The sequence below is a fragment of the Mitsuokella apri genome, from assembly GCF_047974105.1.
Taxonomy (GTDB): domain Bacteria; phylum Bacillota; class Negativicutes; order Selenomonadales; family Selenomonadaceae; genus Mitsuokella.
Genome location: NZ_JBHYRS010000008.1, coordinates 57,672 through 103,382 on the forward strand (window position 1 = coordinate 57,672; position 45,711 = coordinate 103,382).

The 45,711-nt window shown below is 48.3% G+C and carries 50 protein-coding genes (1 of these 50 cut by a window edge); 36 read left to right on the plus strand and 14 right to left on the minus strand.

The window, feature by feature from the left end; all coding sequences use genetic code 11:
- The 4 genes from ACE419_RS10075 to ACE419_RS10090 form a co-directional block, all read left to right on the plus strand.
- Nucleotides 1–612 carry the 3' portion of a glycoside hydrolase family 43 protein gene (locus ACE419_RS10075; RefSeq protein ID WP_435721915.1) on the plus strand. The gene continues 1,047 nt to the left of window position 1, outside the view, so only the last 612 of its 1,659 coding nucleotides appear in the window; its start codon lies beyond the left edge, outside the window; the stop codon is at nt 610–612.
- 18 nt (nt 613–630) lie between these two features.
- Nucleotides 631–1,878, plus strand: coding sequence for an MFS transporter (locus tag ACE419_RS10080; RefSeq protein ID WP_435721916.1), 1,248 nt, complete (start codon nt 631–633; stop codon nt 1,876–1,878).
- Between the two features lie 101 nt (nt 1,879–1,979).
- Nucleotides 1,980–4,031, plus strand: a complete 2,052-nt coding sequence (locus ACE419_RS10085; protein WP_435721917.1) for a beta-galactosidase — start codon at nt 1,980–1,982, stop codon at nt 4,029–4,031.
- A 178-nt stretch (nt 4,032–4,209) separates the two neighbouring features.
- Nucleotides 4,210–4,659: an Hsp20/alpha crystallin family protein gene (locus ACE419_RS10090; RefSeq protein ID WP_435721918.1), complete on the plus strand. Its 450-nt coding sequence runs from the start codon at nt 4,210–4,212 to the stop codon at nt 4,657–4,659.
- Nucleotides 4,660–4,837: 178 nt separating this feature from the next.
- Here the strand turns inward: ACE419_RS10090 and ACE419_RS10095 are convergent, their stop codons facing one another.
- Complete coding sequence (locus ACE419_RS10095) at nt 4,838–5,725, minus strand: LysR family transcriptional regulator (RefSeq protein ID WP_435721919.1); 888 nt, start codon at nt 5,723–5,725, stop codon at nt 4,838–4,840.
- Between the two features lie 132 nt (nt 5,726–5,857).
- On the opposite strand from ACE419_RS10095, the gene ACE419_RS10100 reads away from it, so the two are divergent.
- The 3 genes from ACE419_RS10100 to ACE419_RS10110 all read left to right on the plus strand — a co-directional run bounded on the left by ACE419_RS10100 (nt 5,858) and on the right by ACE419_RS10110 (nt 8,807).
- A complete protein-coding gene (locus ACE419_RS10100; RefSeq protein WP_435721920.1) occupies nt 5,858–7,042 on the plus strand; it encodes an MFS transporter in 1,185 nt (394 codons plus the stop codon).
- Nucleotides 7,043–7,045: 3 nt separating this feature from the next.
- Nucleotides 7,046–7,558 carry a cyclophilin-like fold protein gene (locus ACE419_RS10105; RefSeq protein ID WP_435721921.1) on the plus strand — a complete coding sequence of 171 codons (513 nt, stop codon included), beginning with the start codon at nt 7,046–7,048 and terminating at the stop codon, nt 7,556–7,558.
- Between the two features lie 115 nt (nt 7,559–7,673).
- Nucleotides 7,674–8,807: an alpha/beta hydrolase gene (locus tag ACE419_RS10110; RefSeq protein ID WP_435721922.1), complete on the plus strand. Its 1,134-nt coding sequence runs from the start codon at nt 7,674–7,676 to the stop codon at nt 8,805–8,807.
- A gap of 84 nt (nt 8,808–8,891) precedes the next feature.
- Here ACE419_RS10110 and ACE419_RS10115 read toward each other — a convergent pair whose 3' ends face one another.
- From ACE419_RS10115 to ACE419_RS10125, 3 genes are read right to left on the minus strand one after another with little or no spacing between them, the layout of a single operon-like run.
- Nucleotides 8,892–9,332, minus strand: coding sequence for a pyridoxamine 5'-phosphate oxidase family protein (locus ACE419_RS10115; protein ID WP_435721923.1), 441 nt, complete (start codon nt 9,330–9,332; stop codon nt 8,892–8,894).
- A gap of 41 nt (nt 9,333–9,373) precedes the next feature.
- Entirely contained in the window at nt 9,374–9,844 is a 471-nt protein-coding gene (locus tag ACE419_RS10120; protein ID WP_435721924.1) for a nuclear transport factor 2 family protein, read from the minus strand.
- Between the two features lie 2 nt (nt 9,845–9,846).
- Nucleotides 9,847–10,290 (minus strand): Rrf2 family transcriptional regulator, encoded by a 444-nt coding sequence (locus tag ACE419_RS10125; protein ID WP_435721925.1) that lies wholly within the window; start codon nt 10,288–10,290, stop codon nt 9,847–9,849.
- A gap of 208 nt (nt 10,291–10,498) precedes the next feature.
- Between ACE419_RS10125 and ACE419_RS11650 the strand changes: the two genes are divergently transcribed.
- Complete coding sequence (locus tag ACE419_RS11650) at nt 10,499–11,407, plus strand: Fic family protein (RefSeq protein WP_503128874.1); 909 nt, start codon at nt 10,499–10,501, stop codon at nt 11,405–11,407.
- Nucleotides 11,404–11,982, plus strand: a complete 579-nt coding sequence (locus ACE419_RS10145; RefSeq protein WP_435721926.1) for a beta-class carbonic anhydrase — start codon at nt 11,404–11,406, stop codon at nt 11,980–11,982. Before ACE419_RS11650 ends, ACE419_RS10145 begins: the two co-directional genes overlap by 4 nt.
- 172 nt (nt 11,983–12,154) lie before the next feature.
- Here the strand turns inward: ACE419_RS10145 and ACE419_RS10150 are convergent, their stop codons facing one another.
- The gene (locus ACE419_RS10150; protein ID WP_435721927.1) at nt 12,155–13,384 is read right to left on the minus strand and encodes a replication initiation protein; all 1,230 of its coding nucleotides are present in this window, start codon (nt 13,382–13,384) and stop codon (nt 12,155–12,157) included.
- Between the two features lie 749 nt (nt 13,385–14,133).
- On the opposite strand from ACE419_RS10150, the gene ACE419_RS10155 reads away from it, so the two are divergent.
- From ACE419_RS10155 to ACE419_RS10165, 3 genes are read left to right on the plus strand one after another with little or no spacing between them, the layout of a single operon-like run.
- Entirely contained in the window at nt 14,134–14,448 is a 315-nt protein-coding gene (locus ACE419_RS10155) for an ArsR/SmtB family transcription factor (protein WP_435721928.1), read from the plus strand.
- Nucleotides 14,442–14,645: a 4Fe-4S binding protein gene (locus tag ACE419_RS10160; RefSeq protein WP_432647285.1), complete on the plus strand. Its 204-nt coding sequence runs from the start codon at nt 14,442–14,444 to the stop codon at nt 14,643–14,645. Before ACE419_RS10155 ends, ACE419_RS10160 begins: the two co-directional genes overlap by 7 nt.
- Complete coding sequence (locus ACE419_RS10165) at nt 14,642–15,229, plus strand: 4Fe-4S binding protein (RefSeq protein WP_435721929.1); 588 nt, start codon at nt 14,642–14,644, stop codon at nt 15,227–15,229. The genes ACE419_RS10160 and ACE419_RS10165 overlap by 4 nt, the downstream gene beginning before the upstream one ends.
- Nucleotides 15,230–15,305: 76 nt before the next feature.
- On the opposite strand, the gene ACE419_RS10170 is transcribed toward ACE419_RS10165, so the two are convergent.
- On the minus strand, nt 15,306–16,550 hold the full coding sequence (locus ACE419_RS10170; RefSeq protein WP_432647283.1) for a replication initiation protein: 1,245 nt from the start codon (nt 16,548–16,550) through the stop codon (nt 15,306–15,308).
- 597 nt (nt 16,551–17,147) lie between these two features.
- Complete coding sequence (locus tag ACE419_RS10175; RefSeq protein WP_435721930.1) at nt 17,148–17,942, minus strand: dihydrofolate reductase family protein; 795 nt, start codon at nt 17,940–17,942, stop codon at nt 17,148–17,150.
- A gap of 503 nt (nt 17,943–18,445) precedes the next feature.
- On the opposite strand from ACE419_RS10175, the gene ACE419_RS10180 reads away from it, so the two are divergent.
- Nucleotides 18,446–19,165, plus strand: a complete 720-nt coding sequence (locus ACE419_RS10180) for a hypothetical protein (protein WP_435721931.1) — start codon at nt 18,446–18,448, stop codon at nt 19,163–19,165.
- 178 nt (nt 19,166–19,343) lie between these two features.
- Here the strand turns inward: ACE419_RS10180 and ACE419_RS10185 are convergent, their stop codons facing one another.
- Nucleotides 19,344–20,162 (minus strand): nitroreductase family protein, encoded by an 819-nt coding sequence (locus tag ACE419_RS10185; RefSeq protein WP_435721932.1) that lies wholly within the window; start codon nt 20,160–20,162, stop codon nt 19,344–19,346.
- A gap of 333 nt (nt 20,163–20,495) precedes the next feature.
- On the opposite strand from ACE419_RS10185, the gene ACE419_RS10190 reads away from it, so the two are divergent.
- From ACE419_RS10190 to ACE419_RS10215, 6 genes are all read left to right on the plus strand, one after another.
- A complete protein-coding gene (locus ACE419_RS10190) occupies nt 20,496–20,945 on the plus strand; it encodes an Hsp20/alpha crystallin family protein (protein WP_435721933.1) in 450 nt (149 codons plus the stop codon).
- A gap of 283 nt (nt 20,946–21,228) precedes the next feature.
- Nucleotides 21,229–22,956, plus strand: coding sequence for a DUF456 domain-containing protein (locus tag ACE419_RS10195; protein ID WP_435721934.1), 1,728 nt, complete (start codon nt 21,229–21,231; stop codon nt 22,954–22,956).
- Between the two features lie 34 nt (nt 22,957–22,990).
- Nucleotides 22,991–23,194 carry a hypothetical protein gene (locus tag ACE419_RS10200; protein WP_435721935.1) on the plus strand — a complete coding sequence of 68 codons (204 nt, stop codon included), beginning with the start codon at nt 22,991–22,993 and terminating at the stop codon, nt 23,192–23,194.
- Nucleotides 23,191–23,637 (plus strand): hypothetical protein, encoded by a 447-nt coding sequence (locus ACE419_RS10205; RefSeq protein WP_435721936.1) that lies wholly within the window; start codon nt 23,191–23,193, stop codon nt 23,635–23,637. Before ACE419_RS10200 ends, ACE419_RS10205 begins: the two co-directional genes overlap by 4 nt.
- Before the next feature lie 23 nt (nt 23,638–23,660).
- Nucleotides 23,661–25,235: an AAA family ATPase gene (locus tag ACE419_RS10210; RefSeq protein WP_435721937.1), complete on the plus strand. Its 1,575-nt coding sequence runs from the start codon at nt 23,661–23,663 to the stop codon at nt 25,233–25,235.
- 17 nt (nt 25,236–25,252) lie between these two features.
- Nucleotides 25,253–25,735, plus strand: a complete 483-nt coding sequence (locus ACE419_RS10215) for a hypothetical protein (RefSeq protein WP_435721938.1) — start codon at nt 25,253–25,255, stop codon at nt 25,733–25,735.
- Nucleotides 25,736–25,982: 247 nt separating this feature from the next.
- Here ACE419_RS10215 and ACE419_RS10220 read toward each other — a convergent pair whose 3' ends face one another.
- Nucleotides 25,983–26,669, minus strand: a complete 687-nt coding sequence (locus ACE419_RS10220) for a hypothetical protein (protein ID WP_435721939.1) — start codon at nt 26,667–26,669, stop codon at nt 25,983–25,985.
- Nucleotides 26,666–27,463, minus strand: a complete 798-nt coding sequence (locus ACE419_RS10225) for a ParA family protein (RefSeq protein WP_435721940.1) — start codon at nt 27,461–27,463, stop codon at nt 26,666–26,668. The genes ACE419_RS10220 and ACE419_RS10225 overlap by 4 nt, the downstream gene beginning before the upstream one ends.
- Nucleotides 27,464–28,348: 885 nt before the next feature.
- Between ACE419_RS10225 and ACE419_RS10230 the strand changes: the two genes are divergently transcribed.
- The 4 genes from ACE419_RS10230 to ACE419_RS10245 all read left to right on the plus strand — a co-directional run bounded on the left by ACE419_RS10230 (nt 28,349) and on the right by ACE419_RS10245 (nt 31,859).
- On the plus strand, nt 28,349–29,770 hold the full coding sequence (locus ACE419_RS10230; protein WP_435721941.1) for a hypothetical protein: 1,422 nt from the start codon (nt 28,349–28,351) through the stop codon (nt 29,768–29,770).
- Nucleotides 29,771–30,185: 415 nt separating this feature from the next.
- The gene (locus ACE419_RS10235; protein ID WP_435721942.1) at nt 30,186–31,265 is read left to right on the plus strand and encodes a replication initiation protein; all 1,080 of its coding nucleotides are present in this window, start codon (nt 30,186–30,188) and stop codon (nt 31,263–31,265) included.
- A gap of 6 nt (nt 31,266–31,271) precedes the next feature.
- Entirely contained in the window at nt 31,272–31,553 is a 282-nt protein-coding gene (locus ACE419_RS10240; RefSeq protein ID WP_435721943.1) for a hypothetical protein, read from the plus strand.
- 102 nt (nt 31,554–31,655) lie between these two features.
- Complete coding sequence (locus tag ACE419_RS10245; RefSeq protein ID WP_432647467.1) at nt 31,656–31,859, plus strand: protein kinase; 204 nt, start codon at nt 31,656–31,658, stop codon at nt 31,857–31,859.
- A gap of 58 nt (nt 31,860–31,917) precedes the next feature.
- Here ACE419_RS10245 and ACE419_RS10250 read toward each other — a convergent pair whose 3' ends face one another.
- Nucleotides 31,918–32,184 (minus strand): hypothetical protein, encoded by a 267-nt coding sequence (locus ACE419_RS10250; protein ID WP_435721944.1) that lies wholly within the window; start codon nt 32,182–32,184, stop codon nt 31,918–31,920.
- Between the two features lie 84 nt (nt 32,185–32,268).
- On the minus strand, nt 32,269–33,045 hold the full coding sequence (locus ACE419_RS10255) for an HNH endonuclease (protein ID WP_435721945.1): 777 nt from the start codon (nt 33,043–33,045) through the stop codon (nt 32,269–32,271).
- 377 nt (nt 33,046–33,422) lie between these two features.
- Here ACE419_RS10255 and ACE419_RS10260 point away from each other — a divergent pair, with 377 nt between their 5' ends.
- From ACE419_RS10260 to ACE419_RS10295, 8 genes are all read left to right on the plus strand, one after another.
- Nucleotides 33,423–34,187, plus strand: coding sequence for a hypothetical protein (locus ACE419_RS10260; protein WP_432647464.1), 765 nt, complete (start codon nt 33,423–33,425; stop codon nt 34,185–34,187).
- Between the two features lie 220 nt (nt 34,188–34,407).
- Nucleotides 34,408–34,785 (plus strand): hypothetical protein, encoded by a 378-nt coding sequence (locus ACE419_RS10265; protein WP_432647463.1) that lies wholly within the window; start codon nt 34,408–34,410, stop codon nt 34,783–34,785.
- Nucleotides 34,786–34,838: 53 nt separating this feature from the next.
- Nucleotides 34,839–35,237, plus strand: coding sequence for a hypothetical protein (locus ACE419_RS10270; protein WP_432647462.1), 399 nt, complete (start codon nt 34,839–34,841; stop codon nt 35,235–35,237).
- A 67-nt stretch (nt 35,238–35,304) separates the two neighbouring features.
- Nucleotides 35,305–35,523: a hypothetical protein gene (locus ACE419_RS10275; RefSeq protein ID WP_432647461.1), complete on the plus strand. Its 219-nt coding sequence runs from the start codon at nt 35,305–35,307 to the stop codon at nt 35,521–35,523.
- Between the two features lie 4 nt (nt 35,524–35,527).
- Nucleotides 35,528–36,295 carry an HNH endonuclease gene (locus ACE419_RS10280; RefSeq protein ID WP_435721946.1) on the plus strand — a complete coding sequence of 256 codons (768 nt, stop codon included), beginning with the start codon at nt 35,528–35,530 and terminating at the stop codon, nt 36,293–36,295.
- Nucleotides 36,279–37,268, plus strand: coding sequence for an alpha/beta hydrolase (locus ACE419_RS10285; protein ID WP_435721947.1), 990 nt, complete (start codon nt 36,279–36,281; stop codon nt 37,266–37,268). Before ACE419_RS10280 ends, ACE419_RS10285 begins: the two co-directional genes overlap by 17 nt.
- A gap of 196 nt (nt 37,269–37,464) precedes the next feature.
- Complete coding sequence (locus ACE419_RS10290; protein WP_435721948.1) at nt 37,465–38,541, plus strand: hypothetical protein; 1,077 nt, start codon at nt 37,465–37,467, stop codon at nt 38,539–38,541.
- 182 nt (nt 38,542–38,723) lie between these two features.
- Nucleotides 38,724–39,677 (plus strand): Gfo/Idh/MocA family protein, encoded by a 954-nt coding sequence (locus ACE419_RS10295; RefSeq protein ID WP_435721949.1) that lies wholly within the window; start codon nt 38,724–38,726, stop codon nt 39,675–39,677.
- A 97-nt stretch (nt 39,678–39,774) separates the two neighbouring features.
- Here the strand turns inward: ACE419_RS10295 and ACE419_RS10300 are convergent, their stop codons facing one another.
- Entirely contained in the window at nt 39,775–40,797 is a 1,023-nt protein-coding gene (locus ACE419_RS10300; protein WP_435721950.1) for a hypothetical protein, read from the minus strand.
- A gap of 203 nt (nt 40,798–41,000) precedes the next feature.
- Here ACE419_RS10300 and ACE419_RS10305 point away from each other — a divergent pair, with 203 nt between their 5' ends.
- The 5 genes from ACE419_RS10305 (at nt 41,001) to ACE419_RS10325 (ending at nt 45,089) form a co-directional block, all read left to right on the plus strand.
- Entirely contained in the window at nt 41,001–41,600 is a 600-nt protein-coding gene (locus tag ACE419_RS10305; RefSeq protein WP_432647787.1) for a ClpP family protease, read from the plus strand.
- Nucleotides 41,597–43,045, plus strand: a complete 1,449-nt coding sequence (locus ACE419_RS10310; protein ID WP_435721951.1) for a type IV secretory system conjugative DNA transfer family protein — start codon at nt 41,597–41,599, stop codon at nt 43,043–43,045. The genes ACE419_RS10305 and ACE419_RS10310 overlap by 4 nt, the downstream gene beginning before the upstream one ends.
- A gap of 123 nt (nt 43,046–43,168) precedes the next feature.
- On the plus strand, nt 43,169–43,792 hold the full coding sequence (locus ACE419_RS10315; RefSeq protein WP_435721952.1) for a hypothetical protein: 624 nt from the start codon (nt 43,169–43,171) through the stop codon (nt 43,790–43,792).
- A 96-nt stretch (nt 43,793–43,888) separates the two neighbouring features.
- On the plus strand, nt 43,889–44,584 hold the full coding sequence (locus tag ACE419_RS10320; RefSeq protein WP_435721953.1) for a metallophosphoesterase family protein: 696 nt from the start codon (nt 43,889–43,891) through the stop codon (nt 44,582–44,584).
- Between the two features lie 91 nt (nt 44,585–44,675).
- Nucleotides 44,676–45,089, plus strand: a complete 414-nt coding sequence (locus ACE419_RS10325; protein ID WP_432647783.1) for a hypothetical protein — start codon at nt 44,676–44,678, stop codon at nt 45,087–45,089.
- Between the two features lie 150 nt (nt 45,090–45,239).
- Here the strand turns inward: ACE419_RS10325 and ACE419_RS10330 are convergent, their stop codons facing one another.
- Nucleotides 45,240–45,581: a hypothetical protein gene (locus ACE419_RS10330; protein WP_435721954.1), complete on the minus strand. Its 342-nt coding sequence runs from the start codon at nt 45,579–45,581 to the stop codon at nt 45,240–45,242.
- Between the last annotated feature and the right edge of the window lie 130 nt (nt 45,582–45,711).

Consider the following 45,711-nt stretch of genomic DNA (forward strand, 5'->3'; position numbering starts at 1 on the left):
ACAGGAAAGTACAACAAGGCTTTTATGACACCATACCATCAGCCGGACCTTTCGTGGGTCGCGGTAGAAAACAGCCATCTGGTGCTTTCGGGGCGCGGTTCGTTCTTCTCGCAAAACAATCCATCAATTTTGGCCACCCGCGCCACTTCGTTTGCCTATACGCTGCAGACAAAGCTCGATTTCCATCCGGAGCATTTCTCCCAGACGGCAGGAGTTGGCCTGTACTATGACTCGAACAACTGGATTTACGCGCATATCGGCCTGAACGACAAGGAAAATCAGCGCATCATCGCCATCCTGCAGGCCCGACTCGGCATGCGCATCCCCTTTGACTTTGATACCGTGGTCATCCCCGAGGATGCCGTTCCGGAAATCCGTTGGCGCTATGAAAATGGCAGAGCACAGGCATTCTACCGCCTTGATGAGACGGCAGAGTGGCAGGCCCTTGCAGACCCGGTCGATGTTTCATACCTTTCGGATGAAGGCGTCAACGGCGAACCGGGTGAAATCGGCGGCTTTACGGGCCTGTTTAACTTCATCGGCAGCGTCGATGCCTATCAGCATACATCGCATGCGGATTTTTACTATTATAAAGTCGAAAATGATGCCTAAGGGCAGGAGGGAATTATCATGAGTCAAAAAGTTGTTATTTCCATCAAACGCCTGGTACCGGGCCTGATCATCGGCCCTGCCAGCTGGCTTGGACCATATATCGTCATGCTGTCACTGTTCCTGCCGGCACTGCTGCAGGAAATCGATCCCGCGAACAAAGTCGCCATGCTCGCGCTCTTTGCGGCCTCCGGCAGCATTATCTCGGCCATCTCGAACATGGTGGCCGGTGCTCTTTCCGACAGCACGCATTCGCGCTTCGGCAAACGCGCCCCGTGGATTGTCGGCGGCGCCTTTGTCTTCATGCTTTCCATGATTGGCGCAGGCTTCTCGGAAGGCGTCACCATGCTGCTCGTCTGCTGGCTCATCGGTCAGGTGGCCCTGAACTTCATCGTCGCACCGATGGTCGCCTGGCTCGACTTCGCGGAAGATAAGTACAAAGGCACGGCTTCCTCGGCTTACGGCGGTCTCGGCATGGCCCTTGGCAACAACGGTTTCAACGTCATCGGCGCCATGTTCCTCGGTCAGTTCCGTCTCGGTTTCGTCATCTTCGGTGTCATCACGTTCGTCGGCGTCCTGATTGCGACGCTGATTGTCCACGAGCCGTCCAACCTCAATGAAAAAGACGACGACAGCAAGAAAAAAGAGCATTATTCCCTTTCCATGTCGACGCTGCGTCAGGTTTTCCCGGCCTGGCACATCGGCCGCGATTACTATCTTGCCCTGATTGGCAAGATTCTCCTCGGCGTTGCAAACTTCGCCATCACGGGTTACATCCTCTACATCATGACCGACTTCCTGAAGCTCAGCGGCGACATGACGCAGACGAGCATCCAGCTCATCAACTCCATCATGTTCTTCATCGGTGTCTTCATGGGCTTCTTCGCGGGTCCGTTTGCCGATAAATTCAAGATTCTGAAGCTGCCGATTGGCTTTTCGGCTCTGTTCCTCGCCGCAGGCGCGCTGGCACTGTTTGTGCTGCGCGATATGACGGGCATCACCGTCTACGCCTTCTGCGCCGGCATCGGCATGGGCCTCTGGAATTCCCTCGACAACTACCTGAACCTCAAGGTCATTCCGGATAAGGACCGTGTTGGTTTCTTCCTCGGCGTTTACAACGTCGGCAACTCGCTGCCGCAGGCTATCGGCCCGGTCATCGCGGCTACGGCCATCGGCCTCATCGGCTTCTCCGGCGTCTTCGTGATCTCCATGGTCTTCGCGCTGGTTGCCAGCCTCTGCATTTTCGCCATCCGTGGCGTTGCCCGTTAATAGAAAACAAAAAATCGTTCCCGAATCTTGATAGAAGAAAGCGAGGTGAAGCGGGCAGGATACGCCGGTCTTATGGACCGAGGCATCCTGCCCGTATTCTTATGAAAATAAATTCCCTTCTCTACGGTGCAGCGTATTACGACGAATACATGCCCTATGAACGTCTCGAAAAAGACATGCAGCTCATCAAGGACGCCGGCATGAATGTCATCCGCATCGCCGAATCCACCTGGGGCACGATGGAGCCCAAGCGCGGCACATTTGATTTTCACCATATCGACCGTGCCCTCGAGGCTGCCGAAAAATACGGCCTGTACGTCATCGTCGGCACGCCGACTTATGCCATCCCCACGTGGATGGCCAAGGAATGCCCCGATGTCCTGCTTGTGCCGGAACCGGCCATGGTAAAGAACGGCCCTGTCACAGAGCCGGGCCACGAGTTCTACGGCAGGCGCCAGAATATGGATATCGGCCATCCTTATTACCGCGAATGCGCCGAAGAGATGATCCGCGCCCTGATGGAGCACGTCAAGGACCATCCCAGCATCATCGGCTATCAGCTCGACAATGAGACGAAGTACTACGGCAATGCCAATGCGCGCATCCAAAAGGAATTTGTCGCGTGGCTCAAAGAGCGTTTCGGGACGCTCGACGCACTCAACAAGGTCTTTGGCCTCAATTACTGGAGCAATCGTATCAACACCTGGGAGGATTTCCCCGATGTGCGCGGCACGATCAACGCGAGCCTCGCTTCCGCCTTCGACGAATTCCGCCGCGGGACCGTCCGGGATTTCCTCGCCTGGCAGGCTGCCATTGTCAAAGAATATGCCAAGGAAGGCCAGTTCGTCACGCAGAATTTCGATTACGAATGGCGCGGCTGGTCGTTCGGCATTCAGCCGCAGGTCGACCATTTCCAGTGTGCCGAGGTGCTGGACCTTGCCAGCGTCGATATCTATCATCCGACGCAGTCGGCCCTGACGGGTACGGAGATTGCCTTTGGCGGCGACGTCAGCCGTTCGCTCAAGCAGAAAAATTATCTCGTCATGGAGACTGAGGCTCAGGGCTTCCCGCAGTGGACGCCGTATCCGGGGCAGCTTAGGCTGCAGGCCTTCAGCCATCTTGCCAGCGGTGCCTGCGGCGTCATGTACTGGCATTGGCATTCCCTGCACAACTCGTGGGAAACGTATTGGCGCGGTGTCCTGCCGCATGATTTGAAGCCTGGGCGCATCTATCGCGAAGTACAGACAGTCGGTAAAGAGATGGCGCGCCTCTCGAAAGAGCTGCAGGGCCTTACGAAGAAAAACCGCGTGGCGATTCTCGTCAGCAACGAAGCCCTTTCGGCCTTGGAGTATCAGCCTATCGGCGATGTGCTGCGCAAACGCGATTTCAAATATAACGATGTCGTACGCTGGCTCTACGATGCCTTCTACCGCAGCAACATCGAATGTGACTTTTTGCCAGCGACTACGCGAGACTTCCAGGAATATGACCTCATCGCCGTACCTGCCCTCTATACGGCAGAACATGAACTTACGGAAACCCTGAAACAATACGTCAAAGAAGGCGGCCACTTGCTGGCGACTTTTAAGACGGCCTATACGAACGAGAACGTTCAGGTCTATCAGGACGCACAGCCCCATAATCTGACGGATGTCTTCGGGCTCAGTTATCAGGAATTCACCGTCACCCCGAATATGAAGCTGCAGGGCGAAGCATCCCTTACAGGCGCTGAATGCTCCGACTGGCAGGAACTTTTGGAGCCGTCTACGGCCAAAGTTCTCGCTTCCTATGACAACCCGGCCTGGAATGGCTATGCAGCCGTAACCGAAAACGAATACGGCAAAGGCAAAGCCTGGTATCTCGGCTGCTACTTCTCGCCGTCGCATCTTGAAAACTTCGTGCGCGACGTCATTGCGAAAGACCTGCCGGCTATCCGTCCTTACAAGGAGACATTCCCGCTGATCATCCGTCAGGGGTATAACGCCACCGGAAAGAAACTGGCCTATTACCTGAACTACTCAGACAAAGAACAGTCTGTCCCCTATAAAGGCACGAATGCCACGGAATTAATGAGCGGTCAGCCCCTCGAAGATGGCAATATCATCACCTTAGCGCCATGGGACGTACAAATCGTGGCAACAGAAAAAATATAACTTTTTCTTTTTGACCTATTGACTTTTTGACCATTCTGAGTATAATAAGAATTGTAAAGAGGATAAGGGAACCGAGAGAAAGGGTCCAAGGTCCTCGGTACAAATATCAAATGGTTTTGAATCGCCGCCTGATGCTCATCGGAAGGCGGCGGCAAGACGTCGAAAGGGGTTTTTGATTATGTTTGGTTTGGTTCCATTTGTTTCCAACAATGATCTTCAGAAAGAAGAAAACGTATTTGATCGCCTCATGAATGTCTTTGATGAACCGTTTATGCAGAGCTTCCATACTCCGGAATTCAAGGTTGATGTCAAAGACAACAAGGACAGCTACGACCTCACGGCTGAGCTGCCGGGCCTCAAGAAGGAAGACATCTCCCTGACGTACAACAACAATTATCTGACTATCGCCACGAAACATGCGGATACGAAAGATGAGAAGGACGAGAAGGGCAACTACGTCCGCCGCGAACGCAGCCAGAGCAGCATGAGCCGTTCGTTCTACATCGACAACATCGATGAGGGCAAGTGCACGGCAGAATACAAGGATGGTATCCTTTCCGTCCATATGCCGAAGTCGGCAGAGAAGGCCGAAACGGGTCATACGATCAACATCAATGGCGCCGCTTAAGCCGCAGCGTGAAAACGCTTAAAGCTTGACCAACCAAACACCGCGTGTCACCTTCGGGTGGCCGCTGGTGTTTGCTCCATATGCAAGGGACGTCTCTTAAAAGGAGTCAGCATTTTGCTGGCTCCTCTTTTTTTCTCGTGACAAGTATGTAATGGCGTCTTTTTTTATGCAGGAGTCCTTATGCTTTTGCCGCTGAAATGCTCAAAATACGTTCTTTCAGCAGTCTTGCCGCCTCGGAGAAGACCTGATGCTTTTTCCAGATGAAGAACACGCGGCAGGTTTTCGGCGGGTCCAGGGGACGGAACACAAGCGGGCTGTCTTCGGGGAGACTTATAAGCCGGTCAAAGCACAGGACGTAGCCGATGCCTTCTTCGGCCAAAAGAGAAGCATTGTAGAGCAGTGTATACGTGGCGACGATATTGAGTTCGCTTTCGTCTTGATCAAACCAGACGCCAAATTCCTTCCATTTAAGTGCCTGCTGCGAGAGAATCAAGGGGAGTCCGTCAAGGTCTTCTGGATGAATGCTCGTAAGCTTCGCCAAAGGGCTGTCTCTGCGCATCAGGACGCCCCAGCGGTCTTCATAGGAAAGTTCGATATAAGGATAATCCTGCGGCACATCGGGCTGTATCAAGATACCAAAATCCAAGGTGCCTCTTTTCAGATGGTCTTTTACGTTCATGCCATCCATGCTGCGAAAATCATAGTTGACATGGGGATATTCCTTCTGCAGCTCGTGGACGGCATGCGCGATGATCCGCATGCCCGCTGTTTCGCCGCAGCCGATATGCACACTGCCGCTGACGCCTTCCCGTGCATGGGAGACTTCATCGACAGTTTTATCTACGAGTTCGGCAATTTCTTCTGCTCGCTTCTTGAGCAAAAATCCCGCTTCCGTAAGAGTCGTACGCCGATTGCTCCGCAATAGAAGCTTCACGCCGAGTTCATTTTCGAGATCCATGAGCTGACGGGAAAGCGCCGGCTGAGAGACGTGCAATTCTTCCGCCGCATGGGAGATATTTTCCGTTCTGGCCACAGCCAGAAAATATTTCAGGACACGAAATTCCATTTTTATCACCTCTGCCGTCTATTATAACAACATCTGCTATGTGATTCAATTATATCCAGTAAGTATAAATAGGTATTTGTTATAGAAAGCGCCTTATGATATCCTTACCGTAACAGCAAGAAAGGAGCCATTATGCAGACAAACAAAAACCTATTGATCTTCATCCTCATGACCGGAGTATTCGGCATCCTCAATACGGAAATGGGCTTTATCGGCCTTTTGCCCTATATCGCAGAACGCTACGATGTGACCATCGTTCATGCCGGACTGCTCATCAGCCTTTTTGCGCTGGGAGTTGCCATTGCCGGTCCGATTATGCCGCTGCTGTTTTCCCGTTTCAACCGCAAACACGTCATGCTGTTCGTGCTTGGCTTATTCACGGTATGCAATACGATTTCGGTGTTTGCCGCGGATTTCAACCTGCTCTTAGCCGCGCGGGTGCTGCCTGCCTTTTTCCATCCCGTCTACTGCTCGATGGCCTTTACGGTAGCAGCAGCGCTCGCAGGAGCCAAAGATGCCCCAAAGGCCGTGGCCAAAATCAACATCGGGGTATCGGCCGGCATGGTCGTCGGCGTCCCGATCAGCAACTTCCTCGCAGCGAATATCTCCCTGTCCGCCTCCATGTCCTTCTTCGCCATGACGACCTTTCTCGTCATGCTGGCAACGGTCTTCTTTGTTCCTTCTATGCCGGCAGAGAAAAGACTATCTTACGGAAAACAGCTGGCCGTACTCAAAAAGCCCGTCGTCTGGGCCTCAATCTTCGCCGTCATTTTCCTGAACGGTTCGGTCTTCGGTGTGTTCAATTATTGGGCAGCCTATCTTGGGAGCGTGTCAGGCCTTGCGCCAAATCTCATCAGCCTGCTTCTCTTTGGCTACGGCCTTTGCAATATCTTTGGCAGCATGGCCGCGGGCAATCTCCTGTCGAACCGCTCCGAAACTACCGTAAAAGTTTTCCCGTTCCTGCTCGGAGCACTCTATCTCCTGATGCTCACAAGCGGAAGCAGCTGGCCTATGGTGGCCGTGCTTACGCTTTTCTGGGGCATTCTAGCCGGCATCAACGGCAACATCAATCAGTTCTGGCTTTCCCATGCTGCGCCTGAGGCCCCTGATTTTGCCAATGGCCTCTTTCTCACGTCAGCCAATCTCGGTACCATGGCCGCGACAGAAGTAAGCGGCATCTTTATCGACCATTTTGGCATCGAATATGTTATTTGCGGCGGCCTGCTTTTCATCGTCATCGCTGGCATTCTTTTCTGGAGCCAATGCACAAGACGCAGCATGAATCCAGCGGAACTTTCTGTCGAACAGGGGGCATAAACTATGAAGAACAGGAAAATAATCATTCTGGCCTGTCTGCTGGCGTCCGCCTTTCTCACCATCGGCTGCGCCAAAAGCGGCTCACCGGAAAAATCTGCAGCTCAGCCTGAATCTGCCGCAGGGCAGACGGAAGCGGTGCAGAATGCCTCCAAAGAAATAGACAGCCATATCAAGATTTCCGTTGGCAGACATATATTTTATGCCACGCTGGAACATAACGATACGGCAAAAGCCCTTGTAGAAAAACTGCCGCTATCAGTGACCATGACGGAACTGAACGGCAATGAAAAATACTATCGGTTCTCAAGCCCGCTTCCTTCGGCTGATACAAATCCCGGTCAAATCCGTACAGGCGAAATCATGCTGTTTAACGGAGATTACATCGTAATGTTCTACAAAGACTTCCCGACGAATTACCGCTACACAAAGATAGGGCAGATTGAAAATACGGACGGTCTGCCCGAAGCACTGGGAAGCGGGAATGCAGCCGTAACCATAGAACGGGATTCGCCATAACTTATAGACATAACAAAGAATAATTTATAGGTATTTGTTATATAACGTCTATTCGGATATACTGTAAGCAAGATCAATCATAAACATCAGCTCGCACAAAAAAGGAGAACACATCATGTTGAAAAAAGTCATTAAAACCACTTCTCTTGCCGCTATGCTGGCCGCAACGTTTGCGACAACCGCTTTTGCTGCCATGCCGGAAAATGCGACAACGGTTTCTGTACCGGGGCAGACCATTCAGCTCGAACAGAAATGGGATAAGATTTTCCCAGAGTCCAACAAAGTAGATCACCGCAAAGTAACGTTCAAGAATCGTTATGGCTTCACCCTGGCAGGTGACTTGTATGCACCGAAAAACGCCGAGGGAAAAATGGCAGCCATTGCCGTAAGCGGACCTTTCGGCGCGGTTAAAGAACAGTCCAGCGGCCTCTATGCACAGACGCTGGCCGAACGCGGCTTTGTAACACTGGCCTTTGACCCATCCTTTACGGGAGAAAGCTCCGGCACGCCGCGCAACACTGCTTCGCCGGACATCAACACGGAAGATTTCAGCGCTGCTGTAGACTATCTCGGCTCCCTTGACATGGTAGACCGCGATAAGATCGGCATTCTCGGCATCTGCGGCTGGGGTGGTTTTGCCCTGAACGATGCCATTCAGGATACGCGCGTCAAGGCCGTAGCTACGAGCACCATGTACAACATGACCCGCGTCATGGCCAACGGTTATGAAATCAAGATGGATCCAAAGGGCAAATACGACCATGTAGCACCGATGAACGCCGACGCGCGTTACCAGATGAAAGAACAGCTGAACAACAACCGTTGGGAAAGCTCGAAAAACGATTACGCTACATTAGCTCCGGCTAACAATCTGGACCCGGAAAAAGATATTACGCCGGAAACGCCAAAATTCATTGCAGAATACGCTCAGTTCTATCGGACGAAACGCGGCTATCATCCGCGTTCCATCAACTCCAATCCGAATGGTTCCTGGACGAATACTATGCCGCTCTCTTTCATCAACATGCCAATTATGGAATACGCCAAAGAAATGCGTACGCCTGCATTGATCGTGGCTGGTGAAAAAGCACATTCCCGCTACTTCAGCGAGGATGCCTATAAGGCCATCGGTTCGAAAGACAAGGAACTCTACATCGTCCCGGGTGCCAACCACACGGACCTCTACGATAACACCCAGAAAATCCCCTTTGACAAATTCGAGCAGTTCTTCAAGGCACATCTGAAGTAATACTCGCCCGATTCTTTCCCCTTAAATAACAGACATCCCTCAAAAGAAAAAAGAGTCAGCATCTCGCTGGCTCTTCTTTTACGTTCACAAATGATACGTTTCCAACACAGACATCATGGCACGTTTCTCGGCCACGGCGTCTTCCAGATGAAAGACCGCAAAGCGTCTGCCGCTTTCTTTGGTGTAGATTTTTTTCATGACGGGGTAGCCAGGCTGATTGAGTGCAAGCTCTGACAGCTCATCGCCATCCGTAAAAACAGCCCTGCCGTAATACCGGAAAAACTGTTTTCCTTTGCCCATCAGGCCGCTTATCTCTACGTAAGGATTTTCCTGCATTTGGCGGTATACGTCTTTCATCGCCCCGACACCGAAATAGTTGATGCCGCCTTCGAGCATGTGAAAGCTGATGGGGCGTGATTTCGGTCTGCCCTTTTCGATGGTATTCAGGAAAAACGCGCCGCTCTCTTCGACGCATTCCTTTAGCCATTCGTGAATTCGTTTTTCAATCTCTGGTCGCTGCTCCAAAATCTTTCTCTCCCAGCTGTAAAATCGTGAGTCGGCACATATCAAAACATCGTATTATCATTTTCCGCTTTTTCCGGGATATCCTGAATAACGTCCCAGTGCTCTACGATCTTTCCATCCTTAACGCGGAAGATATCGACAGCAGCCTGACCGCGGTCTTTGGTGTTCAGGGTGATATGGTTATGAATGAAAACCAGGTCTCCATCGGCACCGATGTGCTTGATTTCAGCCTTGCTTTCCGGGAATTCCTTCAAGAATCCCTCAATGCCGCTTTCAAAAGCCTGACGTCCATCGGCGAAACCCGGATTGTGCTGGATATAGTCCGGTGCCGTCATGGCATCGATGACAGAAGTATCGTGCTTGTTGAATACTTCATTCCAGAAATACTCGACCATCTGTTTATTATCCGTAAACGTAGGTACTTTTTCTGCAGCAAAAGCCGGACTGACCGACATGGCCGTCATCAAACTCATCCCCAGCAGCATAGCGGTTGCTTTTCTTTTCAGCTTCATCCTCATCTTCCTCCAGTATCTTTCTTCATTTCTGCCTGCATCTCCGTATACAAGTCTTTCAAGGTGACTGCCTGCATCTGCTGCATCAGCAAACTTTTCCATGCATCGATGTGACCATCCAATACGCCTTTTATGGACCTTCCCACTGGACAATTCGTATTTGGATGTTCATGCATGTGGAATAACTCATCATCTGAATTTTCCACGGCTTCAAAAATATCCTTTACCGTAATCTCTTCCGGTGCTTTCTTCAGGACGGCACCGCCGCTGCCTCTGCGGATCTCTATGAAATCTGCTTTCTTCAATAACTGCAGCGTCTTGCGTATATTGACCGCATTGACACCAGTAGTGTCCGCCAGAACGGTGGACGTTACTTTTTCTTCTTCTTCATATTCTTCCAGATACAGCAGAATATGAATTGCAACACTCATACGACTGGAAAACATCGACAAGATCACCTTTCTTGTATACGTTGTTGTCTAACTGACTACATCATATCATATAGTTGTTGTTGTGTAAAGAACTACAACAAGATTTTTTTGATGCGGTCATGCCGTCATCGGCAAGTTATATTAAAAATATAGATTTATTTTCAGAAGATAACTTGCCGATAGCGGCTATTTTTGTCATAATTAAGGTGAGAGGTGAGAAGGAATGGACTACGTATCTGTAGAAGAAATGGCTGTGCAGTGGAATCTTTCACCGCGTACCGTGCGGAACTACTGCAAGGAAGGCAGGATTCCGGGTGCTAAGCAAGCCGGACGAATATGGATGCTTCCTGTCCATGCCATTCGCCCCGGCCGACGTCCGCGCAGCAAAAAAATGGGTGCAGTGCCTTCTTTGCCGGACCTTTTGCAGGACGAATGCCTGCATCACCGTAAAGGCGGCCTTTATCATCGCGTACAGATTGATCTGACGTACAACTCAAATCACATCGAGGGCAGCCGGCTGACGCATGAAGAGACGCAGTATATCTTTGATACCAATACAGCCGGACAGAATGGTCCCACAAATGTCGACGATATTGTCGAAACCATGAATCATTTCCGCTGTGTAGACTTTATCATCCAAAACGCACGGCACCGCATCACGCAGAAGATGATAAAAGAGCTTCATTTCATGCTGAAAAATGGCACGACCGACAGCCGCAAAGCATGGTTTGCCGTCGGCAATTACAAAAAGCTGCCGAACACCATCGGCGAAATGGAAACTACCCCGCCAGAAAAAGTGGCGGAATCTATAAAAGCACTGCTCAATTGGTATAACAAACTGACAAAGCCATCTTTTGACGATATCCTTGATTTTCATGTCCGTTTCGAAAAGATTCATCCCTTTCAGGATGGCAACGGACGTGTGGGCCGGCTGCTGCTCTTCAAGGAATGTCTTCGTCATGGCGAAATTCCCTTCATCCTTACGGATGATCTAAAATTCTATTATTACCGCGGCCTGCATGAATGGCAGAACGAAAAGGGATACTTGCGTGATACCTGCCTGACCGCACAGGACCGCTTCAAAAAAATCGTGGCCTACTATCTGCCGAAATATGATGAGGAAGAAAAATGAGTCGTTTAGATGAAATCCTAGCCGCCAACAAAGAATTCGTGGCCCATGGCAAGCATGACTATACGGCAGAGGACATTGCCGCGAGTAAGCTGCCAAAGAAGAAAATGGCCATTTTCACCTGCATGGATACGAGACTGACGGAGATTCTCGAACCGGCCATGGGGATCCAGCGCGGCGATGCCAAGATCATCCGCACCGTCGGCAACTATCTCACGGGCGAATTTGACGCCGTCATCCGCAGCCTGATGGTCGCCATCTACGAGCTCGGCGTCGAAGAAATCTTCGTCGTCGGCCATTACGAATTCGGCATGGCCAAGACCACGGCAGACAGTCTCGCCGCCGCGATGCGTGCACACGGCGTCACGGAAGACGCCATCGCCAAAGTGCACGGCGAACTCGAAACGTGGGCTGATGCCTTCCACGACCCTGTCGAAAATGTCAAAGAGGCCGTGAAAAAGATTGAGCAGAACCCATACATCCCGAAAAACATCCAAGTGCACGGCCTGATGATCCACCCGCGCACAGGCCAGCTCGATGTCATAGAGACGGCATCCGGCAGCAGCCCGACAAAATAAAAGCAGTCATACACCAAAAAGATAGGAACCAGCCCCTCGCTGATTCCTATCTTTTTGTAGCTATTTTTATAGATAAACTGGATATGTTGAACAACATAATCAACATATCCAATACATCCAATACATCCAATATATCCATCTTATCCAACAAAAATCGTTGCTGAAAAAACTGTCATTTCTCTGCAGACGATTCATCCTGACAGTACAATTCAATGAAGCGCGCCACGGACATGCCATGGTCCTCAAGCAGACGTTTTGCCGTGACATTGAGGTGACGTTCCTTCAAGGCCTTGCGGACGACGCTGACCATGGCCCGGCCCATGTCGTCGGACTGATCGAACGGTGTTTCCTCGACATCAAGGGAAATCTCGTCGCCAAACATCTTGATGGCATCGAGCTCCCAAGCGGTATTTTCCTGCTTGGCCTTGAATTCGCGCTCAATCGCGGCCTTCATATCCTGATCCTGTCTCAGGTAGTTCTCGGCAATCGCCTTATAGAGAAAAGCGGGGACATTCTTGACTTTTCGCGTCTTGGCCAGCTCGACGGCGTAGCCCATGCGTTTCTCAAATTCTTCGTTGCTGCCACAGAGAAGCGTAAGCTTGTCGACGCTCTGGCGCGTAAGGCCGTGCCATTCATTCCTGTTCGGCAGCATCTCCATCTGCACCGTTTCCGCAGCTTCCTCATCCGGCATGACCTGCGAGCAGTCCATCGTAAAATTAAATCCCATAATACGGCGTGCCTTCCGAACTTTCGTATACGAGATCCGGTATTGCGTCTTCTCGTTGATTTCCTTGATTGGGTCATCGAGAACACGGCGGCAGAAATCCTGAATCCTCGTATAAGTATGTTCCCCGACGTTCAGCATGAAGCGCAGGTCGCCGAGTTCAATATGGCGCTGGATGGTCTTGTCATGCATCAGCCCCTGATATTGCAGCATGAGCTCCAAAAGACGCATGCTGTACGCACTGGACAGATTGAAAATCTGCTTCATAGCAATGCGCGTATAGCCTTTACCAAGCTCAAAGATGTCAAGCAGATAGGGACGCATCTCATTGTTGAACTTGATGCGCAGGCCATCGCGTTTTTCATATTCGATGACGGCAAAGAGCGGCACGTACTTCATCCCTTCTTCAGAACGCAGGACGAGAACGCGCTTGGCCAACGAATCACAGGTTTTATCAAGTAAAGTTAGATACATGCCGTTGCCCAATATCTCTTTGACCTGACTAGGCGAGATGTGCGTAGCTGGAAAATCCTTGTCGTAAAATTTGTCATTCCTGCCAAGATGTGGATTTATGTCCTGCAGAGCAAGCAGGAAAAGGCGCATTTCCAGCGCATTCATCGCTTTCTTCGCTTCGATGAGCGGATTGGCCTGATAAATAACGGGACGACGATCATTCATAGAAATGTTCCTTTCATTTTCGCAGAAATCAAGTAAAATCAAGGGCTGCAGAGATTAAATCGGCAAGCAAACCGGTAAGGAAACCGACGGCTTTGCGGGCAATATTTGGCGGTAAGGTGGACGATTTTTAACTGACATGTCAAAGTCAAGCCCTTTTTCGAAAATATTTTTGGTTAAAATCTGTCTACATTACGTCTAATTTCATTATATCAAACGTAATGTAGACATTCAACAGGCATTATTTCTACCTTTTATCATATATCAGGTTAAAATCCGTCTCCCTTTAGGTTAAATTTCGTCCACCTAAAAAGCCCAATTTGGTTAAAAATTGTCTACCTATAGGTTAAAATCCGTCCACCTAAAAAGCCGCTAGCCCTTGTGCTATAAGGCTTTCAAAACACCTATAGCATATATAGCATTATATGCTAAAAGCAAGCATAGCATAGGGAAGTTATCCACAGAGGAAAATAGAGCAACGATCCAGACTTCCACAGCTGCCTTTGCCGGCCTGCTTGCCTTTTCTTTTTTGTCCTTTTTATCTCTTGAACGATCCATTTCGTTCTATTCGAAGATGGTTGCTTGATTTCCATCCCCTCTTGACACTCCACCTGCCTTTAGGCATGGGAGTGTCAAACTATATTTTGCTAGACTTTCTGCTTCAGTTGCCCGCTAGAGATCACTTTGCGGATTCCCTTGACAACTATATTTAAAAATTCTAATATATAAATATAAATTGTGAGGTGTATAAATTGATTCAAGATGAAAAATTTCTGCAGCAGCAGGCAGAGCTCCTAAAGGTCATTGCCCATCCCGTACGGCTTTGCATCGTCCGCGGACTTTGGCAGAATGGCGGCTGCAATGTGACACATATGCAGCAGTGCATGGATGTACCGCAGTCAACGGTTTCTCAGCATCTGGCAAAACTGCGTCAGGCGGGAATCATCGAAGGAAAGCGCAGCGGACTGGAAATCTGCTATACGCTGAAAGATGAACGCGTCAAAGCCATCTTGTCATGCCTTTTGCCAAAAAAGAAAGCCGGTACAGAGGAGGAATCATCATGGTAAAACGTTCACCGCGTCATGCTGTAGTACATAAAGAAAACTGCGTGGCCTGCGGCACGTGTGTCGACATCTGTCCACGCGGTGCCATGAGCATCCATGCAGGCATTTTTGCCGAAGTCAATGAGGATCTCTGTGTCGGCTGCGGCATGTGCGCCAGAGAGTGTCCGGCTTCCGCGATTCAGATTGGGGTGAGACCATGAAACAGCAGCATCACTGGTACCACTATCTTTGGCTGTGGTCCATTTTCTATTTCTCAATGAGCTTCGTCAACATCCTCTTTGCATGGCTCGGGCTCATCAGCTTCTGCCTGCCACTCTTATTTGCCATCATCGGCGGCAACAAGCTCTTCTGCAATCGCTATTGCGACCGCGGTCAGCTGCTCCGCGTGCTCGGCAGTCAAGTCGGACTTTCGCGGCGCCATGAAATGCCTGCTTGGCTGAAAAGCCAAACTTTCCGCTACGCCTTTATGATATTCTTTTTCGCCATGTTCGGCAGTGTCATCTACACTACCTGGCTCGTCGGCAGCGGCGCATCCAGCGTCAAAGAAGCTGTCATGCTGCTTTGGAGCATCAACCTGCCCTGGCATTGGACCTATACGGCAAGCGTCAGCCCGTGGCAGGCTCAATTCGCCTTTGGCCTCTATAGTCTGATGATGACCTCCGAAGTCATCGCCTTGGCTGCCATGCTCTGGTTCAAGCCGCGCTCCTGGTGCGTCTTCTGCCCGATGGGGACCTTGACGCAGACCATCTGCAGGGTGAAATCAGGCTCTGGCCGCAATAATTAATGGTATAAATTGGATAAGTTGAACAACATATCCAATGTATCCAACATATCCAACAAAGCTATTGACGAAAAAGCTGTCATTTCTTTGCTGTCGTTTCATCCTGACAGTACAATTCGATAAAGCGCGCCACGGACATGCCGTGGTCTTCAAGCAGGCGCTTAGCCGTGACATTGAGGTGACGTTCCTTCAAGGCCTTGCGGACGACGCTGACCATGGCCCGGCCCATGTCGTCGGACTGGTCAAACGGTGTTTCCTCGACATCGAGGGAAATCTTGTCACCAAACAGTTTGAGAGCATCGAGCTCCCAAGCGGCATTTTCCTGCTTGGCCTTAAATTCACGCTCCACGGCGGCCTTCATGTCGAGGTCCTGCTGCCGATAGTTCTCGGCAACGGCTTTGTAAAGAAAGGCCGGTACATTCTTGACTTTGCGCGTCTTAGCCAGTTCGACAGCGTAATCCATGCGGCGCAGGAATTCTTCGTTGCTGCCGCACAGCGTCGTCAGCTTGTCGACCATCTTTTCCGAGAGACCATGGCGGTCTTTCTTGGCTGGCAGTGCTTCAAGCGTAACGTTTTCCTCGGCTGCGCGATCAACCAAAAGATCGCGGCAGTCCATCGAAAAAGTAAAGCCCGTGACTTTGCGTCCCGTCTTTGTCCTCACGTACGTCATATGGTACTGCGTCTTTTCGTTGATTTCACGAATGGGATTGTCCAACACGTATTTGCAGAACGGGCCAATCTGCTTGTACTGCGAAGGACCGATATCGAAGAAAAAGCGAAGCTTGTCGAGCTCGATATGGCGCGTGATGACCTTCCCCTGCATCGTGCCGCGGTACTGCAGCATCAGTTCAAGCAGGCGCATAGCATAGGCAGACGACAAATTGAAAATCTGCTTCATGCTGATTTTCGTATAGCCATCGCCGCTCTCATAGATATGGAGCAGAAAAGGCTCCATGTCCTCATTGAACTTGATGTACAGGCCATCCTTCGGCGTGTATTTGATACGCACAAAAATGGAGAATTTGACAAAGCCGCCGTCATCATTGCGCACCGTGACGATTTTCTGCAGCATATCGTCACAGACGCGTTCCAGACGGTTCAGATACTCACCGTGTCCGAAGATGGCCTTAACCTCTGCCGGCGTCAGATGGAACTCCCGAAACTCCTTGTCGTAGTATTTGTCATTGCCGGAAATATGCGGATTGACATGGGCCACGGCCAGCAGAAACAGCCGCATCTCCAAAGCATTCAGCGGCTTTCTTGCCTCGATCAGCGGATTGGACTGATAGATATCCCGCGCCTCATTCACTTCCAATTTTTCCACACGCTTCGCCTCGCTTTCCCCGTAAAAGAGTAGAAAATGTGACCTGCAATGCCTGTCCGCGGTCACAATTCCTACTTTTATTCCATTATAACAGGGAAGTATTAGGTGCTCAAGCTATATTTTTATCAAATGCCCTCGAATTAGGTCACAATCCCTAATAGTTCAGGTCACATTTCCTAATACTTAACGCAAAAATTGGTCACAATCCCTAATAGTTAGGTCACAATCCCTAATCGAAAACGCCCGAAACCCGCGCCATTACTGGGCTCAAATCGCGGAAAGCATTATAAAGCATTATATGCTAAAAGCATGCATAGCATAGGGAAGTTATCCACAGGCAAGAAAATACCTATCTCATCCGTCACGCCAGCACCTCCCATATGCTTTTGCCTGCCTGCCTTTTCTTTCTTTTTCATAGAATAATTTGAGGGAACATATACTGCGCTCGGCGGTCAACATCACCGGTGATGCTGCCTATGCCACGATTGTCGATCGTTTCCATACGGAAGAAAAGTCAGCCGCCTAATATTGACCATAAGAAAACCGGATGGGGAAGTATCCTCATCCGGCTTTTTGCATAGGAAAGTCAATATTTTCTTATCGGTGTGCGCGAATCATTTCCATGGTTTCTTTGAATTCGGGATCGCTGTCAAAATCAAAGTCAACTTTTTTACCGACTTTGTAGCGGATCCAGACGGCATCATCCGGCATGATTTTGACTTCCAAAGGCTTAAAGAGGACAGGCTGGTCGGTCGTGATGCCTGGTTTTGCCATGAAGAGAGTCTGTGTTTCCGTGCTGCCGTCCGCTGCCGGAGCCATGACCAGGCTCAATTCATCAACCAACCCTGCCTGTACAAAACTCCAGTTGATGACGCCGCCGCCACCGAGCATTGCGGAATCCACATGCAGAACATTTTTGATCTTATCGTAAAGCAGCGGCAGGTCGACGCTGTCTTTGCCGCAGATCAGGTAGCTGATTCCCTTTTTACGCAGAAAATCCTTGTAGCTGTTGGACGCCGCTTCGGTGAGGACTTCTACGATATGGCTCTTGACACCATCATATTCGCTGACATTATCCTGCCATGCCAGTTTGCCGTGACCATCGACGGCAATCACGAACTGTCCCAAAGATACGCCATCGGCCAAATAGTCGCCGGCAGGAACCTCGGGGGCATTTTCATCAAGCTCCGGCTTAGCATAAAATGTGAAGTTATCGTCGATTGTCGTGCGGCCGTTGATCATCGCCTGATACTGGTATTTGGCATCTGGACCATTCATGATCGTGCTGAAGCTGTCTGGCGCTTCGCTGGTCGACGGACGCCAGAGATACTTCCCCATGATTTTGCCGTCCGTCGAAGTCTCCATATGACAAAAAATAAATGGTTTATCCATTTGCTCATCTCCTTCTAAAAATGCTTATCTATCTTCACTATAACAAAAAATTACATCATCTGACCAATGCTTTTTGCCAAAGTCCTGTCATACGAATCAGGCATACCTGAGGGGGAAAAAGTAAATCCGATTCCAATCATTACAGACAGAATACAGAGGATGCATTCATTTGTGGAAAAAATCCTTCCACAGTTTGCCTAGAATGCCCCGCAGAAAGCCCAGAATGCCGGCAAAAAAGCACAGGACGGCAAGAACGGCACCGCATATTACAGCACCCCAAACGAAGAACGAAAACATCATCATCAGCTCCATGCCATGTTTGTTCACCAATTACACAATCATAATACACTATTCTGGAATATTAAGCAGCATTTTCGGTGGTCTTTTTTCATTGAGGAAAACTGTCGAATTGGCAGGAATCTGACTACTTTAGAAGAAGTTTATTAACAAATGGAACAACACGCGGATCGGTCTGAATTTTGAATAGAAGGGATGATTTTCTTATGGGAACTGCAATCCTTGTTATTTTCGTTCTCTTTGTTATTTTTTACTGCCTTGGACGTTCTGCCAAAACAAAGCAGCAGAATACATCATCTATTTCACCAAGCCAGCGGTCTGCCATATCGTCAAACCGGCCGTTCCCTCAGGAAAAACCGACTCCTTCTTTGCAGAATGGTGCGGATATCCCAAAGGCCCATATCGATGCCGTTCGGCGAAATATCATGCGGCATGAACTGCGCCCAGACCAGCGTCAGGCTCTTGCGGATATCCGCCGTCAAAATGCTTTGGACCGTCAGCATGACAGCCGTATGGCTGCGGCTGCCGGTCTTGCCGGCGTAGTCGCAGGCGCGGCCCTGATGCGTCATCACGATGCACAGGAAACGCAGGCCCATATCGATCAGGCCGCAGCAATGCAGCGCGATGCCTTGGCCATGCAGGATCAAAATGACAGTGGCGTTGATGATTCTTCAACGGATGATCTCGATATCGATCAGAACGTGGACTGGTCAGCAGATGATGACGGGCAATTTGGCAGCGACGACTATGACAATGATGACTATGACAGTGACGACTACGATAGTGATGATTACGACTACGACGATGCCAGCGATGCCGATGAATATCCTGACAACGATGATGGCTTTGACTATAACGACGACGCTGGCAGCTATGACGATTACGGTGATTATGGCGGCGGTGACGACGGCGGCGATTTCTTCTGAAAAACTGCTGATTTTTCCTAACAGGCCGCTAAAATTTTATAAGAACAAACCGCCCTTCTTCGGTCATCACTCCGAAGAAGGGCGGTTCTTTTGGTATATGCCTTGCTAGACATGCCATGATTTCATTATAACATGGCAATTGTCAATGGACATAACGAGTATACACAATTTCGGGCATTCATTTAATGATGGTGACATTCTTCGTCGTCAGCTGCGGCGTCCTCGCATATTTAACCGCAGGGATGCCCAAAGCTATAACAAAGCCGAGTTTGCAGTGCTCTGGAATATGGAACTGTGCCTCGACCTCAGGAAAATGCCTTGCCATAGCGACGGCGAAGCCGTCAAAGAGTGTGCCAAGTCCGAGGCTTTGGGCGTAAAGCTCGAGATACGAGAGGGCGATGATCGGGTCAACCGGACGGCACATCTCGACGGTCTTGGTTTCATCGACTGAGGCGACGACGAGTGCCGGTGCACCGCGATAGACGACATCCTTGCCCTGTGCGCGGCCCTTTGCTGCCATCTCCTTCAAGAATACCAGCGGCGAGTCGTCAGGGAGACGGTCGAGACAGTCATAGGTGATGCTGCGAAGTTCATCCATTTTCCTGCGCGTCGCGATGATGGTAAAACGCAGGGAAGGGGCATTGATGCCCGTCGGCGGATAGGCCAGCATCTCCTGAAGCTTGGCGATTTTCTCCGCCGGCACATCGGCATCTTTGTACTGGCGGACGCTGCGGCGCGACTTGATGAGTCCAAGCAAAGCCTCGCTGTCGACCGTCGTCACCGGAGACGAATCGGCAGGATTGAGTCCGTTAAAGGAAAAAGCCCCCGTCGGGCAGATGGCAAGGCAGTGCTGACAGGCAATGCACCGTTCATCCCCGCCCCTGATATAACGCGGTACCTTGTTTTCGTCAAACTCCAGACAGGAAGCAATGCAGTCGCGGAGACACATACCGCAGTGAATGCATTTTTCTTTGTCAATCGCAATGAATTTTTTCATGATTATTTTCCCTCCGGCTGTATTACAGGGTATAGTTTGTTCATTATTAGATGTATCTTTCATTGTAACAAAAATATTCGTAAAATGTAAGACCGAGAGATATATTTGCAAGGAATTCTGCTGCTCTGGGCATCTGCAAATAAAAATTATTTTCATATTTTCTTTTTGACCTATTGACTTTTTGACTATTCTGGGTATAATAAGAATTGTAAAGAGGATAAGGGAACCGAGAGAAAGGGTCCAAGGTCCTCGGTACAAATATCAAATGGTTTTGAATCGCCGTCTGATGCTCATCGGAAGGCGGCGGCAAGACGTCGAAAGGGGTTTTTGATTATGTTTGGTTTGGTTCCATTTGTTTCCAACAATGATCTTCAGAAAGAAGAAAACGTATTTGATCGCCTCATGAATGTCTTTGATGAACCGTTTATGCAGAGCTTCCATACTCCGGAATTCAAGGTTGATGTCAAAGACAACAAGGACAGCTACGACCTCACGGCTGAGCTGCCGGGCCTCAAGAAGGAAGACATCTCCCTGACGTACAATAACAATTATCTGACTATCGCCACGAAACATGAGGATACGAAGGATGAAAAGGACGAGAAGGGCAACTACGTCCGCCGCGAACGCAGCCAGAGCAACATGAGCCGTTCGTTCTACATCGACAACATCGATGAGGGCAAGTGCACGGCAGAGTATAAGGATGGTATTCTTTCCGTCCATATGCCGAAATCGGCAGAAAAGGCTGAAACGGGTCATACGATCAACATCAATGGCGCCGCTTAAGCCGAGCGTGAAGACGCTTAAAGCTTGACCAACCAAACACCGCGTGTCACCTTCGGGTGGCCGCTGGTGTTTGCCCCATATGAAAGGGACGTCTCTAAGAGGAGTCAGCATTGTGCTGACTCCTCTTTTTGTGATATGTGATATAAGGGGGTGCTTTCTTTAAAGCCTTTTGTATGCACGTTTCCCCTACGAAAAGATCTGGAAGGAAAATATGTTTCTATATAGAACTAATATATAGAATTAAAAGAATAATACGAAACATAGAGAGTTTGGAGGGGAAAGAATGGCAGATCGCATTATCCAAACGGCCGACTTATCCAGAATTGCCAGTAACCTGGAAGCAATTCATGGCAGGATTGCGGCCGTTGATACACATGTCGATGCAGTCGAAGGGGAACTGCTGCATACAAAATCAGAGCTTGAAGCTCTGGTCGATGAGTTTCATGCTTTTGTCAATGAGCAGATGCTGCGCAACCGTGAGCAGCTTGCCGAAACGCGCGTCGTGAAGCTCAGGCAGGAAATCCAGAAGCGCTTTGGCCATTACGATGTGGTCAGGCGTATGGCAACGGGAATCCTGCAGGCAACGGATATTGGCATCATCCGTAAGGAAATTATCAATAACGCAACTGAGGATGTGATGATCAAGACACCGGGGTATTGGCTTGCTCCCTGCCTTGTCGCCCTGGCCGCGTGGATTGCAGATAACAAAGAGCTTGCCCAGAAGGCAGTCAAAGAGGCAATTGCCCGGGATGATGAAAAGACCTCATTGTTCTTTGCCTTGATCTGCCGCCGTGCGGACCGCAAGCTTGCCTGCATCAAGTGGGTGAATCGGTATCTTGCCAATCAGGATGAAGAAAATCTGGACCGCAAGACCATCCTCGTACTTTCCGCTTACGCCAATGGTCTTTGGGGAAATGACCTTGAAAATGAGGTTGGCGGACAGATGAAGGAATGGCTCGAACATCTTGAGGCAAAACCGGGCTTTGTAGAGAAGCAGCGCGAGCAGTGGAAACAGGCTATTCTGCTGAAGAAACCAGACCTCAGCAAGGAAACAGATTTTCCCTATCTGCAGCAGTACAGTCCGACTTGGCCGGCAATGGCCGCCGTTCTAAGCGGTGCCTATCTGCATGAGGTTTTATATGATGATTTCGACGCCATATTCCAGCAGAAAAATCCAACGAAGGAATTAACTGCCCATTTGGATGACATGTTGGATGAACTGGTCACGAATTTTGATGATGAAGAATTGCCGCTCCGGAAAAAAGAACAGCTCGAGCAGCTTGTTTTGGACTTCCACGGGGATGAAGCAGAAGCGAACAAGCATATGGATGTGCAGAAAACATCTTTTGAGACGCATAAAAACTTCGTGCAGCTGCTGACCGATGCTTCGATGAATCCTGAACTCGTACATGCGGATGCTGCAACGCAGAAATTTGCCATTTCCCTGTCAAAGGACTGGATTCTCGATGCCTACCGCGATATCACCGCCGCGAACCGCAGTGCTGTGCCACAGGGAATTACGTTTGAGCTGCAAGGGTTTGAAGCACAGACACAGAATGGCGAAAACGAAGAAGAGATCCTTGCTTCATGGAATCAATTTGTCGACCGACAGAAAGAGGAAGCCATGAAGGGCAACGAGATGACAAAAACCGGTGAAATGTGTAAAACACTTCGCTGGGTATTTGCAGTTTTAGCCGTGGCCGGCTTCTATGTCACAATAGTGGCTGGCATCATTTTCGCCGTTCTGGCGGTCTGGGCATACTCCCGCTATAACGGAGAAAGGACGCGTTATCTGGCAGCAAAGAAAGTCGCAGAAGACTGGGAAAACAATCGTCCAAAAGGGGAAGAGATCCTGCGCGCGCTGCTGGCCGAAGTCGTGGATGTACGGGAATTGTTCGAGAAAAAGGATGCAGAGTTCACCAAGACGGAAACCTTCTTGAAGGGGCTGGCCCCCAATCAGTTCGTCCGTGCTCACATCGATGGCATCCGGAAAATCAGTGCGGCAGAATAAAGGATGCATCTAGAAAAAGGAAGAAGGGAAACATATGGCAGACGCATTTCGTCCAATTGACCCGAAAACGCCCGCTGCCAAGCAGACACCAGCGGAAAAGCAGGGTGTGCAGCAGGCAGAAGCAAAGGAAATACAGTCAGATGATCCACTGGCAAAAGGACTCTCTGCAGCCTGGGACATCCTCCCGCCGCAGGTCGTTGTCAGACGTTCGATGAAGAAAAGGCGGAATATGATATGAAAACACCAGCCACTTATGCAGAATGGGCGAAGGTCCTGCATGCCTTTGCCGACGGCAGTCAGGATGAAGAAGCCATGGCTGCTATGCAGGCAGGCACACTTCATTGGCAGAGCGGCGTTGCAGAACGTTTTGCGAATCGTTTTGCCGATACGCTGAATACGCGCATGAACAATGCGTCGGATTTATTTCAGCGTAAAATGAGTCAAGCTTCTGGAGAAGCAGAACTCATTCAGGCACTGCTGGAACTGCGGCGGTCCATGCAGATTTTGGTTCAGGCCTGCCGCATTCCTGCCCTGCCAAAGGACCAGCAGGACGCCTATGAGAAACTGGTCCGTGAACAGGCAGATACCATGCAGAAAAGTTTAGAGGACAGCGTCAAAGCAGATCCATTGGGAAAATTAAAAAGTATCCTGCGGAACCATCCAATCAACCGTTTGGATTGAGAGCAGGATAGAGAGGGTAGATTATGGCAGATTTGAAGAAAAGTACAGAGCTCCTGCGCCGCTATATGATTGCACGGATCCCGTTTATTTCCCTGCAGACGATTGAACGCACGCGCGTTCTCGATGCCTGGAAGGATATTGCCAAAGAACTCAGCCTGACTGTTTGCGTTCATACCTTATCGAAAGGCGTGTATGACCTGACGACAAATAAGGTTCTTTCAGAGGACAAATCCTTGTACGGGGCCATCGACTTTATGAGTGAACAGATGAAACGGCGGCAGAATCTGACGCTCATCCTGACGGAGACACCCGATATCAGTCAGGATAACGATAATTCGCGGCAGCTTCTCGACCTAGTAAATCTGGCCAATGAAAATGGCGGCTCCGTTGCCGTATTCACGCAGGGAGCCGTTTGGAACCGGCTGCAGCGTTCCGGGATGATGATCCGCATCGACTTGCCGAATGAGGAGGAAATGTATCCCATCGTCAAGGAGTACATCGATGATTACCGGTCGGAAATCCCGATTGAATGGGACGACACGGACATCCGCGAGGCCGCATCTGTTTTGGCCGGCGTGACGAGTATCGAGGCCGAAAATGTCATGGCAGCCCTGATTGCGAAGAAGGAAATCAAAAAGTCCGACCTCGACGAAGTCCGTTCGGCCAAGGACCGCTTGTTCTCCGATATTTCCGGACTCGAGAAAATCAACGTCGACCCGAGTGTCAAGGATGTCGGCGGACTTGCCGGCCTGCGCAAATGGCTCGACGAAAAAAAGCAGCTGCTGTCCCCGGATAAACGGGCCATCATGCGTGCCAAAGGACTGCAGCCGCCGCGCGGCATCCTGCTCGTCGGCGTACCCGGCTGCGGAAAATCGCTTTCCGCAAAATCCATCGCCGCCAATTGGAAGCTGCCGCTTTACCGGCTGGATTTTGCCACCGTACAGGGAAGTTATGTCGGCCAGTCGGAGCAGCAGCTCAAAGACGCCCTGACCACGGCCGAGAATGTATCGCCCTGTATCCTTTGGATCGATGAAATCGAAAAAGGACTGTCAGGGGCCGGAAGCAGCAACGACGGCGGCGTGTCGACGCGCATGGTCGGTCAGTTCCTGTTCTGGCTGCAGGAATGCAAAAAACAGGTTTTTGTCGTGGCAACGGCAAACGATGTTTCGATGCTTCCTTCGGAACTGCTGCGCCGCGGCCGCTTCGATGAACTGTTCTTCGTTGACCTGCCGACGGCAGAAGAACGGCGTGAAATCCTTGCGCTCTATATGCGGCGCTACCTTGGCGTGGATTTCAGCGGCCCATTTTCCGACCGCATCGTCGAGATGAGCGAGGGCTTCACGGGAGCGGATATCGAATCAACCATCCGCGATATTGCCTATCGGAGTCTTGCCAGTGACGATTTTGAATTAAGTCCGGAGAATTTTGAGGCAGCCTTTGAAAATGTCGTGCCTCTCTCCCAAACGAGCCCGGAACGCATCGAAAGCATCCGCGCCTGGGGAAAAGAGCGTGCCGTACCAGCTTCCGGACGCCCAATCGGCGAAGAAAATTCGCTGCCAAAGAAAGATGGTGTGCGCCCGCGTAAAGTATTGATTTGATAGGGAGGGATCATCTTATGCCAAAACCAATGCTGCATCGTCCAAAGGTCAGCGAAAGTACGGACAGCGCATTTTCGTTGACGCGGACGGTGAAACATGATGACCCAAAAGAAAAAATGCGCCTTGACCGCGCACTTCGCAAGCCGCGCTCCGAAGCTTACCTGCGTGCCATGCATCAGCTCGATGCCGGCGGTCATGTCATGAATGCCGCCAAAGTGAAAGACATCGTCAATCAGATTCAGGCAGAACTGCCGGAGGTAAAGCTAGAGGGCTTCTTCATCGGCATCATCTCACGCTGTTATCTGGGCGACCCGTACGAAGTGCATACCCTGGATCCCGCGGGATCCATTATCACACATTATAAGCGCGGCGAAACTTTGCCGAACGGAATGGAAAAAGCACGCGCTTTAGCGATGATGGATTACGCCTTCATCGAAGTCTATACCGACCGGTGCTGCGCCGTCAGCGAAGATGGCAGCGTATCGATTGTCCAGAACTGAGCGTATCATTACAAAACGGCCTATTCATGCAGATTTAGTCAATCATGCATGGATAGGCCGTTAATCATGACTTATTCAATTATCACAACTTAACTTTCAGGAGCAGTAAATCCAACTATGTCTTTCTACAAATATATTGGATATGTTGGATGTATTGGATATACTGGATATGTTGGATAAATTGGATATGTTGATTATGTTGTTCAACATATCCAACATAATCAACATATCCAACCAATTTCCACGCTCAATCGACGTCATCGTCGAACAGATTTTTATCCAGTTTGCGGTCAAGACCGAGTTTATGACGATTCTGCTGCAAGATTTCCACAACGGGCTTCCAGTGTTCCTCATACATCGTGTCGACAGCCTGAATCATGAACTGATTGACGCTGACGCCGGTCATCTTGGCCAGACTCTTGATCATATCGGCCTGATGGTCTGGCAAAATCAAATGAATATGCTGACGTCCCGGGAACTGACGGGGACGTCCTCTTTTTTTGCCTGCAGGTTTCCCGGCTTCTTCTGTCTTCCCTTCAATAAATTCCTCAGCTTCCTCTGCTGCCGAAGCTGTGCCCAGCGCCAAATCGTTCTCCATTTTTTCATCGGCAGCGATGGTGTCAGAGGTTTCTTCCATTCCCTGCTTTATATCATTTTTTCGGTCCCCTGTGCCTGCATCGTCCTGCTGAATGGCTGAATTCTCCGCGTTATACTGTTGGACTTGTTGGATATGTTGATTTTGTTGTTCAACATTATCAACATATCCAACTGTTCCAATATGTCCAATATCCTTATTTTCTTCTTCTTTGTTCAAGGAAGAAGCAGATTTTTCCTGTGGCAGCGAAGGTGCCCCTTCAAATAAGTAGTCAGCAGGAGATTTACTCTTGTCGAAGGGATTGGCTCCCGCGGCAATCGTGACTTTTTTCTTGCTCATTTGTCAGCACCTGCCTTCTGGAACACATCCACGCCAAAAATCTCCTGGATCAAAGAAGCATAATCCCTGCTCGGATTTGACTTTGGATCCATGGTGAAAATATCGCTAAGGGCTGCCTGTGCTTCTTTCACGGCGACAGCTTCGCGGATTTTCGTATCAAACAGCTTCGTGCGCAGCTGAGCGGCAGCCGCATTGAAGAGCGTGACGAGTTCCTTTGAAAGATTCGCGCGGCCCTGGAAGCGCGTCAGCACGATGCCGGCAATTACGAGCTTTGGATTCGCATGCTCGCGGACACTCTCGATGGTCTCATAGAGCTGACTGACGCCCTGCAGAGACAAAATATCGGCCTGTGCCGGAATGATGACATAGTCCGCTGCGACAAGGGCATTGTTCGTCAGCGTCCCCAGAGCCGGCGGCGTATCAACAAGAACGTAATCGTAGTCGTCCTTCAAATCCTTTAGGGCCGTCTGCAGACGGTACGGACGCGACATCTGGTCCGTGAGGCGCGCATCAATTGAGGCGAGGAACATCGAGGACGGCACGATATCATAAAGGTCCATATGCTGGATTCCTTCATTGATATTATTTTCCTTCGTCAGGATTTCCAGCATCGTGACGGTCGTCTTATCCTGCGCATCCGTTACGGCATGGCAAATCGAGGTCAGATTGCTCTGCGGGTCAAGGTCGAGCAGCAGGACCTTGTAGCCAGCGTGAGCAAGTCCGGCCCCGAGGCACTGTGCGGTCGTCGTCTTCGAGACGCCGCCTTTCTGATTGGCAATAGCATATACTTTCATGAAACAAAACTCCTCAAAATCATATTTTTCTCTTAATTGCGTTATCTGCATTATACCATAAAATATTGAACAATAAAAATATCAATATACATGTTGAACATAAAATTATGATAGAGCTTCTTGGATATGTTGGATATATTGGATTTGTTGTTCAATATATCCAACCATTACTCTTGTCGAAAAAAAAATTTTTTCTTTTTTTCACCATCTTTTCGCCAAAATGTTGAACAACAGTATCAACACTATATACGTTGAACAATATATCCAACACCCACTATATATAGTGGGTAAGATGCTAAAAAAACGGGGAAAAGCACAATTATGTTGGCTAAGTTGAACAACAATATCAACATGTCCAACACGAAAAATTATATGGATTTGTTGATGATGTTGTTCAACACGATTCAAAACAAAACGGAATAAAGTCCGTTTTTTCCATATTGCAATTGACACTCACCTATGCTATGCTTGTAATCAGCAAGGGGTTATCAACAGCCACACTGTGCATAACCCAGAAAAACGACAAAAGAAAAGAGCCCTTCCGTACTTCCAATACTGAAGAGCTCTCTATATTACAGCTCGTACCAAAGCTTCCAACTCGGTATGACGCTCTCATCGGAAACCCAAGTTCCGATAAGATGACTGCTAATATCATGCTTCTATTTTAGCAAAGATAAAAATAGATAGCAAGCATATAGACGCATGATATGCAGAAATCCCCGCAAAACCGCCGGCAAGAAATGCAAAAAGACGGTTTTTACGGGATCAGTCTATTCCCTGCACAATGGCAGGGAGGCTGGCACTGCAGATCACTTATCCGTGAAAGACGGCCCGTCCGATGAGGACGGGCTTTTTTCGTACAAGCTGACAAACGGAGGTGATCGCATGAAGAAGAAAAACGCATCCATAAGCAAAAAGCTAAAGGACTGGGAGGCAAAGTCAGCTTACCTGAACAAGAACTATTCTGCGATTGCACCATATGACTTCTATGAGTCACTCGGTCTTGATGACCTCCCTGAATACTTCAAGATCTGTGCCGTCCATGCAAATGCCCAAAAGGGACAGCGCATGCAGAAATACCTGGATATCATGGACATGCTGGTCGCTTCCGGCGGCCGCCGGGATGCCTATGTCTATCCTGCCGTCTATTACAAGAACTATGCCAAAGAAAACTTGATGCACCTGCTGCCCTGCATTTACATCGACCTCGATTACGTCAAGGCAGCCGACCTGCGCCTTCTTTGTCAGCAGGACTTCTATGGCTTCCGTCCGACGTATCTCGTCAATTCCGGCAACGGCGTCCATCTCGTCTATTTGTTAGCGGAAGCCGTAAATACGTACGACTGGACCAAGGAAATCCTGAAAAAACTTCACAGCGCCCTGCTGCAGGTTTTCGCAAGCCGCAAATTCAAGGCCGACACGGGCACGGGCATTTCCCACAGCTACCGCATCGTCGGCAGTCAGACCAAGCTCGGCAAGAGTTGCACGGCTTATCAGGTCGGCGGGAAAGTGTCCATAGAGGCCCTGGCTGATTCCTTGGGCATCGTCTGGCAGCGTCCGCAGTACATGGAACGCGATTACGAGAAACGCCCCTCAGACGCGGCGCCGCACGGTCATTCCGGCTTCTACACCTACCTCACCAATTTGATCCCGCTCAGGAGCAAAGAAGGCCATCGCTACAACTCGATCTTCGCCCTGGCCTGCGTCGGCTGCAAATGCAATATTCCGTTCGAGCAGCTCAGCAAAGATGCCATGGCCATCGCCAGAAAACTCGGCCTGCCCTTAAAAGAGGCGAAACACGCACTCGAAGTCTGCGATCCCGAAAAAGCCAAAACCGTCCGCGCCGCGACCCTTGAAGCATGGCTCGGCTGGTCCTTTGACCGCAAGACCAAACGCAATGGCCGCACCCAGGCAGAACACCTCGCCCTCATCGCCGAAAGCAAAACCTCTGCCAGCAGAAAAGAAGTCTGGGATCATCTGCGCAAACACGGCTTTACGAGCATCAAAGCAATCGCGGAGACACTTCACAAAACGCGCAAAACCGTCGCCAAATACTACCATCAGTGGCTTGACGCTCTCAAAGAAGGTACCGTCGACCTCATCGATCCTCCCGTAAAAGCAACTGTCACCGTCATAAAAGAGGCTGCCCAAACAGCTACCTTATTTATCCATCAAGCAGGTGAACCCTTCATTGCGTATATACCTGCCTTAGGCATAGAGCTATGCTCCGAGGGGACCGAAAGGAAAGAAAAAAGGGAAAAGAGTGAAAGAAGAGTATCGAGGGGCGAGCCGTATCTTAGTACCTGAATAGTGGCAGATAGCAGAGTGTACCGTAGAATATGGGAAATGGCTGGGCCCTCGCCGGCGCGCGAGGCGCACGCCCTATTCTTTACTTTTTATATTATTCTCTTACTTTTCTATACTATTGTGCTTTGCACCGATATGCCCTCTATTCCTTGTGCCATAAGGCTTTACGGGAGTTGCACGACCTCTTGAAGTGCTATCTATTTTACCCGGAACTGCTACGAATTTTATCTCGAAGTGCTACATCTTTTATCTAAACTGCTACAAGTTTTATCCTAAAGTGCTACGTTTTTTACCTTTGTACAAGGAGATTAAGCTTGTAAGTGCTACAAGTTTTATCTTTATCAGGGATAAATGCTACGTTGAATTGATATGACGTAGCATATTCGATACGATATATTCACAGAGGTGATGTCCTATGGGTAAGAACCTATTAGAAAAGAAAGTCTATCAGGCCAATCCTCTCGTTGAAGCGAGAAAACATATGAACGTATCCGAAATGCGGCTATTTCTGCTCGGCCTTCAGGACCTTAAGCCACATTTCCGCGATGACCGGCCTTATGATGTAGATTTCCACGAAACCTGGATCTCTCCACGTGAATTGAAGGAGCTGTTTGGCAATAATGGCAGCGTGGCCAATTTAAAACGCCATCTGACAGAAGCATTTCAGGGCTATATCGAGCTGTCATATGAAGATGGGGGCTTCGGGCTGCGTCACATCTATCGCAAGATGGACTATGAGGAAGGAAAAGGCCTGTTGATTCAATTCGATGATGAGATCAAACCCTATCTGCTGGAGCTGATGGGGAAACGCTATACCAGCTACGAAATCAAAACGATCTTCCCACTGACCAGCGAATACGGCTGGCGGTTGATGGAATTATTGCTCGAGAAGCAAGGTTATTTCCGGCAGGGGAAGAAAAGAATGTATCGGACCTTGACTATGGAAGATTTGCGATTCAAACTAAACGTTCCGGATGGAAAATATGTTGGCCGCATCAATAATTTTCGTGCCCGTGTCCTCGATGCACCGATTGCAGAAATCAATGAGAAGACGATTTATCATGTTTGGTACGATTCGAACAAAACAGGGCATCGTGTAACAAGTTTTACCATCTGGATGGAGTATAAATCAGGATATGAATTTGTAGAAGATGCCAAATCGGAACCAATCGATGTAGATGCTTCGACTGTCTTGTCTAATTCCAGCCAGGAAAACCAGGAAGATGCGAATCGAGCAGAAGCTGCGAAGATACCTATCGAGGTGATTGCTGCAGATAAAAAGGCATCCTTGAAACAGAGAATGATCCATCAGGAAGGCTTTACGCTGCTGGAGTTTAATTCTGTCGTGAAAAAATGGGGCCTCGATGATGTGGCGGAATCCTTCGATCTGGGCGTTCACGAGGCAGATGCGCGTCATCATCATGGTATGGATCGAAAGCGGTATATCAAGGCGTATGTAGAAAAAAACTATGCAGCAGAGCGCCGCAAAAAATAAGAGATCGTGGCTCGTGAAGAAGCTGCTGCTGCTGAAAAGAAACAATGCGAAAAAGAGATGACCGAAGCTTTCGCCGCACAGGGAATTTCCTTAACCGGGGCAGCACCTAAAAAGATAGAGAAGCGAGAGTTAACAGAAGAAGCATTGGAAAATCTTTTGTCTATCGTTGCGCATGCCGTGAAACACGATGCCGTTAGTGACGCCATCATCAACATGATCAAGGCGTATGGATTCAAGGATCAAAATGAGTTTTATAGAAAATATTGGAGTCGGTTGAGCAGCTATTGAGCAAACACTGTAATTAATCGTACGATTGTTCTTTCCTAATAAAAAGAAACGTGTTATACTAAAAGAAATAAAATTTATGCTATATGGATAGGAGAATGAATTATGGCAAGAGCTACGAATTACGATGCTAAGATTGCAACCCTCGAGGAGAAAATTGCGAAGAAAAAAACGGAGCTGAAGAAGCTTAAGGCTGAGCTGGCTGCTGTGAAAGAAAACAAAGCAAAAGCTGATTACAAAGAACTGCTCGAATACATGAGCGAGCATGACATCGCTGCCAACGATGTTCTTGGCATGATCAAAGAATAATTTACAAATAAAGATCGCATCCCATCAGGATAGTATATCCTTCGTGGGATGCGATTTTTTATTTCACGAAACCGAGTTCTTTCCATTTCGCATAGAGCTCGGCCCGCCGATTGTCATATTTACGGGCTTCGTCAGGACTTTTAGCGGATTCGGAGCTGACTTTATAGTCCCATAAAACATTGGCAATCATTTTAGCGATAAGCTCTGTTTCGCGCATTTCCTGCCAATCATCAGCGGCCTCCAGCGCCTTTTCATCTTGATGGCTTCTTCCATATTGAGGGTGTCCACAAATTTTTTGAATTCGTTCATTAATCGATACCTCCATATCATTAGATAAGCAACTATAGCAGGCCTGTTAATTGCCCATTATTTTACTGCTTGTTAAGGCCTTGCAGAATGGGATTTTGTATCATGTTCGCTGTAAAATCTTTATATCTTTAGGGTCGTCAAGTACGTGCATGCGTCTGTGGCAATTCGGGCAAAGTGCTGTCGTATTTTCAAGGGTATCTTTACCGCCGCGAGAAAGCCAAATAACATGATGACATTCAAGATAGGGCTGGCCATTCGTATCCTTAAATGGTGCTGGCGCACCGCAAAGCTGACAAATTCCATGAGCGCGCTCTTTCGTCTCTTTGGCGATATAGGGATCATGAATGTATCTGGCAGTCATGACACGATGCTGTGTGGCATTTCTTTTAGAAGCTGCTTCTGCTTTGGCAAGCAACGCTTTTCCCGTAAGGGATTGAGCGTCAATTTGGCTAAGAATAGTCTGAATCATACTTTTTGCAGCGGACGATGACTGCAGCCTTAATGCCTGCCCTAATAAATAACAAATGTGTTCATCGGCTATATGGCATAAATATTGCTGTTTTGGGGTACCATCCTTCAGAAATGCGCTGTTTTTATGAGGATGATTGGAAAGCCATTTCCAGTGAGGATGCATGTCCAAGGGCGTGTCGAGTTCGACATAATCTGTATCGACGCAAAAATGACAATTATCCCAGAAGAGACTGGGCTGGTCCAGATTCAATAACACATGCGGCTTACTTGCTTCATAACAATTTGAAACTGCCATACTGATTGCCAAGATGCGGCTATGGGCATGATGAATGATGAAGTCATCCCTATGAACTTCTGTCATGGTGTCATAGCCGGGCGCATGATCGCCGTTGACATTGCGCTGCATGGAAAATAAGCATCCTGTATCACGTTCGTATTGGTACCGTTGCTTTTGATTCACCCAAAATATTGTCATAATGGCAGCCTTTCTTTTCACTTTACCGCATAAATCTGCAACTTCAATTGAGATGTAATATTATAAAAATTTTATCACTTTTTTGCAGGAAAAGAAAGAGAACATAATTATCAACAGGATCTTATACAAAATGGTTTGGCAGGATATTCCATGAATGTGAAGAATAAAAAGGATAGCTGGTGTGATTCGATGGTGTCAATGAACTGGATGTTGCCATCCTGACCAAAAGGATTCGCAAGGCAGCTGGATCGGATTGTGCAGAATCATTTTGCAATTAAAAAACGTTGATTTTCCTAGGGAGTGATTGTATGAAGTTATGGAGAAAAGGCGTTGTCTGGCTTTTAGCGGCTTTGCTTTTGTGGTGTTTTAGTTCCATCGCAATGGCGTCTTCCTATGATACTACAGCATCAATTCTGTCGAAGCTGCAGGGGCAATGGTACGATGCGGAAGGCAATGTCGTCCTGGATTTTCAGGGCAGGACGGTCAATGGCTGTGAGATTGTCGGAGCCTATCATCCCGCTGGAGGAAATTCTGACTTTAGCTGCATCATTCGCATTGTTGAAGCTGATGGCTATAGAGACTTACCGCTCATCTGCGAAAGTTTGCGAAAAGATAGCTATCATTCTCATGTCATCCTGAACAAAGATAATATGGATGATAGCAAGGGAACAATGCTTATGCGTATGCCGCAGGCCCGGTATTATGAGTCCGTCGGCGGCATCGGCCTCGATATGCCGGCAGCGGAAGTAGTGGCAAAATACGGCAGGCCTGACAAGATCCAGAAGTCGAAGACATGGAAGACGCTGGATACCTGGCAGTATCAGAAGCTGGGGCTGGAGCTGACCATGCGCCATCAGCGCGTCTTTATTATCAAGATGTACCGAAATGGCAATCGTCATTTTGATAGGACGGGCTTCAACTGCGCCAATGCCCCTTACGAGTTCCAAGAGGCCTATGGCTTTCGTCAGGCACCTAAAGCGGGGCAGTATGGAGCTTACAGCGTAGGGCATGGAGAATACATGTGGTTTGACGATTATCCGAACAGTATTACACTGTCGATGTTCTGGAATTGAGAGATAAATAATTTATCTTATGTGCAGCCCTGCTGCAGAAGCAAAGATTTCTGTGGCAGGGGTATTTTATATATAAATGGATATTATAAATGAATCTAGATTTAATAAAACATAGAAATATATTTACAAAATAATTTAATTTTAGCAGGAATTTAATAATTAATATAGAACAGCAAGTTTATATAAAGCATAACAATGTAGTTTATAGGAGGACAAAGCCATGAAGAGACATCTTATGAAGAAGATCGCAGCGGCATTTGCCGGCGTGATGATGCTCAGTATAACGGCCATTCCTGTCATGATGCCGCAGTCGCAGATAGCGGAGGCTCGTACAGATTATTATGTAGGCTATGATGATGATCATGGCGATGTGTATTTGGACGTGGATTCTGTGCGCCCATTACGTCCATGGGGAAATCGTCGTAATTCAACAGGAAATATTTATTTTGCTGATGGAACGGCATGGAGAGGTTATTACGCGTCTTATGATACTTCGACAGGTACTTATTATTATAGTGGCGGTGCTGGTGGAGTTCATGAAGCAACTGGTTGGAGATATAATTTTGCCGTCTACTGTGACCGCATTGCTTATGAATGAGGCAAGTAAATGTCGAAAAAATGTTCGATAAATAGTTGAAGGGGTTGACTTAAGTGCTTATAAATCATTGGAAATATTTAGCTGCTGCTGGCTTGATGGCGTCAGCGTTCTTCTGTGGCACCAATGCCTGGCAGCCAGCTTCGGTTGAAGCAGCGCCATGGATTGATTTGAATTATGATGGTGCCCATACGTACTGGACTGTTGATAAAGGATCTGTATACGGAGCTGGAACATCAGCTTCTCCATTATGTATTCAGGCTGAGCATGAAGATGATCGTGGTGGTGGAAATGCCATTGGTACGCGGTTTTATTCCTTCAAGCAGGTAAATGGCGTATGGAAATATCGCTATTATGGCTATACGGGGAAAGGTGGAAAGATTCCTTATACAAGCTGGTATAACGTCTCTGGCGATCAGCTGGCCAACGATATTTTATATGTTGCGTTGAACTGATTATCGATACAAGGAAATCGAGGTCCTGAAAAAACTGCTGCAGCTGCCATTCCGGACGGATCCGGTCATGCTGGAGCCGGAGGGATTGGCAGCGAATCATCTGCTTCTGAGGTTGTTGCTGGAAGTTGCTGAAAAGCCGAGGCAAACCTTCGTCGAACTGCGAGCCGAAAAATCAAAACGGCTGGGACGGCGTAGGCTGGATTTTCCCGATAACTGGTTTGATTTGTTCGCAAAATGGCAGGCCAAGGGAATTTGCAAGACAGCTGGATTGAATGGAAGTGATTGAGAATATGAGAGGAAAGTCAGAAAAGGATGAGCCGCTCCTCAAAACGTATTTTAAGCGGTATCTTCTTGATGTACGTGGCGTATCATCACGCACGGTCAAGCATTACTGCGATGCTCTCAATAATATTACACGGCACCTTAAAGAGAAGCATCTTATTCGGGATTCGATTTATGAAGTGACGGACCTCAAGGTTTTGCATGACTTGCGCGATATCCTATTGCAGGATGCTGATTTTGTCGCACTTGACCGGCGCGGCAACCGCATGTACACGGCAGGCTTCAATAATTATCTGCGTTTTGCTGAAGGTCAGTCGTTCGCAGAGCTGCATGACAGGGCCGGCGCACTTGATATCCCCATGCCGCCAATTGCCGAAGAGCCGCGTACGTATGAGGTTCATCACTTCATGCGTTCTGACATTTTGCGTGGACAGACGTTGGCATTCGCTGATTATCGCTGTGAAATGGACGGAGATCACAAGACCTTTATAGCGGAACGAACGCATAAACCCTATATGGAGTCGCACCACGCAATTCCCATTCATCTGCAGGGGAAGTTTGAGCACAGCCTCGACATTTATGCGAATCTTGTCTGTCTTTGTCCTATCTGCCATCGCAAGATCCATTATGGCCTGATGGACGACCGCCGGCTCATGATGTATGAAATCTACGAAAAACGTCATGAGCGGCTGTCTCGCAGTGGCATCACGCTTGGTAAGGAAGAATTTGCCGATCTTGTGCTGCATGATGGTGCAGACTATGCCAGACATTTATGAGCTTACCAAAATCGGAGCTATTGATATGATTATTTATGGTGCTCAGAGCTCTGGCAAAAGGAAAGGATTTATCATGAAGCACAGTATATGTAAAATTATTTTCTTGATGCTGGCCGTTTTGTTATTGCCGCTGCAGACAACACAGGCAGCATCAACGCAAATTCTCTCAACAGTTCCTGTAGGATCAGGGCGTTATCTTATGCCAGAATCCCGTGGAAATTCTTCTGAACCAATGCATATCTTTACATATCGTTCGTCTTCATGGCAGGACGGTAAGCCTGTACTAGTTGTATTTCATGGTTTGAATCGCAATGCCGATACATATCGTGATGGCTGGATTAAAGCCGCGGAAGAAAAAGGCTTTTTAGTGGTATGTCCGGAGTTCTCGGAGGAGAAATTCCCCGGTGTTCCTTACTATAATCTCGGCCATGTTGTAAATCAGGAGGGAGATGATCAGTTGAATCCAGAGTCGACTTGGATTTTTCCGGTTATCGATGACGTAACAGCAGATGTGCGTGCACGCATGCATATTCGCAAGAGTCCTGTTATCCTTTTTGCCCATTCAGCCGGAGCCCAGCTGATTCATCGTTATGTGCTGCTCGGAGAAAAATGCACAGCTGACAAAATCGTGATTGCCAATGCAGGCTGGTACACGATGCCAGATCGTTCCATTGACTTCCCGTATGGCATCAAGGATGTACCTTTGACTAACAAACAGTTAGCAAAGGCTTTTTCGAAGCCCGTGACGATTCTGCTGGGGAATCAGGATACAAAGCGTTCCAAGGTTTTGAGAAAAACGCCGGAGGCTGATGCGCAGGGAATGAATCGTCTGGAGCGTGGTCATGCTTTCTATCAGACAGCACAGGAAACTGCGAAAAAGATGGGCGTTCCTTTTAAATGGCAGCTGCAGGAAGTTTCTGGCGTCGGCCATGACGGCGATGCCATGGGCACATATGCTGCTTCCATGTTTTGATTGACATGCAATAAATAGACGTGCCGACGGCATAGTTGCTGAGTTTGTGCCGACGGATTGACACTGGTATGTACGGACAAAATAACAGCCGATATGTCAATTCGATTACAGGCTAATTGTATCCTCAATCGTCTTTTTTTTATGAATATGCTATACTGTGTGTATACATAAAAAGACAACAGAGGGGGAAATGTATATGTTCCTTGTGGAAGATTATTTGACTGATGCCTCTATGCCTAATATGAGCCTAAAGAATCAAAAAATTCTCCGTCAGAGATTTTCTACTTTACTCCAGTGCCTGAATACACACAATTATATGAGCAAGGAGTCCTACAATCTCGCTAAGGATAGTGTCGACCGTATTTTCTATGAAGATCTTTATCAGAAGAAGCATACTCTTTTCTTAGAAGCTGGGCTGGAAACGGACAGAAACATCTGGCGGATTCTGCATCTGTCAGTATCGGTTACCAGAATCCGTTCCTTTCGTACAGAACTCATGAAGATGCCGGAACGGTACCAGGTTCTTTCTTCATTCTCTCGTCTATTAATAACCTTGGAAAAATGGGAGATACTTGGGAAAGCGCTTCGTAACTTTGCCTTTACCATTCGAAAAGTCATCACGCCATCGAAGAAACTTTCCAAGCAATTATTAGAGGACGATACCGAAACTAGCATGATTTTAAAGGCAAACCATCTCATGCCCGAAAAATCGTCGCAAAAATGTGCTAAGAATGTCACTTCAAAATCATCTAGCAGTCAGAAGCAGGCTGTCTCGAAACGATCTTCAAAAAAGTCTGTGATGGATGCAAGGTTCATTGGCTCTTCAAAACAAGATGGTGCAGAGTTATCTCGTGATACGCACAGCAGCCACGTAGCTTATACCTGTCCTTGTTGTTTGGAAAAATATCATATTACGGAAGCGGGCTATATGGAACCACATTCGTGGAGAATTCCGGGAACAGATCAATATTCTTACTACTGCTGCGGTGCAAATCGGTATTATCCGTTAGAGAGATCCTTAACCGGTGCCTTTGATATCCTGAATCAGTTGCAGGGAAAAAAGAAGATACTGCATCGTCAAATTCAACAGAAAAAATTTAACCCCAGGATTTTACGAGATCAGCTTAGGCAGATTGACCAGGATATTAAGAAGTATCGCTTGAGCATCCTCAGATGGTTCCCAGTTACCTACGATGTCGAAAAATATCCTGCCCGATATGAAGAGAAAAAGGACCATCTGCTTCAGTATCATACTATTGTCAAGGAGGTATGAAAATTCGTCCCCTGCAAAGATGGCTTTGTGTCTTGTCAGATAATTTGAGCAAGATGCATACGTTTTTGGGCAAAATAGACCGTTTACGCTGATTGGTATTTATTTTATGATGTAAACAAATGAATTCCGATAGTAAATAGTATAAGGGGGCTTTTTTCATGGCTATTCAGTATAAATAGGCCATGCTGGGCTGCGGCGTTATTGGTCATCAGTTTGCCGAGGCTATGCAGAAAATCGGAGGCCGCTTTTATGGCGTTGGCAATCGTACTCACGAAAAAGCCGTAAAATTTGCAGAGCAGTATGGCATCGGTAAAGTCTATGACAAGCCCGAGAATATTTTCAAGGATCCCGATGTCGATATCGTCTATATTTCGACACCGCACAATACGCACAGTCGCTACATATGTCAGGCGCTTGCAGCCGGTAAGCATGTACTCTGTGAAAAGTCTATCACGCTCAATTGTCATGAGCTTGACGAGTCTGTAAAACTTGCTCTGCAGAAACATTGCGTGCTTGCTGAGGCTCAGACGATCTACCATATGCCGATTTTCCGCGAACTTAACAAGCATATTGCCAAAGGAGAATTTGGTCCGCTGCGTCTCATGACGATGAATTTCGGTGACTACGATCCCTATGATATGAAAAATCGTTTCTTCAATCGCAGCCTCGCCGGCGGCGCTATGCTCGACATTGGTGTTTATGCTCTGTCATTTGTACGTTGGTTCATGAGCTCATGCCCACGTGAAATTGCCTCGCAGGTATTATACGCGCCAACAGGCGTCGATGAGCAGGCAAGCATTCTTCTGAAGAATGAAGAGAACGAGATGGCGACTGTCATGCTCTCCATGCATGCGAAGCAGCCGCAGCGCGCTATGATTTCTTTTGACAAGGCATATATTGAATTCATGGGATATCCGCGTGGCGACAAAGCCGTCATCACGTGGACCGATGATGGTCACAAAGAAGAGATCGTTGCCGGTGAAACGGAGAACGCTCTGTGTTACGAGATTGAGGATATGGAGCGCACGATCTCCGGTGGCAAAAACTATATGCATCTCGATTACACCGTCGATGTCATGTCTATTATGACAAAAATTCGTCATGACTGGGGGATGAAGTACCCGGAAGAAGAATAACACCGATATTGTCAAGTTATAAAAAAGAAGCTGTTGTCACATAAGTGCTTAAATGTGACAGCAGCTTCTTTTGGTTTGTAATAATTTTGACTGTGTTTTAGTCTGTCTCATCATCTGATGGGCAGTATAAATCTTCATGTTCCAAGAGGTTTTCGATGTCTTCCTCGGTATAGTCGTTGTCTTCCTCTTCATACTCTTCATCTTCTTTAGAAGGAACGACGAGTGGCAGGGTGATGTTCATGCAGTGGTCCCGGTCGGTTTTTAGCGAGTAGTCGGGACGGCCGTTTTTCATGGGAATGGGAATGCCCTGCTGCAGGGCGTCGATAAGCTGCATGGGAGAGAAGATGCCCTCCGGACAGGTGATGGTGATGGTGCATTGACGCTCAATATCTTTGAGCGGGGCTTGTTTGAAACCGCGGGGGAGCGAAGATTTGCCGGAGCGTGTGTCTGCGCTGGAAGATTGGCGCGGCAGGAGTTCCTTCTGACGTCCTCGATGCATGAAAGACTCAGCGGCTGGGAATACCATGGCGGGAACGAGACAGCGCCCTTCGTTCCAGGCGGAAAAATCTACATAATATTGGATGTCATTCGGGCTGTTGCTGTTCAGGAAGGGAATATAGAACATCGTCTTCTGCTTGCCAAGCTGTATCTTGATAGCGCCGGCCTTGAACATATCGCGGTAGCAGATTTCCGGCGGCGTGATTTTTCCAGGGTCTCTGCGGCTGCCATGATAATTCTTTGGAAAGATGAGAGGAAGATCCCAGAAATCCATGGGTTCTACCGGGACCGGCGTGAGATTGGTTCGATGAAGGGCGTCGACCATAGGCATTTCATCCCATACAGGGGCGGGAACCATGTCACATTCGTCTTTTGTGGCAAACTTTGTCAGTTGCGTGAATGTCGCATTTTCTTTAAGCCATTGACGAAGGAGAGTCTCTTTATAGCAGACGATGGAGCCCTCCGGCGCAGAAAATTTTCTAAAGGGAACAAAAGGCGCGATATTGCGCGTGACGAAGTTGCGGCTGACCTGCAGTCGCTCCATGATTGTATTGAGTGGAATATAGCCCTGCGGTTCAGGCAGCATGTTCAATACGATTCTGTTGTCTTGTTCTAGTGGCATGCTTTCCTCCATGTGATTCCGACTAGTTGAGGGCATGGTTTTATCATATAGTAACATATGCCATCGACTAGTTTTCGACTAACCGTGAGTGTGGTTTTATCATATTGTAACATATGCTTATTATTTGTCAAAAGAGGCGTAAAAAGAGCTTGACAAGTACTAGGTTATGCTATAGTATAACCTTACGGAAGGGGGATTACATGATGCATACGGTCATAAAAGATACGAACGGCATTCATGAGCTGTCTTTGGATGCTTCGCTCACGTTAAGCCGGATTATTTTTCTCGAAGGAGATATCGACGACGAGATGTCGGGCCGTTTTACAAAGCAGCTGATGGCCTTTTGGACAGAGGACCCGGAGAGCCCTGTTAAGGTATTCATCCGTTCGGATGGAGGCTCCATTGATGCCGGCATGGTCATATATGACGCAATCCAGTCGAGCCCGATGCCGATAAAGCTCTACGGCATTGGCAGGGCTTACAGCATGGCTGCCGTCATTCTGGCCAGTGGCAAACATGGCAGGTATCTGCTGCCGCACAGCCGCATGATGATTCATGAGCCCCTGATCGCCTCGACCATCGGCGGCAAGACGAGCTCTGTGTGTGCATTGGCGTACAACCTGATCCATACTAAGGAGGAGATGGACAAAATCCTTTCGAAGCATACGGGCCAGCCGCTTGAGAAGATTGCGGAGATGACGAGGGGCGAACACTTCTTTACCGCTTCTGAGGCCGTTGCTTTCGGCCTGGTTGATGGTATCAAGGGATTTGACGAGATGATTCGGGAAGAGGAGGAAGCATGATGGAAGAGAAATATGCATTTGACGAATTCCAGCTGGGCACATCGGCGCGCTGCCGCGTCTCGATGGACACGCATAAAACCCAGTGCAATAACAATATCCTCGTAGTAGGCGGCTCCGGCTCGGGCAAGACGAGAAGCATCCTGAATCCCATGATGCTTCATCTGAAATACGGCAATGCCGTCGGTGTATTCACGAAGACCGGCATGACGCATGACATCGCCCGCATGCTGCGCTGCCGCTACGGCTACAAGACGTATGAGATTGACTTCAGTACTCCGGAAATCAGCATCTATGGCTACGATCCTCTGTGCCACTGCAGCAAAGACACAGACATCGAGGCTCTCGTACAAAGCATCATCAATCCAGACCAGAGAGACAGCCATGCAGATCCATTCTGGGAACAGTCGGCTACCGGCCTGCTGCGGCCCGTGCTGCGCTATGTCATGCGGCATGCCGCGAAAAAAAATAAAATGCAGGAAGCCCTGCGCCTCTTGGACAGTGTTCCTTTTACGCATCTCGATGAATGGGGACAGAGCTGGGAGGCGGCGACTTCGCTCTATACGTGTACCCTGAAAGATGGGACAAAGGTATGGGCAGGAGAGGAAAAAGGGGAAGTGGAACACGGCGGCCTTGAAGCACCGGATACCATCAGGCGCTTGAAGAAATGTTATCTTCTGTACGAGCTCGAGCGTCTGGAGCGGCGTGACCCCCAGGGAGGCAATGCCTGGCGCAGCCTGAGTCAGGGCGCGGAACAGACCAGCCGCAGCATTCTCCAGTGCCTGCAGATCCCTTTGCAGCAGATGTTCACGGAAACGGTGCGCAGACTGGTCTGTCATAAAAATCAATTCGACTTCGAGAAGCTGCTGGAACCGAAGACAGTGTTATTCGTCTATACCTCGCCGGTCAATCCGGCCATGAATGCCCTGGTCAGTCTGTTTTACTCGCAGCTCTTCACGTTCCTGTTTGAAAGGGCCGAGCGCAGGCTTTCAAGGACCCTTCCATATCCTGTATACGTTCTCTGCGACGATTTTGCCACGGGCTGCAAGGTGCCGAATTTTGCCCAGCATATCTCCGTATTCCGCGAGATGGGCATCTCCGCGACCATGCTCATCCAGTCCGAGTCGCAGCTCTCGGCGCTGTACGGCGAGAAGGACGCCACAACCATCGTTAACAACAGCGATACATATGTGTACCTCGGCGGCATGGACTATACGACAAGTCAGAAGGTCGCTGCCAGAATGAATAAACCCGTGGACGACATCCTGCACATGCCAATCGGCACGGAATATTTCTTCCGCCGGGGGCAGAAGCCAATTAAGACAAAGAGATATAATCTTCTGGAAGATCCAGATTACAAGCTCATGATGCAGATGAAGCAGGGAAAGACACTAAAGAGTGAGACAAAGACGTTAGGGAAACAGGAGAAGATACGGAAGAGTGAATAAACCGGCTCAAATATTCATTAGCGCATGGCTCATTTTTTCGTTGTTACTTGCATAATAAGCACAAAAGAGGAGCCGCTTCGGCGGTCTCCTCGGAAGTCGCGATGATCTAGAGGAGGACACCATATGCCCGCAGAATTCAATGATCGAATTATTTTTCAGGGAAAAGAGTATGAGCTAGTTGCCTTTGATGAGCCAGAGTTTCTGACCATTGACTGGCAAAAGAGATATGGCGTGCGCCCGATTCCTGTAGATTCGGTGTGCAGGGAAGGCTGCTGGTGTGTGTTTAAAGCCCAAAAAGAGGGCATCTTCCTCACGGATTTATACATCCATTGCCAGTACGACGGAGATTATAAGCCAATCGAGGGCAGTTTGCCGCAGCCTGTATCTTATGACAAGGAAAGGATTTTTGCCGAAAGCAAGGGACTTCTTTTAGAGGTACCGACCTATCAGGCCTATCGCCACTATGCAGGGGTGCAGATCGACATGCATTGCCACGGCAAAGTGCTTTTAGGGCGTGACTTCGATGGCTGCTACGGCGTTTCCTTCGGTTATCAGGAAGCCTTTGCTTACAGGGATCTGTTAGAGCTCATTTATGATAAGGAAGGAAAGCTGGCAGAAATCAAAGACCTCGCTGCCTGGTCCGCCAAAAAGAGAGCTGAAAAGACGCCGGAGGAATTTTTCGAAGAGGAGAGCAGGAAGTTCTTTAAGTCCCGGACAAGATGGAATAAAGAACAGTTCGATTTCTAAAAAGATGAGCGAACGGCAGGAAATCGGCATGTTAAGGCGAAATTATTACGTATCAATTAAAATTCTAAGGAAAATGATACAGAAAGGCAGGACATCATGATCTATTTGACGGGAGACACGCATATTCCCCTCGATATCGATAAACTCAGCAGGAAAAATTTTCCTGAGCAAAAGACGATGGAGCGGCAGGATTATGTCATCGTGCTCGGCGATTTTGGCCTGCTTTGGCAGCACGATAAGGAATACGAGTACTGGCTGGATATCCTGACGCATCGGAAATACACGCTGCTCTTCGTCGACGGCAATCATGAGAATTTCGACTGGCTCAATTCTCTGCCTGTCGAAACATGGCACGGCGGCAAGGTGCACCGCGTCGCTGAAAACATCCTGCATCTGATGCGGGGCGAAATCTTCGAGCTGCAGGGCAAGAAGTTCTTCACCCTCGGCGGAGCCGTGTCGACTGACCGGATTTATCGGAAAGAAGGCCTTAGCTGGTGGCCTGCAGAAAAGCCGAGCTTTGAGGAATTTGATCACGGCATCAAGAACCTCATGGCACATGAAAACCACGTCGACTACGTCCTCACGCATACCTGTCCTGCTGGTGTTTTCCCCGAAATCCGGCTCAACATTCCCAACCGGTGGGACCCGTATGGCGACCATTCCGTCGAAGAGGCATTGGGGGCAATTGACCGGGACATTCACTACGAAGGCTGGTACTTCGGGCATTGGCATATTGACTTTGACTACGAAAAATACCATGCCATGTATAATCGGGTGACTAGAATTTTATAATCATATCGAAGGCAAAGATGATGTGCGTATAAAGGTTTAATAGATGATTGATTGATCACTGTAAAATGTATTTTGATAGCAGGTGGGAAATATGGGATTTTTTGATTCAGTAAAAGGTGGAGACGGTTCATCTGGGGAGCTTCGTCCGAGTCCGGTACGCGAATTCTTAGGACAAGAGCTTTATGCTATTGACTGCCGTGGTGCTAATCTCTATGTGCATGAAAATGCTGTCGTTATCGACAAAACTGGTGGTGGCCTTTGGAATATCGGGGATAATAATTTCAAGGTTATCCCTTTTAAATCGATTATTGCCATCCAGGCAAAACTGAAGTCGACTTTACTTAGTGGCTATATCGAATTCGAAACGGCAAATAGCCCCTTAAGTATTGGTAGCGATAAAGCAGAACGTTGCAGCGAGAATAGCGTTATATTGAGTGGTACAGAGGAACGATACAAACAAGCGAAAGAAGCACTACAATATATTTTTGACCGTATTTGTAAGTAAAAAAATATCTAGAAATAGGTATATGAGACAAAAAAGCAATCATCTTATAAATCAGATGATTGCTTTTTACATATAACCACAATGTTTATACCTCTTAAAATCATAAATATTTTCTATTATTTATTAGCTTGGAAATTTAAGATATATTTATCAATAATGAATAGCTGACAAAAGCATGCTAGCCAATGAATTATTATCTGTAGTCCCATGCTGGTCGCGACTGGTATCGTATCTCCATACACCCATTGCACGGTTAAAATCCCAAAGAACAGTATATTGCAATCTGCCGTTTTTTACGAACTTAAACTTAGCATTGCGATGATTGGCGTAACCGGCATTGATACTCGACTCAATGATGTAGACCTGTGCACCGTTGTAATCATCGCATACGTAACGATCAGCAGCTTCACTAGTGGATGGAGCGAAAAAAGAAGTGCTAGCGAAAATAAGGGCGGCTGGAATGGTAGCCATTAAGGTTTTCTTGATGTTCATAGGTCGTCCTCCTAACAATAAAATAAAACAAATACGAATATATTTTATCACATCACTTTACAACTTTTGAAGCAAAATAAAATCGCATAGCCTCCCTCGCGATGTATAATAAAGTCGCTAAACCAAAACA

Bases quoted from the DNA above. Each gene is read 5' to 3' on its own strand.
- ACE419_RS10325 (WP_432647783.1), top strand. From the start codon at position 44,676: ATGGGATTTTTTGATTCAGTAAAAGGTGGAGACGGTTCATCTGGGGAG.
- ACE419_RS10185 (WP_435721932.1), bottom strand. From the start codon at position 20,162: ATGAAAAAATTCATTGCGATTGACAAAGAAAAATGCATTCACTGCGGT.
- ACE419_RS10315 (WP_435721952.1), top strand. From the start codon at position 43,169: ATGCCCGCAGAATTCAATGATCGAATTATTTTTCAGGGAAAAGAGTAT.
- ACE419_RS10160 (WP_432647285.1), top strand. From the start codon at position 14,442: ATGGTAAAACGTTCACCGCGTCATGCTGTAGTACATAAAGAAAACTGC.
- ACE419_RS10200 (WP_435721935.1), top strand. From the start codon at position 22,991: ATGGCAGACGCATTTCGTCCAATTGACCCGAAAACGCCCGCTGCCAAG.
- ACE419_RS10100 (WP_435721920.1), top strand. From the start codon at position 5,858: ATGCAGACAAACAAAAACCTATTGATCTTCATCCTCATGACCGGAGTA.
- ACE419_RS10195 (WP_435721934.1), top strand. From the start codon at position 21,229: ATGGCAGATCGCATTATCCAAACGGCCGACTTATCCAGAATTGCCAGT.
- ACE419_RS10105 (WP_435721921.1), top strand. From the start codon at position 7,046: ATGAAGAACAGGAAAATAATCATTCTGGCCTGTCTGCTGGCGTCCGCC.
- ACE419_RS10165 (WP_435721929.1), top strand. From the start codon at position 14,642: ATGAAACAGCAGCATCACTGGTACCACTATCTTTGGCTGTGGTCCATT.
- ACE419_RS10095 (WP_435721919.1), bottom strand. From the start codon at position 5,725: ATGGAATTTCGTGTCCTGAAATATTTTCTGGCTGTGGCCAGAACGGAA.
- ACE419_RS10265 (WP_432647463.1), top strand. From the start codon at position 34,408: ATGAAGAGACATCTTATGAAGAAGATCGCAGCGGCATTTGCCGGCGTG.
- ACE419_RS10205 (WP_435721936.1), top strand. From the start codon at position 23,191: ATGAAAACACCAGCCACTTATGCAGAATGGGCGAAGGTCCTGCATGCC.
- ACE419_RS10235 (WP_435721942.1), top strand. From the start codon at position 30,186: ATGGGTAAGAACCTATTAGAAAAGAAAGTCTATCAGGCCAATCCTCTC.
- ACE419_RS10320 (WP_435721953.1), top strand. From the start codon at position 43,889: ATGATCTATTTGACGGGAGACACGCATATTCCCCTCGATATCGATAAA.
- ACE419_RS10190 (WP_435721933.1), top strand. From the start codon at position 20,496: ATGTTTGGTTTGGTTCCATTTGTTTCCAACAATGATCTTCAGAAAGAA.
- ACE419_RS10150 (WP_435721927.1), bottom strand. From the start codon at position 13,384: ATGAATGATCGTCGTCCCGTTATTTATCAGGCCAATCCGCTCATCGAA.
- ACE419_RS10275 (WP_432647461.1), top strand. From the start codon at position 35,305: ATGCTGGAGCCGGAGGGATTGGCAGCGAATCATCTGCTTCTGAGGTTG.
- ACE419_RS10230 (WP_435721941.1), top strand. From the start codon at position 28,349: ATGAAGAAGAAAAACGCATCCATAAGCAAAAAGCTAAAGGACTGGGAG.
- ACE419_RS10285 (WP_435721947.1), top strand. From the start codon at position 36,279: ATGCCAGACATTTATGAGCTTACCAAAATCGGAGCTATTGATATGATT.
- ACE419_RS10300 (WP_435721950.1), bottom strand. From the start codon at position 40,797: ATGCCACTAGAACAAGACAACAGAATCGTATTGAACATGCTGCCTGAA.
- ACE419_RS10330 (WP_435721954.1), bottom strand. From the start codon at position 45,581: ATGAACATCAAGAAAACCTTAATGGCTACCATTCCAGCCGCCCTTATT.
- ACE419_RS11650 (WP_503128874.1), top strand. From the start codon at position 10,499: ATGGACTACGTATCTGTAGAAGAAATGGCTGTGCAGTGGAATCTTTCA.
- ACE419_RS10090 (WP_435721918.1), top strand. From the start codon at position 4,210: ATGTTTGGTTTGGTTCCATTTGTTTCCAACAATGATCTTCAGAAAGAA.
- ACE419_RS10180 (WP_435721931.1), top strand. From the start codon at position 18,446: ATGGGAACTGCAATCCTTGTTATTTTCGTTCTCTTTGTTATTTTTTAC.
- ACE419_RS10295 (WP_435721949.1), top strand. From the start codon at position 38,724: ATGCTGGGCTGCGGCGTTATTGGTCATCAGTTTGCCGAGGCTATGCAG.
- ACE419_RS10225 (WP_435721940.1), bottom strand. From the start codon at position 27,463: ATGAAAGTATATGCTATTGCCAATCAGAAAGGCGGCGTCTCGAAGACG.
- ACE419_RS10210 (WP_435721937.1), top strand. From the start codon at position 23,661: ATGGCAGATTTGAAGAAAAGTACAGAGCTCCTGCGCCGCTATATGATT.
- ACE419_RS10125 (WP_435721925.1), bottom strand. From the start codon at position 10,290: ATGTTTTCCAGTCGTATGAGTGTTGCAATTCATATTCTGCTGTATCTG.
- ACE419_RS10145 (WP_435721926.1), top strand. From the start codon at position 11,404: ATGAGTCGTTTAGATGAAATCCTAGCCGCCAACAAAGAATTCGTGGCC.
- ACE419_RS10245 (WP_432647467.1), top strand. From the start codon at position 31,656: ATGGCAAGAGCTACGAATTACGATGCTAAGATTGCAACCCTCGAGGAG.
- ACE419_RS10120 (WP_435721924.1), bottom strand. From the start codon at position 9,844: ATGAAGCTGAAAAGAAAAGCAACCGCTATGCTGCTGGGGATGAGTTTG.
- ACE419_RS10255 (WP_435721945.1), bottom strand. From the start codon at position 33,045: ATGCAGCGCAATGTCAACGGCGATCATGCGCCCGGCTATGACACCATG.
- ACE419_RS10175 (WP_435721930.1), bottom strand. From the start codon at position 17,942: ATGGATAAACCATTTATTTTTTGTCATATGGAGACTTCGACGGACGGC.
- ACE419_RS10215 (WP_435721938.1), top strand. From the start codon at position 25,253: ATGCCAAAACCAATGCTGCATCGTCCAAAGGTCAGCGAAAGTACGGAC.
- ACE419_RS10310 (WP_435721951.1), top strand. From the start codon at position 41,597: ATGATGGAAGAGAAATATGCATTTGACGAATTCCAGCTGGGCACATCG.
- ACE419_RS10220 (WP_435721939.1), bottom strand. From the start codon at position 26,669: ATGAGCAAGAAAAAAGTCACGATTGCCGCGGGAGCCAATCCCTTCGAC.
- ACE419_RS10280 (WP_435721946.1), top strand. From the start codon at position 35,528: ATGAGAGGAAAGTCAGAAAAGGATGAGCCGCTCCTCAAAACGTATTTT.
- ACE419_RS10085 (WP_435721917.1), top strand. From the start codon at position 1,980: ATGAAAATAAATTCCCTTCTCTACGGTGCAGCGTATTACGACGAATAC.
- ACE419_RS10305 (WP_432647787.1), top strand. From the start codon at position 41,001: ATGCATACGGTCATAAAAGATACGAACGGCATTCATGAGCTGTCTTTG.
- ACE419_RS10080 (WP_435721916.1), top strand. From the start codon at position 631: ATGAGTCAAAAAGTTGTTATTTCCATCAAACGCCTGGTACCGGGCCTG.
- ACE419_RS10290 (WP_435721948.1), top strand. From the start codon at position 37,465: ATGTTCCTTGTGGAAGATTATTTGACTGATGCCTCTATGCCTAATATG.
- ACE419_RS10260 (WP_432647464.1), top strand. From the start codon at position 33,423: ATGAAGTTATGGAGAAAAGGCGTTGTCTGGCTTTTAGCGGCTTTGCTT.
- ACE419_RS10250 (WP_435721944.1), bottom strand. From the start codon at position 32,184: ATGGAGGTATCGATTAATGAACGAATTCAAAAAATTTGTGGACACCCT.
- ACE419_RS10110 (WP_435721922.1), top strand. From the start codon at position 7,674: ATGTTGAAAAAAGTCATTAAAACCACTTCTCTTGCCGCTATGCTGGCC.